The sequence below is a fragment of the Petrotoga sp. Shatin.DS.tank11.9.2.9.3 genome, from assembly GCF_003665005.1.
Taxonomy (GTDB): domain Bacteria; phylum Thermotogota; class Thermotogae; order Petrotogales; family Petrotogaceae; genus Petrotoga; species Petrotoga mobilis.
Map to the genome: position 1 here is coordinate 173,015 of NZ_JGVT01000006.1, position 57,671 is coordinate 230,685.

A 57,671-nucleotide genomic window follows, 5' to 3' on the forward strand; every position below is an offset into this window, starting at 1 on the left:
GGGCGTTTTTTTCAAAACTTTATGTAGCTACCAGTTTTTCCTGGTATTACCTCGATTTTTGATTTAATTCTTTCTTTCAATTCACTTACATGAGATATTATACCCACCATTCTCCCAGTGCTGTTTAGCTCCGTTAATACTTCGATTGCACTATCAAGAGAGTTTGTATCAAGGCTGCCAAATCCTTCATCTATGAAAATTGTATCTAAAGAAATACCACCAGCTTCGCTTTGCACCACATCGGCTAATCCTAAAGCAAGAGCTAGTGCAGTTTTAAAACTTTCTCCTCCTGAAAGTGTTTTTATTTCTCTTTCTTTTCCAGTGTAGATATCAAAAACCATGATTTCTAAACCTTCGCTCTTCCTTGCATCAAGTACCTTAGAAGATCTATGCAACTGATATCTCCCATCTGTTAATTTGTTTAATCTTAGATTCGCTTGAGCTAATATTTCTTCGAAATAATAGGCTAGCACGTATTTGCTAAGGCTGATCCTTGTATTGTTGTCACCTTTACTGACATCTCTTAAGTTCTTTATGGTTGAGTATTCTTTTTCTTGTTTTTCTATCTCTTTTATGACAGTTTCTAAATTAGTTTTTGTGGCTTTAAGATGTTTTATTTCATATTCTAAATTTGATTCAATTTTGATTAATTCTTCAATTTCCTTTTGTAATTGATCTATTTCATTTGCTAAAGGTGTTTCATCAATTTTTTTAAGGTTTTTAGTGGATTCTTCTAAATCGATGAGAAGAGTCTGCTTATTCTTTAATTCTTCTTTATATTTTTGAACTTCATCTTCTAAACTTTCTATTAAGTTAATTTGTTCTTTTATTCTTTGATATTCTTGTTGATTCTTAAATCCCGTTTTTTCTACCATTTGATCGAATTTTTGTTCAGCATTTTTTACTTGGTCGTCTAATTTAGTTATGTCTTCGGTTAATGTTTTTATTGTTCCTTTTGAAGAGTTTATTATTTCTGAGATTCTGTTAGCTTCTTCTCTTTTTTGTTCGTAAGTAGTTTTGATATTATGGATAAATTTTCTTTTTTCTTGTATCTCGCTTTTTATTTCATTTTCAGTTTTGTTCTCTAATTGTTCTTTGAGATTTGTGATTTTAGTTTCTAGTTCTATAATTTTTGATCTCGATTCATCAATAATTTTTCTCAAATTTTCTCTTTGTTCTTCTAGCTCTTTAATTTCTTCTTTGATCTTTTTATTATCGTTTTTTAGGGATTTGACTTTATTGTATATTTTTATTTTTTGGCCATATTCTTGTTTTTGTTGGTTTAATCTATCTTCGAGTATTTTTATTAAATTTTGTATATGAGTGTATATATACTCGCTTTCTTGGGGGATTTGTAGTTCTTCACAGATTCTTTTGTATTCCGATTTAAATAAAGATACCTCTTGTGAATATTTGTTTGATACATCTTCGTAATTTCTTAGTATCATTGCCTTTTCTTTCTCTTTTTCATTTAATTTTTGATTGATTTCCTCTAGTTCTTTTTCTGTTATTAATTTTCCACTACTTTTGGCAGGAGAAGGGTGAACAAGAGATCCACAAACGGGACACGGTTCTCCTTCTTTTAAAGTAGTTGCGAGATGATATGCCTGTGATTTTATAAAATCGGTAGTCTTTTTATTTTGTTCTTCCCTTAAGTTCTGGATTTCTATCTCTATTTCTTCTTTTTGCTTCTTTACTTTTTTATAATCTTTGTGTAAGAGTGCCAATTCTTCGTAGTTTTTGGATAATTCGTTGGCTGCAGATAATAATTTTTCATTTGTATTAATTTCGTTTTTAAGTATTTCAACGTTTATATCTTCGTTTTCTGATATATATTTTTCGTTTTGTTCCAATTTTCCTTGAGTTTCCGAAAGTTCCTTGTCCTTTTCTTGGCTTTCTTTAACCTTTTCATCCAAGAGTTTCTTTTTGGTATTGTATTCTTTTATTAAGTTTTTGTACTCAACGTATTTATCTAATTTTTGATTGAGATCTTCAATTTCTTTTTCAACTGCGGATATCTTTTGATATTGCTTTTCAATTTCTGGTAATTTTTCGTCTATTCGTTGCTTTTCTTCCATACTTTTATCTAATATATCTTGTTGATCTTTGAGTTGGTTCTTTTTATCGTTTAATTCTTTCAAATACTCTACGTATCTTTCTTCGTATGGAAGTATCTCTTTTGCCTTTTTTAACCTGTTAAGGAGTTCTTCTCTTTCTTGGATATACTTGGAATTTTGTTGGAGTTCTTCAATCTCTTTTTTAAGGGTCTCTTTCTTTTCGATTAGTTCATTGGTTTTTTTTATCTTTTCAAGATTTGTATTTAGTTTTTGCAGTTTGTCTTGTTTTTGAGATTTTTGTTTTTCGGTTTCTTCTTTTGAAGTTTCCCTTTTCTTAATTTCCTTTGTTAATTGATCGATTAGATTTTCAGGATCGATATTTTCTTCTTTCAACAATTGTTTGTATTCTTCTGATTCAAGGTTTATTGTTTCTAATATGTTTCTGACTTTTTGTTGTTGTTCTTTTAATCCTTTTTCTATATTTTTAAAAATCTCGTCTATTTTTTGTTCGAAGCGCTCATATATACTTATGTCAAATATCTTCTTAAAGATCTCCGCTCTTTCATTTGAATTGGCTGTTATAAATTTTCTGAATTCTCCTTGGGGAATCATCACTATTTGCTTGAATTGTTCATAGTTAAGGCCTAAATATTCTTCTACCTTACTATTTACTTTTTTAACCCCAGTTTCGTGTAATATTAATTGACCATTTTGATATATTTTTATACTAGCTTGACTGTTTTGCTTTGTGGTACCCTCACCATCTTTTTTGGATCTTTCGTAAGAAGGGGTTCTTGAGACTTCGATTATTTTATCTTTAAATTGAAATTCAAATTCCACGTATGTGTCGGTGTTTTCATCTGCAAAATGAGACCTGGCTATCGCATCTCCTCTTTCATCCATCGAACCATTTCCGTATAAGGCATAACAGATTGCATCGAAAATAGTAGTTTTTCCTGCACCTGTTGGGCCTGTAATTAAGAATAAAGTATCGTTTCTTAATTTGTTAAAATCTATTTCTTGCTCTTCCAAAAAAGGTCCAAATGCCTGGAATTTTAATTTTATTGGTTTCATATATCATCACCGCTTGTTTTTTGTAGCCCGTTGAAAATGCTTGTCACTATCTGTTTTTCTTCAAAAGAGAGTTCTTGGTTTTTGACTTCTTGGTAAAACAATTTGAAAAGATCCACTGGCGATATTTTCCTTATATTATAATCCCTTGTTTTTATTTCATCGTTTGTTTTTAAATTGGGGAAATCAAGGGATAGAACATTTGGGAATTTTGCTCTCAATTTGTTTATAGCGTCATAAACGGGTTTGGTGTTTTCTAATATGATTTGAAGATAATCATCTGAACTCTCCATTTTCATTATGTCATCAAATGATCCTCTTATTATTTTCATATCTTTAGCGGTCTTAAAGCTCAATTTTTCAACTTTTATATTTCCCTTTTCTTTCATTTCTACTAAGTTCATTCCTTTTATATGGTCTGCTTCACTGAAGGAGTACTTTAAAAGAGAACCGGAATAATAAATATTTTTGATCTTTTGAGGTCTGTGAAGATGTCCAAGGGCAACATAATCAAATTTTTCAAAGATATCTGGATCCACATATTCACTTCCTCCAATTGTCAGAGGTCTTTCGGATTCACTATTCAATCCACCCGTTATGTATTCGTGGGCTATCAATACGTTCCTTTCATCTTCATCCAAATCGATACTGTCAAGGTAATGCTTTAAAAGCTGGGTTTTATCCTCAAAATTTGTCTCGAATATATCACCGGCTTTTTGAGAATCAACGTATGGAAGCATAAAAAAATTAACGGGACCATACTCGTCCTTAAAGGTGATTTTTTTAACTTCTTTTTTCAAAGTACCTTCGATATGAAGATTCATATTAGAGAGTATACCATTCAAGAACTCAAGTCTCTCATCGCTATCGTGATTTCCTGAGATTATGAGTGTGGGAATTTTTAATCCGAGTACAATTTTGGAGAGCACTTCGTTCAGTAGATTAACTGCCTCTGATGGAGGAATGCCTCTATCGTATAAATCTCCTGCTATCAATAATACATCCGGTGGAGTTTTGGATAAATATGCCAAAAAGTTATCTAAAATATATTTTTGATCCAAAGTCATATAGTTGGAATATATTATCTTTCCAAGATGCCAATCCGCAGTATGAACAAATTTCATAATAGCTTCCTCCAAATTCTAAAAAAGGGATGCAAGTTGCATCCCTTATCTTTCAACTTTTTTTAATACAATGGTTCTACATCCATATGTTCCCAATAATCTTTGGATAATTTTTGATAGAGCGTATAAATTCTATCTCTATGTTCTTTTTCCCATTCTGCTAGATGATTCAATATCTTTTTCAACTCTTCATCTTCAACACTTTCGGCAGCTTTGTTATAGAAATTCATAAAATCTTCTTCGATAAGATACGCCATTCTTAATACAGGAATATCGGATTTTACTGCTGTAAAATCACCCTGGTAAGCTATTTCTTGGGTAGCTCTTTTGGAAAAAGATTTGCCCACATCAGTGGGTTGTGAGAAATGTCCATAATCATGACTTTTTACATCTTTTATTAGGCTACTTATATAATCTGCGTGTCCTTTCTCCATGCTGCTTAAATCTTCAAAGGTTTCCTTAACTTGTTTAATTTTAACCGTTTTTGCTTTTGATTCGTAAAATTGCATTCCTTCTAATTCCTTAGATAAAGAATATTCTAATATACCAAGAGCCTTTTTTTCATTCAAAGAAAACACCTCCAACTATTTGTTTTATATTGCCTATAGAAACTTTAACATTTGATTTAGAAACCCTTTGCCACACAGCCAACAGTCAACTATTTTGAATATTCTACATAAATGTAAGGTAAAAGAATAAATTCTAAAATAATTGATAAGTAAAGTCCAACAACAGGTATCATTCCCAAAAGAAAAATAACAAATAAAAGCAGAAATATTTGTAAGAAGTTTTCTCCGTTAAAAACGAAAGAAAAACTCCTTTTTAGAGAATCGGTAACCGATAGCTTGTCAACCACCAATGCAGACGGAGAAAAAATTAAGAAAAGGGCTAATATTAAACCCGGGATAACATAAGCTAAAGTTCCAAGAGATATAAGAAAACCTACCACAATAGAAAGCACGATTATATCTAATAGAAGTTGATTAACTTGAGAGAAACTATTTTTCAGATCAATTTCTTCCCCTTTTTTATATTGATCAAATAAAGTAGTGATCCAAGCGATGAAAAACATTGTACTTATACCTATAACGATAGAAGATAAAAAATTAGCAATGGGTCCTATAAATCTTATAGCATCGAAAAGTAAAGTAAGTATAATCCCTATAAAGAATGGTATGAGAATGATTGGATTTTTACCGACTATTTTAAACGGTTCGGTAAAAACATCACCTAGTTTTATTCTCACGCATATTCCCCCCTCTAATTTTTAAGACACTCATGTGACTTTTTCTCCTTCCAAACATCTATTTTTTTCAAATTGCAAAGTAGTATGATCGATTTCAAAATCTTCTTTTAAAACTTTGTTTAATTTATCTATGCAATCATCTAAATCATAATTATTTTGGTCAAAACCTTCTTGAAGTCTTATATGAGCTTCCATGTATTTGTCTTTTCCATCGGTTGTCCAAATGTGGATATGGTGAACATCTTTTACGAAATCAAACTTCTCCAACTTTGCTTTTATTTTTTCGATTTCAATATCAGTTGGAGTTCCTTGTAGTAATATATTTACAGTGTTCTTAAGTAGTGGTATACTTTCTACAAATATATACCCGCTTATCATAAGAGTGAATATAGCATCAACGATATAAAGTTTTTGATAAATGATCAAAAATGCCCCAATGATAACGAATATAGACGAAAAGGTATCACTAAGGATATGGATAAAAGTAGCTCTAACATTTAGATTTGTTTTTGAACCAGAATGCAGTAAATATGCAGTTGCTAAATTACCTGCTAAACCAATGAAAGCAACTATTAACATAATGTTACCTTGTATGATCGATGGATTTGATAATTTATTTATACCTTCAATAAGTAAATAAACAGCAATAACCATCAATATTTCTGTATTTACAAAAGCGGCAAGTGTCTCCACCCTTTTATAGCCGTATGTCCTTTTTGAGTCTCGTTTCTTTTTTGACAAAACTCTTGCTATATAACTTATAAGAATTGCGGTAGTATCGTTAAGATTATGTATGGCATCGGATAATAAAGCTAAACTATTAGAAAAGATTCCACCTAATATCTCTGTTATAGTTATTCCAAAATTTAGTATAACTGAAAAAAGAAGTCTAAAATCTAGAGCCCTTTCTTTTTCTTCATGATTTAGATCCATAAAACCATCCTTTATTTTATTGGCAATTCACTTGAATCATAAACATAGATACCATTTTCATATTTTGAATATTTCCATTTCGGGAAAGTCCATTGATTTGAAATTACTTTTGCACCCGGCTTGAGTTCTTTTTTTAACTTGTTTTCTAATTCATTCATCGCAAAATCCACTTGAAAAACTGTTATAATATCGAATTTAGATAAATCCGCTTTCCAAAAGTTTTTCCAATGAATGAATGCCTTTCCTTTTAGCCCGGCTCTTCTAATATTTATCCTTGAAATCAAAACTAAAAAAGGATTTATCTCAAAACCATGAGCTTGTGCACCTTTTTCAGCAAAGGCTATAACAACACGGCCATCTCCCGATCCTAAATCTACCGAGATCTCGTCCCCCTTTATTTCTGCTATGTCAACCATTTTTTTAACGTCTCTTTTTCTACTTGGATCAAATATAGCACCCTTCAACGAAAAAGGAATTATCCAGAAAAAAAGTAAATATAATATTAATAAAGCTAAAATTGTAAAAAATATCCACATATTTTCTCCCTAGTTTTGAATAGAATATATTGTGATCTTACCATCTTTTGTATTTTGTTACTTCTCGCAAGAAGGTCTTTCTTTTTTCTTTATCGTTTTCTTTTTCTACATCTAACGGGGGATATCCGTCTATTACTCCTAATATACCTCTTCCCTGATCACTTTCAGCTACAATTATTTGTAGAGGGTTTGCTGTGGCAGCAAAAATATTGAGTACTTCTTGCACATTCAATAGTTGATTTTTTATGTTTATTGGGAACCCGTTTTTAATAATTAGCACAAAGCAATGACCTGCTCCTATCTTTTGAGCGTTATCGATAGCTACTTTAATCAACTCATCATCGTTCCCATCGTATCTTACAAGGCGTGGACCAGACGCTTCGTTGAAAGCTAAGCCAAATTTTAAAGAAGGATTCGTTGTAACTATACTTTCATAGATATCTTCGACGGTTTTTATGAAATGCGATTGCCCCACTATTATATTCGTATCTTCGGGAATATCTAACTGTACAACATCGAGATTTAAATCCATCTTTCGCCTCCTGATTATTTTTTTGAAATAGTATCTTTAGGAATTGCTAAAAATTTCTAAAAATCAATCTCTTTTATACAATCCTACAATTTCAGCTTTTTCTATTATATGCCCTTCCATAGCTTTCAATAAATCTTCTTTTGTGGTGTTTTGAGGTAAATCCAATGTTGTATCTAATGCGTAAAGTTTAAAGTGGTAATGATGAACCCCATGCCCAACAGGAGGGCAAGGACCCATGTATCCAGTTTGCTGAGCACTGTTCTTCCCTTGATTTAATGTAAGAGGATGAGTTATTGAATATTCTTTTGGGATCCTTTCAGGAATCTCGTCAACTAATTCAACGTTCCATGCCACCCAATGCACGAAGGTCCCCATCGGAGCATCTGGGTCATCCATTATCAACGCCAAGGATTTTGCTTTTTCTGGGGTTCCTTCGATTAACAAAGTGGGGTTGATATTTCTACCCTCGCAGGTGTAAGTGCTTGGAATATAATCGTTATTTTTAAAAACTGGTGAGGAAATTTTTAAAGTCATACCAATATCCCTCCTTCAAACGATAATTTAAAAACAGCTAACAACTTAAAAATTTACATTATAATTATACCATAAAAATACTACACTTCTGATGCCTTTATCCAAACTCTACTTTTATCAGTCATTTTCCTTTTCTAGTGAATCTATTTCTAAATTCGAAATTAACGTTTTGCGCTGGAAAAATCCCCTTGTTCACTCCACGAACCTCTTCAATTGAGTAAAATGCATTTGGATTGAATTCATTAACTATGTCTATAATCTTTTTTAAATCTTTCCTCCTAACCACGCTGTATATAATTTTCACAGGTCCTTTAGATCCTTTCGCATCTATACTAGTTACTCCAAAACCCTCTTTATTCAAATAATCTACTAAAGGTTGAGCTTCTTTATTGGTTATCACTCGCACTAAATTTGTTCCAATAGCTATTTTCTCTTCCAAAACCGTTCCTAGATAATTTCCAGTAGCAAATCCCAAGGCGTAGGCTATTGCATAAATAGGGTTATCCAAATTATTCATAACTTGTGAAATAGCTATAAGCCATATAGATACTTCAAAAAATCCTAATACCGATGCCCAAAACTTGATACCTTTCGAGATAAATATGATCCTTATAGTCATCAAACTTACATCACAAAGCCTCATGGCAAAAATTATAATGGGAAAAATCACCAGCGAAAAAAAGGTTGAATCCATAAAAGAAGAAACTTCCACTACATATTCACTCCTTTTAATATTGATTATTTTTTGTCATTCCAAAATATCTTATCATATTTAAGTGATATAATATAGAGATAAATAAATAAAATTAGGAGAGGAGAATTTCTTTTGCGAAAAATAGTTCTAATTTTTATATCTTTGGCCATCTTTAACTTGTTGTTTTCTTTAAACGTTGATTCATTGTTCAAGTCTGTAGAGTTATTAGACAACAAAGAAAACGTTGTGTCATTTTACTTCACTAACGATTCCGAGAGTAAAATTAATATACACATTAGTTCGCTTTCAGAGAATTCCCTTTTTGACGTGTCTTATCCAAGTGAAATTAGCTTGTTCCCATTCGAAACAAAAAAAGTTGATTTTTTAGTTAAAGGTTCTAAAACCTCACTAGGTACACATGTTCTTGCTTTTTCTGTAACAGCTGGGGATAATTTACCAGTCAAGCCAGAAGTTTCTAAAACTACCCTTCCAATTATTATAAAAGTTGTAGATATAAATACTTCGAATATGCAAATTTCTGTAAATATGTATTGTGATACCCCATTCCTTTCAAGCAAAGATAAATTAGGTACCTATTTCCCATTACAACTATACAACAATAGCGATTTGGAAGTTGAAGTTTGGGGAACTTTTTCTTTGTATAAATTAAATAACGAACAATTGATCTTTCAAAAATTCCTTTTTAAAGACCAATCTATAAATCTTTTGCCTCATACTAACAAAGAGGGTAATATCTTTATTGAAAAATATTTAGCTCCCGAAGAATACAAGATTAGAGCAGAGGTATACTACGGATATAAAGATTATTTTCAAGAAAAATACGTTTATGAGAAAGAATTCAAAATATCAGAGGACGTGAACAAAGAAAGGAACGTAGTTAACGTAAATTCAGATCCAAATCAAATTTATATAAAAATACCTAAAGAAATGAGCCCTAGGGAGTATATAACCAATCCTATAGAATTATTTGTGGATGTAGTTAATAATGATTTTTTAGATATGAGCGTTTTTTTAGATTTTGAATCGGAAGGTGACGAACAAAACCCTTATAATAGAAAAACAAACGATAAATATTTATCTATAACACCTAAGGAATTATTAATAACCAAATACCAAAGAATGGAAACAAAGCTAATAGCAGATTATCGAAGATCAAATTTAGTCGAATTAACCGGTGAATATTACACTAACTTAACTCTAATTGGAGAAAGTAACGATGGAACAACAACGATTCAGAGTAAAATCAATATTCCATTGACAATAGATTTTGGAGATAATGTATATAACTCAGAATCAAAAGTATACATTGAAGAGAACAATATTTTAAGCGACTTTTATAACAACATAACAATCAATTTTGAAATAGAAAATACTGGTAACTCATCTGTTAACTATGATATCTACATGAGAAAATGGAATTCTGTTACCAACAATCAGGTAGGAAACGAAATTATCTTAAAATCCAACCAATTACTATTACCTGAACAAACTGATGAATTGACAGAGAAATTAGTTACTGAATTAGGAGTGGATAAAATTCTTATAGAGATTGTTACAAGTAAGGGTACTGATCCCAATGCGATAATTAAAGTTGATAATTACTCACTAAATATAGATAGATAAAATAAAAAAGGTGGTTAAAAGTTGAAAAAAGTACTGCTATTAATTATTGTCGTCGTTTCAGCCTCTTTTTACTTTTCAAATATTCACTTAAGTTTTAACGAAACACCGCTTGAAGAGGCACTAGAAAAACTTGAGGAAGTTAGTGGAAGTATTATTTTAACAAAGGCAAATACTTCAGGAAAAATTACGAAAGAAATAAATACTTTAGATTTAGAAAGCGCTTTAGATATTCTCTTATATTCTACCGATTATGAATACAAAAAAGTAGGAAATAATTTATATTTAGTGGGAGATTTTGATTTAATAATTCAAGGATCTGTACAAAATGCAACAGAGATTAACTTCAAAAGTTTAGAAATAACAAAAATATCAAATATTTTGATGCTTTTAAACCAAAGAGTTAGAAAGGTCCCAGACTCTAACTTTAATAGTATAATAGTGTTTGGTAAGGACGAATTGTCATCTCAAATTTCAAATTTTTTCAATTTCCTGGATACTAACGCAGGAGATAACAAAATAATCACCTATTCATCTTCACATAAAATCTCAAAAAAACTCTATGATTATTTAATCGGTTTAGAAAAAAGCTATGGCGACTTTCCACTTGAAAGCAAGGATGCCATCGGATTTTTAGAATCAAACTTTTCAATTCTTACGGATCTAGAAAAAGTCGAGTTTTATGAGAACTCTGATGTAAATGAAGCAGATGTTAAATTTAAAGAAAATATTAATAATTATTATTTGGTAGAAAAAGATGGGGAGTATATTGTTTTAGTTACTTCTAAGTTTAATCTAGAAAACCTAACAGTATATGAAAAAGCAAACAATGTCTCAAATCTAGAAACTACGATAGGAGTAAGTTATCAATTTGATTCTAACGAGATTATATCCAGTATTTCTTTGCAGTTCAACAAGTCTTACTTTAAAATCTCTTCCAACTTCAATAACAACTTTAAATTTACCTATAAAACAACCTTGAATGATAATGTAAGCATTGGAGCTATACTGAAAAATCAAGAAAATCTCATAAATGTATCTTTTCTACTCGACGATTACGAAGATTTCAATAATTTTGCTTTATACGGTATACTTCAGGTGAACAGTCAGATAGAAGATCTAAATAGTATTTTAGTAGATATAAATAAAATAACCTACGATTTAGTGGCTGCAAAAATTTATAGCATTGGAGAAAAACAAACCTCTGAATTCTCTTTATATCCAGGATTTGGTCTCTCAATAAGTAAAGAAGATCAAGCATCTATATACCTTAATTTCGGATCTCAGTACACTTTCACTTTTCAAGAAAGCAGTGTTTTGCTTTCGTACTTATACCATCAACATTTACACACCATCAATTTATCACTTAAATTTTGAGTAGAGTGGGGAGCGGGGTAAAACCCTTATCTGCTCTTCCTTAGAGGGCGGGGAGTGTTTGCCGCAGTGTGCAAACAATGTTTTTAAATGATTTTGACCTTGATTTGGGGTTTTTAAGGGGAACCCCCTTAACGGTCGGCGAAGGGGCGCTAATTCAAGTTTTTAAGACATTAATTTCAAAGTTGGGGAGGATTACAAATGTTTAGAATTCTAGTAGTAGAAGATGATAAATCCATCTCAAGGCTTTTAGAATTGGAACTAACCCACGCAGGTTATATCGTAAAAATAGCAAAAGATGGAGATGAGGCATTAAAACTTTATGAAAATTTTAAGCCTGATATTATATTATTGGATATAATGTTGCCTATAAGAGATGGATTTGAGGTTGCCGAGGCGATTAGAGATTATGACAGTGATATTGGAATAATAATGATCACAGCCAGAGGAGAATTAGAAAGCAAGGTTAAAGGTTTAAAAAATGCTGATGATTATGTGGTTAAACCTTTTGAAATAGAAGAAATATTGGCAAGAATAGAGGCTTTATTAAAAAGAATGGGCAAAACTAAAGAATTGATAAAAGTTGGAGACATAGAGATTTACCCTCAAAACATGGAAGTTCTAGTAAATAAAAATAATGTTCATTTAAGTCTTACAGAATTCAATATACTCAAACTACTTGCTCTGAATAAAAATATTGTTGTGTCGAAAGAAAAAATTTTAGAAGAGATTTGGGGATACTACGATGAAGAAAACAATAACTTAGTTGAAGTATACATCAACTATTTAAGGAAAAAATTGAAAGATTCCACACAAAATATAGAAACTGTGAGAGGTGTTGGATACGTTATTAGGGAGAAAGAAAGTAAAACATAGTGCAATTTTTAGACAAACAATAGTTTTTACAGCCGTTACTATGAGTATCGTATTGGCAATTGTTGGAATAGTGAGGATCGTTTTCGTACAATTCACACTTCAAAGTTACAATGAAATGTACATAACACAACTGAATGTAAGTGGATTGAACAGAGAAAATGCCAAGAATCCTCAGGATCCCATAGAATTGCTTTACCAAATTATGCAAGATTCAAGTGTATTGAGAAGAAGTTTATTATCAAATAGGATAGTAATTCTTGATGGGCAATTGATTTCAGACCCATACGGTTTGATAAAGGAAAATTTCAAAATTCCTAGATTACCGTATCTTTATGAATCTGATGGAATGTACTATATTTTTGCAGGGGTCCCCATATTTGGCTCATCTCTTTTAATAGTAGGTGGACCATCTCTCGAACTAACAGCGCTTTTGAAAAACTTTGAAAAAGCAGTTTTTGTAATAATCACAGCTGGTTTTTTTATATCGCTCGTAGTATCTTATTTTTTAGCAAGAAGTACACTCAAACCTGTAGTCAAAATGGCAGAACAAATATCTGAAATAGATGCCGATACCATAGATAAGAGGATATCCGAGCAGAAGTCCCAGGAATTCGATATCTTTGCACAAAAATTGAACTCAATGTTAGATAGAATCGAAAATGCTTTTGAAATACAAAATCAATTTGTATCTGATGTTTCACATGAGCTAAGAACACCTTTAACTTCTATAAATGGTTACATTAAAATGCTTAAAAGATGGGGGAAAACCGATCCCAAAATTATGGAAGAATCGTTGAACAGTATAGAGTCATCAAGTGAATATTTAAGGGATCTAGTTGATAAACTTCTGCTTCTCACTAAGAACGATTACCAAATTAAAAAGGAAATTATAGATGTTAAAAATGTAGTAGAAGAAACTTTGAACCTTTTTAAATTAGAGCTAAGTGAATTCAAAATAGATATACAGGGAGAAAGTTTCACAGTAAATAGCTCTAATGAGTACCTTTCTTTAATCTTCAAAATTTTCATTGAAAACGCAATAAAATACTCACCAAATCAGAAAGAAATAACAATAAAATTAGACCCAGATCATAAGAGTATAAGCATACAAGACCATGGTATTGGTATTGAAACGACAAAATTAAAAAACATCTTCGAAAGGTTTTACAAAGCGGACCCTTCTCGAAGTGATAAAGGCCATGGATTAGGATTATCAATAGCAAAAAAACTAGCTGATGCATTAGATATTGAATTAAAAGCTTATTCTGAATTAGGTAAAGGAAGCACTTTTACGTTGACTTTTTTGAGTCAGCTGTAAGATGGTCCGAATTATCTTATCTCACCTGAATAACGACGATGAGGCCGAATTATTCGTGATTAAGTTAAAAAATGTCTTAAAATTTTTGAATTATTGACTTTTTAATGTATAATAAACATAAAGGGGGCGAAATTATGCGAAGTATGACCGGTTATGGGAGATTAACAAAAAATATTGGCGATTATAGCTATAATGTAGAAATAAAATCTTTGAATTCCAAAAATCTAAATATCAACACCTCAATCTCACCTTTATTTTCTCCATTAGAATTACATATTCAAAATCTTGTTAAAAAATACTTCAAAAGGGGAAATTTGAGAATTTCAATAGACATAAAATTATTGAAAACAGACGACATAATTGATGTTGACTTAGGGCTAGCTAAAGCCTATTACAACGCCCTCAACAGTTTGATCAACGAACTGCATTTAGCAGATGATGTTAATTTAGAAGATCTGTTAAAATTTAAAGATATTGTTAAAATTTCCATTGATGAAAAAACTATCGATGATATTTGGGAAGGTGCGAAAGAAGTTTTAAAAGAGGTTATCGAAACCGTATTGAAATATCAAAAGGAAGAAGGGAAAGATCTAAAAGACTTTCTTGATGGCTATTTGACTGAACTTGAAGATATCATTATTAAAATAGAGGAAAATGCTCAGCAAATGAAAGAAAAATATAGAGAACAGTTAAAACACAACGTTAATTCTTTGATTAGTAATATAGATAGCATCGATGAAAATAGGTTAGAAATGGAAATAGTCTTATTAGCAGAAAGAGCCGACATTAGCGAAGAAATGGATAGATTAAAAAGTCACACTAGAAGGTTTAAAAATTTTCTAGAAAATGAAAATAATAACGACAGTATAGGGCAAGAACTAGATTTTATCTGTCAAGAAATGCATAGGGAATTAAACACGATCGCCTCCAAGTCAAAAATTTTAGATATAACTAACCTTTCCTTGGAAGGGAGAACCCTGGTTAATAAAATTCGAGAGCAAGTTCAAAATCTTCATTGAATTATGGTAAGTGATCAAAAATATCGCATTGAAGTACGCATAATTTGCATTTTAAAGGTGTTTAAGGCAAGGATGAATCTTAGCTAAATCTTTTTGTTGGTGGAGGTGTTCTTCATGTATGGATTAATTAACATAGGTTTTGGAAATATCGTTGTTGGTGATAGGGTTATAGCCATTGTTTCTCCTACTTCTCAACCTTTAAAAAGATTAAAAGAAATCGCCGAACAGCAAGGAAAGTTATTAGAAGTAAACCACGGAAGAAAAACTAGAGCTTTTATAATAACCGACTCTGGCCATGTTATAGCCAGCGCAATCCAACCAGAAACAATTACCAATAGATTTTTGCAGAACTATTATGACATAGAAAAAGTTTTGGATAAAATACGCAAGGAAGTACTATAAAAATGGAGGGTTTACTTTACATCGTTAGTGGACCATCAGGTGCAGGAAAATCTACATTGATAAAAAATGTTTTAGACAAAATTATTGGCTTTTCATTTTCTGTTTCCTATACCACAAGAGAAAAAAGACCAGGAGAGATTGACGGAAAAGATTATTTTTTTGTTGATAAAAGCACCTTTTTTAAAATGAAAGAAGATGGAGAATTTCTCGAGTGGGCTGAGGTTCATGGAAATTATTATGCAACTTCCAAAAAATTTATTGAGGAAAAGTTAAAAGAAAGTCGAGGCCTTGTTTTAGATGTCGATGTTCAAGGAGCTTTAAATATTAAAAAAATTTATAAGAACGCCATATACATTTTTATTTTACCTCCCTCAAATGAGGATCTAGAAAAAAGACTAAAAAAAAGGGGTACCGAATCAAAAGATTCTTTGGAAATAAGGCTAAAAGATGCACAGTGGGAGATTTCTCATATGAAAGATTTCGATTACGTTATTGTCAACCAGGAAATTGAAGAATCAACAAATCAACTCATATCAGTTCTCGTGGCAGAACAACTTAAGAGAGAAAGGTTCGATGACAAAACTCCGTTTTTTTTTAAAAAACAACTATGAATTTTAAATTAAGAGGTGAAATCAAATGAATTTGGGAATAAATTACGATAGAATATTAAATAAAGCGAAGTATAAATATGTAATTCCTATTATTGCAGCTAAAAGGGCTGAAACTCTGAAAAACTTAGATGAATTGAAAGGAATTACTGAGAAAAAAGACTACGTAAGCATCGCCTTAAAAGAATTAGAAAACGGTAAAATACAAGTCAAAAATTCAGCTTTATTAGATAGTTTAAGTAAATAATCCAATTCAAGGTGAGGCGAAGGGACGCTAAATAAAGTTTTAAAACATCCATTTTGGGAGGGTAAAATGCTAGATTTAAAATATATCCGAGAGAATCCACAAGAAATAAAAGAAGCCTTAATGAAAAGAAACAATGAAACTTCCATAATAGATGAAATTATCTCTTTCGATGAAGAGAGAAGAAAATTGTTGCAACAAATCGAAACTCTTAGAGCCCAAAGAAATCAAAATTCAAAATTAGTTGCTAAATTAAAAGCCCAAAAGAAAAATGATGAGGCTGAAGAAATAATTATCCAGGGAAAGGAAATCTCTGAACAAATAAAAAATCTGGAATCAGATTTGAAAAATATTGAAGACAATTTAAATTATAAATTATTATGGGTGCCTAACATTCCTGACAGCGATGTACCCGTTGGAAAGGATGAGAACGAAAATCTCGAAGTAAGAAGATGGGGAAAACCACGAGAATTTGATTTTGAACCAAAAGCTCATTGGGATTTAGGCACAGAATTAAACCTCTTAGATTTTGACAGAGCAGCTAAACTAAGCGGATCTCGATTCACCATCTTAAAAGGTGACATAGCCCGTTTAGAGTTGGCTTTAATCAACTTTATGATCGACTTGCATACAAAAGATCACGGTTACACCTTTATACTGCCTCCACATCTAGTTACAAAAGAAACTATAACCTCTTCTGGTCAACTGCCGAAATTCGAAGACGATTTATATAAAACTTCTTTGGATCAAATGTACCTTATTTCTACCGCCGAAGTTTCTCTGGCTGGTTTACATAGAAACGAAACCTTAGAATTTAATTCACTCCCCTTAAAATACGTTGCTTATACACCTTGTTACAGAAGAGAAGCAGGTAGTTATGGAAAAGATGTAAGAGGAATGATCAGACAACACCAATTCGATAAAGTAGAATTATTTTGGTATACAACTCCTGAAGAATCCTCTCAAGCCTTGGAAGAATTAACAAGCCACGCAGAAAAGGTGTTGCAACTTTTGAATTTACCATATAGAGTTGTTGCTCTCTGTACTGGAGATTTGGGTTTTGCAGCAGCCAAGACTTATGATTTGGAAGTATGGTTACCTAGCTACAATGATTATAAAGAAATATCCTCATGTTCAAATACAAAAGATTTTCAGGGTAGAAGAGGAAACATAAGGTATAGGGACAGAGAAAATAAGTTAAATTTTGTTCACACACTAAATGGTTCAGGATTAGCAGTTGGAAGAACTTTAGTAGCTATAATGGAAAATTATCAAACAGCTAATGGCAAGATAGAAATTCCTGAAAAACTCATTCCTTACATGGGGAAAGAGTTCATAGGTTGATTATAGATGCCAAATACGTTTTACGGGAAAAAAGTAAATGAAGAAATTATTCTAAACGAAGAAGAAACTGCACACTTAAAAATAACAAAAAAAGTCGAGGGAGAAACAATAAAAGTAATAACGGGTGATGGGTTATTATTCACGGCAACAATAGTAAAAATAGGTAAAAAAGAAACGATCCTTACAATCATAGACAAAGAAGAACAACAAGAAGATTACAAACCATATGTATCAGTATATTTGGGTATGAGTAAATGGGATAGAATGCACTTACTAATAGAAAAAATGATTGAATTAAGGGCAAATAGTTTTTACCTTTACCGCGGGGAAAAATCGGATATAAATTATACAAATTTGAATAAATTCCAAAGAACTATAATAGAAACATCCAAACAAACTGTTTTTGCCCATATCCCTCAAATTAATTTTGTACAATTTGAGGAAATTCCCAAGAAAGACGCGATAGTACTAGACTTAGATGGAACAAATGACAATTTAGGAAAAGTCTTAAAAGAGTTAAAGGGTGCACAGAAAATAAACTTAGTTGTTGGCCCAGAATATGGATTTTCAAAAAGAGAAAAAGACTTTTTTTCTACAAACGAATTCAAAACTGTTAATTTGGGTAAAAGTATCTTTCGTTTTGAAACTTCTGCTATATATGCAATGAGTATCATTAACTATGAATACAACAGGTTATTTATTTAATAAGGGGGGTTCAAAATGCCTGAATGGCTCCAAACAACTATCAATTATCTAATAAGAATTGGTATCAGTGTTGCAATTCTCTTTATCGCGAGGTATTTAGCAAAATTTATCTATAGAATCATAATAAACACAGCAGAAAAAAGCGGAAGAGTAACGCTTCAATACAAGAAATCTTTAATGACGATATTGAACATAGCTATGTATACCTTAGGTGGTTTTATCATTATTTCTGTAATTTTTACCAACCTGAGCGCATTTCTTGCTGGATTAGGAATAGGTGGTATAATAGTCGCTTTTGCAGTACAAGAACCTCTTGGTAATTTAATCTGTGGATTTTTAATAATGTTGAACCATCTTGTAGTAGATGGTGAAGCTGTCGAAATAAATGGAATATCTGGATCAGTAGAAGAGATAAACGTTAATCATGTGGTCATAAGAACATGGGATGGAAGAAGAGTCAACCTTCCCAGTAGAGAAGTTTGGTCAAGCAAGATCATTCATTATTGGCCTACAAACATAAGAAGAAACGAGGTAAAAGTTGGAGTATCTTACTCATCCGATCTAAACAAGGTAATAAACGTAATAGATGAAGCAGTACGATCAGCCGAATTAGTGCACATAGATGATGACCATCAACCGCTAATCGTTTTTGATGGTTACGCCGATTCTTCAATAAACTTCATTGTAAGGTTCTGGGCAAAACAAGAAAATTTTATAAATTCGTCGATGGATGTAGCAAAATCAATTAAACAAAAATTCGAAGAAAATAAAGTTGAAATACCTTTTAACCAATTAGACCTTCACATAAAAGAAGTCCCCAATGAAATAACACAAAACAAAGAAAATATTTAAATTATAGAAATTTTCAAAAAGGCGGTGTAAACCGCCTTTCTTAATTTTGCTGTACTGTGCAAAAGTTTTTTCATAATGCTTTGAAATACTTCCAAATTCTCATTTGCGAAGCAAATGATGTTTGTGTTTAGGAAAATTGACTATTATAAAGAAAAATATTAGTGTAAGGAGGAAATTTCCAATGCAAAAAAAACAAGAAGAAAATCCGAAACCAAAAAAAAGATCGGGGAAAAAATTCTTAAGAATTATTCTAATTTCCTTGATTGTGGCTATTTTTCTACTTGGAGTTGGTTACATCTACTTCGAATATAATAGGCTTTCGTATCTCAATTTGAATCTTCAAAACAGTTGGAGAAGTTATATGGCATATTTAATCGATTTTATACCAGGATTAAGAAATTTATCTAATTATGAATATCTGGAGATTTCAGATCCTTTCTATTTGCAAAAGGAACTGTTAGATAGCAAACTCAAAGCTATACAAGACGAAAGAGAAAAATTAATTGCCGAACAAAATGAATTACAAAAACTTTTAGACCAAATTTCACAAGAAAGTGCAAATTTAATGGCTCAAAGAGAAGAATTAGAAAAGTTAAATCAAGAATATCAACAAAAAATTGACCAATACAACGATTACAATGCCAGAATAAATACCCTAGCCAATTGGCTAGCTAGATCAACCCCTCAACAAATTGCCAACGCTTTAAGTAGAGAAGAAGTAAGCGTGGAATTATTAGTAGATGCACTCGCAACGCTTGAATCAAAATCAGCCGCTGAAATACTGCAAGCTCTTGCGCTTGTTAACCCACAAAAAGCTGCTGAAGTGATAGCCAAAATGGGAGAAAAAAGGAGCGAATAATTTTGAACATTGCCTTAACTGATCTTACAACTAATTTACCCAAATCAAAAAACATTAATCACTTTACTGCGAATGCATCTAATGCTAAATTAGAATCCTTCGATCAAAAATTTCAAGACATTGTCAATGGAATAAATAACGAAGGATTTCGTTCTAACAATGCTCCTACGACTGAAAAAAAAGTAATAACTAATAATCGAGACAATCCTTCTATAGATCTTTTAATTAAAACTAACGAAAAATCAAACAATGAGTTATTGGTCATACAGAATACAAATGATTCGAAAGATTTAATAATCTCAAACACTAAAAAAGACAAAAATATCAAATTGAACGTCGATCAATTACTCCTACTCATAGAAGTTTCTACCAAAAACGCCAAAGGCATCGATGAAAAGGAATTATTAATTCAAGCTCAAAAAATTTTGTCTTCTTCCAAAACCCAATTCACAGAAGAAGATAAAAAAGTATTACAAAAAGCTTTTAGCGTTATTATAAAAGAAAGAAAGGGTAGTAATAGTGAAATACCTTTAAAAGGTTTAATTAAACCTTCTAAAACAATAGAAGAAAGTCATTCCACTCTTTCACAAAACGAACTGCATTCAAAAGTTTCACAAAAAACCAGTCAGATTGTCGACTCTGATCTTCAAAAACTGTTAACTACAATAATGGAAGAAAGCTTAAAGAGTATAGAAAATAAAGACGAAATTCCCACATTGAAGCAAGCTCAAAAAATACTAATTTCTTCAAAACCAGAGCTCACAGAAGAAGAGAAAGAAGTATTAATTCAAGCACAAAAAATATGGTCTTCTTCTAACACAGAGTTTACCAAGGATAAAATAGAAATATTAGAAAAAGCTGTTGACCTTATTATTAAAGAAAATAAAGAAAGCAGTAATAATATACCTTTAGAAAGTTTAATTAAGCATTCTGAATCTACAGTAGAAAATTCCGCCATTTTGCCCAAAAACAATCTGCATTCAAAAGATTCACAAGGAACGAATCAGATTGTTCAAGCTGATATTCAAAAATTATTACAATTAATAGAAAAAGGCTCAAAAAGTATAGAAAGCAAAGATGAAATCAATACATTAGAGCAAGCTCAAAAAATACTCTCATCTTTTAAAACAGAATTTACACCTGACGAATTAAATATAATTAAAACTGCTATGGATATAATTAACACCAATAATTCAAAGATGGGAAACTCTTTATCAAGCATAATTGAAGAAACAAATCTCATAACCAATTCCTTGATTAAGGGAAACATCGATAAAACAAAGAATAATAAAAATGAGAATAATGATTCTATAAAAGCAATGCAATTTGATCCAAAAGCGGATCTTTTAAATACAAAAAACAACTTTGGTAAGAATGTGTATTTTGACCCTTATGAAACCAGAAAAAACAACATAAACAAAGATAAAAACTCTGAATTACAAAAAAATAATACTGTTAAACTGGCACCAACCAGTAATTTAGGAGACATTAGCAAAAATTTAAATATCGAACAATTAAAAACCGATCCAAGCACTAATGAAATAGGTTTAAAATCCCTACAAATCAACAAAAATATTATACAAGACGGTATCCCTACAACCAATCTAAAAGATTTAAACGCTCAAATAAAGGAAGTAGTTATTTCTAAAAACACTCAAACCTTTCTAAACGAAAGTTTCTCAGTAAAAATATCTCCTCCTGACTTAGGAAAAGTCGATATTCAGATATTAAAAAACGGGCAAGCCGTAACTGTTAACATATCAACAGAAACCGAAAATGCAAAAAATATTATATCAAAAACATTACAGTCTTTAGTTGGAAATTTAAGGGATGAAGGATACCAACCCATCAGTATAAAAGTGAATGTCACACAAGAAGAACATTATTTAGCCGATCAAAATCAACAACATCAACAAGAGCAAGAGCAGAAAAAATACAGTGAAGAAGATCAGAATGACGATCAGCCAGAAGAAGGAACTTACTACACCTTTGATGATTATTTAAGGAGTGATTTGAATGCTTAACTCAGTATCGATGGATTCTATATATCAAAGTACGTATGATGCAAAAAAAGACAGAGAAATAAAAAAAGAATTAGACAAAGAAGCTTTTTTAGAACTGTTGGTTACAGAATTACAAAACCAAGATCCGACTCAACCGATGGAAAACAAAGATCTTGTAGCTCAGCTTTCTCAACTATCTTCCACTGAACAAATAACCAATATGAGCCAAGCAATTCAAGAAATGGTTAACTCCCAAATGTCGCTCAATAAATTGCAAGCTGCAAGCTTGATAGGAAAAACCGTTGTGGTGAATGACAACACCATTGACTTGCAAAGTGGGGTAGCAGAAGGACTAAACTATGGATTAGACAACGGCTCCCAAGTATATTTAGAGATTTATGATTCAAAGGGACAAGTAGTTTATACAGAAGATTTGGGTGTGCAGGAAGCAGGGTTACACTCATATGTTTGGAGCGGAAGAAACAACGATGGAACTATGATGCCTGATGGAGAGTATCTCTATGGAATTTACACCGTAGAAAATGGCCAAATGGTAGCAAATACCGGTGTAAAAAGTGGAACTGTCGAAGCAGTGAAGTTCTTAGACAACGAACTTTACCTACTTATCAATGGTGAAATGTATCCTTATTCAGTAGTGAATGAAATTAGCGCCTAAATTCTGATTATCAATACGATCTAGATAGGAGGAGTATAACATGCTCAGATCAATGTACTCTGGAATCACAGGTTTAAGGAACTTTCAGGATCAACTCGACATAGTTGCAAACAATATCGCTAACGTTAATACCGTAGGTTACAAAGGTTCAAGGGCAACATTTCAAACAACTCTTTTTCAAACATTAAGTGCAGGAAATGCACCACAAAACCAACTAGGTGGAACAAATCCTATGCAAATTGGATTAGGATCTCAATTAGCTTCTATAGACAAATTAATGACACAAGGTTCTCCTATGTCTACAGGTAAAGCTACAGATCTTATGATTCAAGGAGAAGGGTTTTTTATTCTCTCAGATGGAATAGGTCAATACTATACACGGGCTGGCAATTTCACTAGAGATTACAACGGATTCTTTGTAGATCCTGCATCTGGTATGAAATTGCAAGGTTGGACAGCAAAAATTGATCAAGAAGGAAATAGGACCATTGACACCAACGATCCTATAGGAGATATCCAAATATCAAGCGGACAAGTAATGGCGGCAAAACAAACCTCCTTTGTAAGACTTGCACATAATTTAAACGCAGGTGCGGGTATTCAAGACACAACAATTGTGGTCAAGAGTACAACAGGTGAAAATATACCCGTAAAATTCTCTTTCAAAAGGGATATGAGCGAAGAAAACAAGGATAAAAATGTTTATAATTGGACGGCAAGTGTAGTTGGTTCTGAGTACAAATTTGCAGTTGACGATGGTTCAGGTAATTTAACTTCAACTAACCAAATTAGTGGAAAAGTAGAGCTTGACGATACGGGAAATGTAATTAGTTGGGTTAATTACGATGAAGACGGTGATCCTTTAGCAGAAAGTAAGATTTCTATATACGACATAAACGGTGAAATAGTGGATCAATATGGTGATTCTGTTCCTGTAGATATCAATGCAGGGGCAGGTACTGCTACCCTCACAGGAAGCATTAGGGTTACAGACTCAGCGGGAGAAGCAGTTTATTATGATCCGGAAGATATTGATATTAGTTTTGATGCTTCCGGAAATCCAACAATAACTTTGAATATCGATGGTACACCAGTAAATTTTACTGGACCTGCAAGTACAGTTGGTGAATTCAACGATTTACTAACAACGGGAATTACATCTGGAGATTATACCCTCACGGGTTTGCGTTTAACCGGTGCCTCTGATGCTGATACTATTGATGGGCAGGGGTTTACCGGCTTAAAATCCGTTAGAGAGATGATTCAACCACCTTCAGGTGGAGCTATAAGATTCACCGATCTCAACAATCCTACCAACTTTTCAGAAGCTAACTATATCAGCCCATCTGTAACAACATCAACAGTAGTATACGATTCTCTAGGTAACCCTTACAATACTTATTTAAAATTCACAAAAATAGATGCTAACACTTGGTATTGGAAGGCAGAGTTAGAAGACGGAACTCCATTGTATAAAAGTACCGCTGATGGTCAATTACTCGATGATTCCGCCGAAGGAGTAATAGCTTTTGACTCAAATGGTAACATAGCTGCAACTCAATGGAAAATTAACCCTGACGGCACCATAGATCAAACTATCGGGGACGGTGACGATGGAGCAGCGGGTTTCTGGTTCGACCCAGCTGAGTTGGGCGCTGCTTTAAATCCAAGCGTGGACCCTCAATCAGCAGCTGGTGCAGGTCCTGTTAACGTTTCGATTAATTTTCAAGAACTTTCTCAGTTTTTTGCAGAAAATTCTATAGCGGTTACTGAACAAGATGGAAACGCTCAAGGAACTTTGGAGTCTTTCGCTATAAACACCAATGGACAGATTATAGGATCTTTCACAAACGGTTTAACAGCTCCATTGGGGCAAGTAGCTCTAGCCACTTTTAACAACCCCGAAGGTTTATCAGCTACAGGTAACTCTATGTACGCTATGAGTTCAAACAGTGGACTTCCACAAATAGGTGTCTCTGGGGTTGGAGGAAGGGGAAGTATTAATCCAGGGGCTTTAGAAATGTCAAATGTGGATTTAGCAGAAGAATTCACCAACATGATCATAGCTCAAAGAGGATTCCAAGCAAATTCAAGAAGTATAACTACCGCAGATGCAATCCTTAACGAGCTTGTAAACATTAAGAGATAATTATTTTTGCCGAATTGTGCAAAAAAACTTTATTCGTAATGCTTTTGAGACGATTTCCAAATTCTCATTTGCGAAGCTTTTGCTGTTTTCTGCAAAAAAAACTTTATTCGTAATGCTTTTGAGACGATTTCCAAATTCTCATTTGCGAAGCAAATGACGTATGATTTTGGGAATTTTAAGGGTGGAACCCCCTTAACGCCCACGGAGGTTAAGATGATTAAACTCACAAAATTAAACAATGAAGAATTTTATATTAACCCTTATCAAATTGAAAAGATAGAGTGCCACCCTGATACGACCATAACGATGATGAACGGGCATGTTTACGTCGTTAAAGAAAGTATTGAAGAAGTTAAGAAAAAAGTGGTAGAATTGAATAAAGAGATTTTTGGCAAATAAGGTAAGTATTATAATTTTTGAGCAAACTTTTTATGATTGAATTAGCGCAAAACAAGAGGTGGGATAGTTGTGGATATATCAACAATAATTGGTTTAGCCTTAGCGATAGCTGCAATAGTTGTGGGTGCAGGAAGTGAATTTACAACTTTAATAGATATACCTTCTTTTTTTATAACCGTGGTAGGATCTGTTGGCGCAACTTTCATCGCCCATCCAAGTTCAAACTCTTTCAAAATGTTTAACATGATCCTTGAAGCATTCAAAAATCCTAAGATAGACAACCTTGAAACTTTGAGGACCTTGTACTCGTTCTCTGAAAAAGCAAGACGAGATGGAATGATATCTTTAGAAGAAGATATACCAAGTGTTAAAAGTGATTTTTTACGAGATGGATTGAGAGCTGCCGTCGATGGAACGGATCCTGAAGAGATTAAAAAGATATTGGAAGTGAAGATGGACATGTACCAAGAAACAGAGGAAGATAAGATCTCAGTTTTAGATACTTGGGGAGCCATGGCTCCAGCCTGGGGGATGGTAGGAACTTTGATAGGACTAGTTTTGTTGTTGGATACTCTTAGCGATCCAACAACTATTGGGCCGAGGATGTCCCTTGCTCTGATTACAACCTTATACGGTGCTCTTATTGCATACATATTTGCTCTTCCCCCTGCTGAAAAACTAAAAAAAAGGGTGGATAAAAATATTAACCAGATGCGAATGATGTTGGAAGGTATATTATCGATAGTACAAGGTGAAAATCCACATTTGATGGAAGAAAAGCTAAAGGCGTTTCTCAGTGAAGAAGAAAGACGTGCCTATGAGGCAGAAAAAGGTGAAGCTGTTTTGTAATCGTGAGGTGATATTTTTATGCCTAGAAAGAAAAGAGAAAAAACTGGTGATGCTAAATGGATGCAGACTTTCAGCGATATGACTACCTTGTTGCTGACTATGTTTATTGCATTGTTTTCTATGGCTACTATATCACCGGGAAAATTTCAACAGGCGGTTGTTAGTTTACAAAATGTGTTCGAAGGACAACCAATTGGGGTACTAGTTGGAGGCAGAAGCATTTCCGACGAACCCTTGATCACTTCTAATCCTGGAATTAGGCAAGAATTATTAAAAATTATTGAAGACGAAAAGTATAAAGGGAAAATCACTATTGAGGAAACTGATAAAGGGACGATAATATCTATGAGGGATATTGCCTTTTTCAGACCAGGGAGCGCTGAATTAACCGCCGAAGCTAAAGACCTGCTTTATAGGATAGGTACAATAATATTAGAGCACACATCTAACGCTATTGAAGTTTATGGTTTTACGGATGATCAACCAGTTTTACCCTCAAGTGTATACCCTTCTAATTGGCATTTGAGTGCAGCTAGAGCGGCAAGTGTTGTTAATTTTTTTACCATAGAATTAAAAAATAGAAGGTTAGTGGAAAAGATGGCTGAGATCAATTCTGGGCAATTTGATATAGATTATTTTTACAATTCAGACAGATTCTTTCCCATTGGTGAAGGAGATAGCGAAATTGCTAAGGAAATTTCCCTATTAAGGTCGGAGATTGATTCTCGAAAATCCATCGCCTTTGATCATTTTACTGAAGGAGAATTAAACTCCGCACAGTTACAGCAAATTGAAAGGGAACTAGAAAATGAATATAATACAAGATTGAATGAATTAAGGCAAAAATACAGAAGGATAGATATTCTTATACTAAGGCAAAGAGTAAGATAAGTGCAAGACCGTGGAGGCGAAAGATTTTGGAAAATGAAAATATAACTTCAGAAGAGGGAAAAACCAGAAAGTCAAAGCCATCTTTTTTAATGACTTTAATAATAGTCATAGTTGTTGCTTTAATAATATCAGGAATTACGTCTTTTTTTATAGTGAGAATCTTGACATCCAATGTTTCTTCAAGTTCTGATCAATCTTCGCAAGTATCCGCTACTGCACCTGCTAAAGTATTATTGATCATGGAAGGTTCCAGATATACTATGATGTTAAAAGGAGGATACGACATTGCTGTAATAGATTCTTTACAGCTAGATGTTGGAAGCAGCCAGGCAAGAGATTTAATAACTTCCAACAAATTGGAAGTTTTAGAGGCTATAAGAATGATATTTATGAATAAAACAAGAGGTGAGCTTTCAACTCCACAAGGCATAGAATTAACTAAGAAACAAATAAAAGATTCTTTAAATGAAATGCTGGGATTTACTGGTGAAAGGGAAAGCTTGGGTGTTGTAAAAGTGACAATGATTATAATGACTATAACAACGAGTCAATAATGAAAAAGAGGTGTTTTTATGCCTGAAGATGAGACCCTTACGCAGGAAGAAATAGATAGTATTTTAAAATCAATGAGTTCTGGAGAGAGCCCCGAAGAAGTTCTTGAAGAGTATCAGGAAGAAGAAAGAAGAATAAAAGATTACGATTTTAGAAGACCCATGAAGTTTTCACGGGAGCAACTAAGAACTCTCCAGTTAATCCATGAAAGCTTTGCAAGAGAGCTATCTACTTATCTTTCAGGCAGAAGCAGAACATTCGTCGATGTTAAATATGCTAGTATCGATCAAATCACCTTTTCAGAATTCCAAAAATCATTGAACTCCCCAACATTTATCGTTATCTTTTCGTCCGAAGCTTTTTCAGGAAGCGCTATTCTACAAATGGGCTTAGATTTAGGATACGTCATAATAGATAGACTTTTAGGAGGGCCAGGAAACACTCTTGAAGAGATTAGACCTCCCACCGAGATAGAAATGAACATTTTGAGAAAAGAATCTGCAGTTATGTTGAGAATGCTATCAAAATCATGGTCGAATATTGAAGAATTTGACGCCAACTTGGAGAATTTAGAAACCAATCCCCAATTTGTTCAAGTTGCCCCTCCAAATGAGATGACAATTCTTATAACACTTTCTGTTACTATAAAAAACGTACAAGGTTTTGTCAATCTTTGTTTTCCATCTTCTTCGTTGGAACCTTTGAACGATAAATTGACAACAAGAATGTGGACAACCTCTTACAGACATACTGAAGAATTTAAAGAAAATCTAAGACAATCGCTGTTGCTTTCAAAATTAAATTTGTCTGCTATACTTGGCAAAACAGAGATATATTTAAATGATTTTTTGAATCTTGAAGTCGGGGATGTAATCCGCTTAGATTCTTTTTACGATGAGCCAATAGATCTAGAAATTGAAGAAAGACCAATATTCAAAGTAAATGTGGGTAAGAGTAAAGGTTTTTACAGTGTAAAGATCGTTGAGAAAAACAAAGAACTTTTAGAAAGACTTCTTGTTGAAGAGAGTATGAAAAAAAAGACAAAAAAGCTTGATTCTTCTGAAAAAGATGAAGATACAGAAAAAACAGGAGATGAATAAAATGCCTGAAAACGAAGACCGTATTCTAAATCAAAGTGAATTGGATTCATTATTAGGAGGGTTAAATAACACCGATGATCCAAAGGAAAGCGAAGAACCCTCAACTGTAGATGAAAAACTAGACGCACTTTTGGATATGATTGGTGAAATTGCAAATATCACTATGGGTTCAGGAGCAACAACCCTTTCAACTTTACTAAGAAGAAAGATAGAAATCCAATATCCTCAAACAGATATTATTAAATTTAAAAATATCATTACCAATTTTGAAGGAGAAAATGTTGTTGTTACAGTAGAGTACAAAAAAGGTTTGTATGGTTTGAACACCTTGGTATTACCTTTGAATTTAACTAATATAATAGCAGATTTAATGCTGGGAAAAGACTTAGAGAATATCGAAGAGAGGGAATTAGATGATATTAGTTTAAGCGCAGTTTCTGAAGCAATGAATCAAATGATGGGTACAGCTTCAACCGCCTTATCAGATTTTCTAAAAACCAATATTGATATCTCCCCGCCTAGCAGTCGAGTTGTGAATTTTTCAGAAGCCAATATCGAGTTTCCTCCCATAGAAACAGACAAAGAAGCTTATGTTATCTCTATAAAGTTCAACGTGAAGATCAACGGAATAGCCGAAACAACGTTCTGGCAATTTATACCCATGAAATTTGCTCAAAAGATTAGAGAACTTGTGGAAAAAACTTTTGGTAAAACTACAGAAGACGAAGAAAGCTCAAAAAATTCAAATACACAGAAAAGAAGCAATTCCAACGTGATCAAAGAAAAAAAGGTCAAAGTTCAACCTGTAGAATTTGGTGAATTTGAAAAAAAGGAGGAGCCTATTTCCCCAAATATAGATCTATCAAAGTTGGAACTTTTGCTTGACGTCCCATTAGAACTAAAAGTCGAGTTAGGATCAACCAAATTAAATCTTAGAGAGATTTTAGAATTACACGAAGGGTCTATGATACAGTTAAACAAATTGGCAGGTGAGCCTTTGGATATATATGCCAATGGAAGATTAATTGCTAGAGGTGAAGTTGTTGTTATCGATGAGAATTTTGGAATTAGGGTTACAGAGATCGTCTCATTGAGAGAAAGGATGAAAACTCTGAAATGATAATTAAGAAATATTTCCTTTTATCCTTCCTTGCTTTTTCCACATTCATTTTTGCTCAACCAAGCTTAGAAAGCCTTTTAGAGAGTTATTTGGGTTACAAAAAATTAAGATTTGATATTAATATTCAGTTTCAAATAACTGAGAATAAAGAAATTTCAGCTGAAGTAAGCTATATTGATAACAGATATTTAATTTTTACTTTTAAAAAACCATCTTTATTTAAAGATATTTATTATTGTTACGATTTTTTCGAGTCAGTTTTTTACACAAATGTTCATGAGGAAGTAGATGAATACGGTCAAATATCCATACTTACGGCCACTATTCCTGATTTGCTTTCATCTTTTTTACCTTTTTTTGATCCGGAAAATTTTGATGTCGTTGCCACAGAAGTTGGTGAATATGAAATTCAGCAATACATTCCGAAAACCCGAAACTTCTTAAGATTGCTTAATATAGATTTTACTAAATTCAATATTTACTATTTTAAACCTTATGAAAATATAAAGGTTTTGGAAAAGTTAGAAATTTTGAATTCTCAAGAGAATAAAAAGGTCATTATAGAAATTAAAGAAATCGCACCTCTACCTGATGAAGAAGCAGATATCGAATTGAAAAAAGTTCTGTTTTCTTCATAGTTTTGTTATAAATGAGCTAAATCTGGCAGGGAGTAATCTGCGTACCTTTTTTCCAAATTCTCTCCGTTTTTCTTCCTTTTTAAATAGGTCAATTGTTCTTTTAGGACCTTTTTGCTTTCTGGCTTCCCATGTCCTGGAAAAACCGTTTCTATATCTAAGGAAGATAAGTTATTTAATCTAGATATCCACTCATCAACATTCGAATTGAGTATTTCTGCATGTACCTTAGAAAATACGAGATCACCACTTATTAAATATCCTTGCGGTTTAAGGATATAGATTGTTGAATCTAAAGTATGTCCACCAATATTTTCTGCTGACAAAATTTGGTCTCTTAGGAGAAGAAAAATAGAATTTTCGAAAATGATGATATCTTTTTCCCTTAAAGCCTCTTTGAAATTGTTAAAATTATAGTCAGCTATCTTTGAACTTTCTTTTAGAAAAGTAACATCCAAAGCATTAAGAAAATCCAACGTTTTTTTGTTCATATACAGATCAAATTTGCGTTTGCTAAAAACAGCTCCAAAAGTGTGGTCAGGGTGAAAATGAGTGAAAAAAACCTTTTTTAATTTTTTTGAAGTACGCTCTTCAACTATTTTGACCATATCTTCAAATTTTCTTGGATAAAGAGAGCTATCAAAGGCTGTCAATCCATCATCATACTCTAAAAATGTAACAGAGCTTGCGCCATTCTCGAACCAAAAATTGTAAACGTTATCGTAACTTTCAAACATACAAATCACCTCTAAAAATATATAGTTAGCGCCTCTTATTATTTTTAAGTTCTAATATATTTTTTCGATAAAAACAATTGATATTCCTCGAACCAAGTGATATAATTTTGTTAGGAATACTAATCAATTTGGGACGGTGAATCTTTTGATCAAAGAGTTTCTAAAAAAATATTGGTGGAGATATCTCATCGGGATTCTCTTTCTTGTAACCGTTGACATTATTCAACTATTTATTCCAAGAGAAATTGGAAGCATAGTCGATATACTAAACACACAATCTCCGAACCTTAATCAAGTTAAAACGCTAATCTTCGGAATAATCATGTTAGCTTTAGGATTAGGAATTGGTAGAGTTTTTTGGAGAATTTCAATTATTGGAGCCGCTAGGCTTTTTGAATATCAAACATGGAAAAATATGTTCGACCATATCATCGGTTTAGACCAAGATTTTTTCGACAAGTGGAGAACTGGAGATTTAATGACTAGGTTCACTTCTGATGTTTCTACGTTGATGCGTATGCTAGGAATTCTGGTTATAATGCTCGTTGACACAATAGTATTGACGACCTTGACCGTTTTTGCAATGGGTACTTTTGTGAATTGGAGATTGACCTTTATATCGGTACTGCCTCTTCCTTTAATAGCAATTATATCACTCTTTTTTGGAAGATTCATTCACAGAAGATTCAGAGAATTACAAGAAAAAACTTCTGAGTTATCTAATATAACCGAAGAAAACGTCTCTGGTGTGGATGTTGTAAAGTTGTATTCTAACTATGATACCATGCAAGAGATATTTGACAACAAGTCTCAAGAGTTCTATAATTCTTACATTCGCTTGGTAAAAGTTTGGGGATTGATGTTCCCCTTAGCCATGTTAGTAGGACAATTAGCAACTATTTTTGTTTTCAATTTTGGTGGACCCATGGTAATAAACAATCAGATAACCCTTGGAGACTTCATAATGACAAATCAATATATCGGAATGTTGATATGGCCAATGATGGCGGTTGGAAACCTAATCAACCTAATACAAAGAGGAAGAGCTTCTTTAAAAAGGGTTAATGAAGTTTTAGAACAAAAAAATTCCATTCAAGAACCTCCAAGAGAAGATTTTGAATTTCAGGGACACTATCAAATCAACCATCTAACTTTCAAATATCCAGGTTCACAAAGAGAAGTTTTGAAGGATATAAACATGAATATAAACCCTGGAGAAATGGTAGCCTTTGTTGGAAGAATAGGTTCAGGAAAATCTACATTAGCAAAGCTCCTTGTAAAACTATACCCAGTTGAAAGAGGACAGATATTTTTAGACGGAAAAGATATTAACGATGTGAATGGTGAATTTATAAGAGACTATGTTTCTTATGTACCACAAGATAGTTTCTTATTTTCAATGACGATAAGAGAAAATATAGCTTTTGCTAATGAAAAAATGGAAGACAAAGTGGAAGAATTTGCAAAACTTTCTCATGTACACGATGACATAATGAGCTTCGAAAATAAATATGACACAATAGTTGGAGAAAGAGGAGCCACACTTTCTGGTGGCCAAAGGCAGAGGGTTACCATTGCAAGAGCTCTAGCCAAAAGATCAAAATGGATAATACTAGACGATTGTCTTTCCGCTGTAGATACCGAGACGGAAGAAGAAATAATCAAAACACTTAGACAACAAGCGGAAGGCAAAACAATTCTTGTTATATCCCACAGGCTCAAGGCGGTTAAAAATGCGGACCAAATTTATGTGTTCGACAATGGACAAATCGTTGAAAGCGGTAATCACAATCAGTTAATCTCACAAGAAGGTATTTACTATTCTATGTACATGAAACAATTAATAGAAAAAAATTTGGAGGAGTAGAGTAATGGCTTCTGTTCATGAGGAAATATTTTTAGAAGAAAAAGAAAAAAGCGAAGGCGATCTCAAAACTTTCCTGAGACTGTGGGTGTATATAAAAAAATACAAGTTACTACTTTTTTTGACCTTTTTAACTTTGGCTATAGCAACGATAATAGAGTTAGCGTTGCCAGTTTTCATACGATATGGGATTGATAATGTAATTAATGTGAATTATTCGTTTGATCTAGTCCCTGAAAGCGAAACACAATTTGTTGAACAGGAGAATGGAGCTTATAATCTAGAAAAAAGAGACAACAACTATTATATGGTTAACAATCAAACAGGCGAAAGAATACAAGTCTCAGGCGAGCAATATTCCCAATACTTTGACATAGCTATTCGAAAAATACAGATTTTTAGCCTTATTTTTATATCAGTGCTTGTGGGACAATTTCTTTTAAATTACGGTCAAGTTTTCTTTGCCAACGTAGTCGGCCAAAAAGTTATTTTTCGCCTGAGGAAAGACTTATTCAGCCATATATTAAAACTCAAATATACATATTTTGAAAAAAATCCTCCAGGCAAAGTGACAACCCGTGTAGTTAATGATACCCAAAATTTATCAGATTTCTTCAGTGATGTTGTAACAAGTTTACTCAAGGATATAGCTATAATAATTGGGGTGATCATTTTAATGATGGTCCTAGACTTTGAACTTAGTTTGTATACAATGTCTATGTTCCCAGTTATTATTGTTTCAGTTGTGTTATTCAGACATTTTGATAGAAAAGCCTACGACAAAGTCAGAACTAGAATATCTGCCTTAAATTCCTACTTAGCCGAAAATTTAGCTGGAAGTAATGTTACAAGATTATTCAATCAAGAAGAAAGAAAGAAAAAGGAATTCGATTACATGAGTACAAAGGTATATCGCGCTAATTTGCAACAAATGTACGTATTTGCGATCTTTAGACCTTTGATGAGTCTATTACAGTATTTTACGATTAGTATTTTGCTTTGGTTTGGTTCCTTGCAGTTAACAGATGGGCAAACAACCTTTGGAACCATCTATGCTTTCACTTCTTACATAGATATGTTTTTTAGACCTTTGTTTGACCTAGCAGAAAAGTATGACATAATGCAAAACGCATTTGCATCGGCTGGAAAAATTTTTAAGATATTTGATCAAGAACAGGAAAATTTTGGGAGGAAAAAATATACTACTATTCAAGAAGGAAAAGTTGAATTTCAAAACGTTAAATTCTCCTACGATGGAAATAAAGAAGTTTTAAAAGGTGTAAGTTTCAAAATAAATCCCAACGAAAGAGTAGCCATAGTTGGGGAAACAGGTTCAGGAAAAACTACGATAATTAAATTGATAAGTGGACTTTACAAATATCAAAGTGGTAAAATACTATTAGACGATAAAGAATTATACGACTACGATCTCAACGAATTACGCAAAAAAATCGCTGTTGTACCTCAAGACGTATTCCTGTTCTCGGGAACTATTTTAGACAACATGAGATTATTTAACCAAGACATTCCGGATGAAGAAGTAAAAAAGGTTGCAAAATCCGTATATGCCGATGAAATTATCTCGCGGTTGCCCCAAAATTACTACACAGTCATTACAGAAAGAGGCGGAACTTTATCATCTGGTGAAAGACAATTGGTAGCCTTAACGAGGGCGGTACTTTTTAATTCAAAGATTATAATTTTAGACGAAGCTACAGCAAATGTTGATGTAGAAACTGAATTTTTAATACAACAAGCTTTGAATAAAATATCTGAACGTTCAACTATAATTTCCATTGCCCACAGACTTTCGACTGTGAAAAGCTCCAACAGGATAATAGTTGTGCATAAAGGGCTAGTTGTTGAAGAAGGAAGGCACGAAGAACTTATCAACAACCACGGAATTTATTACGATCTTTACAGACTTCAGTTCGAAAATAGCTAATAATTACCAGACTATGAAGGGGGTCTATATCTTGAATTTCTTCGATAACATACCACCAAGCACATCTGTTTCACCAATATCAAAGGAGCTTTATTTAAAAAATGATTCAAATATTGCGGTATTGATTCTACATGGTTACACGGGTTCTCCTCATGATATGTACTACATAGGTAGACAGATTCACAAATCTGGTTTTTCTATATACATACCTCGACTCCCCGGGCACGGAACCAATTCCAACGATTTTTTAAACTCTAATTGGAGAGATTGGCTGAGAAAATCTATAGACTCTTATATTAATTTAAAAACCTACCATGAAAAAGTCTACATTTTAGGCCTTTCTATGGGTGGTGTAATAGCAACTCTCTTAGCAAGTAAATTTCATCCAGAAAAAATTGTCTTAGCTGCTCCTGCACTAAAAGCAAAAGATTGGAGAATAAATTTAACTCCATTCTTTGGCCTTATCGTTAAGAAAATAAAAAGAAAAAATCCTCAGACATTCGATGACGAAAAGCTTGCTTATCTAGCTAGCCAATACTGGAATTATGACTGGCCTTCAAAGGCAGCTGATCTTTACAAACTGCAAAAAATGGCTCTTAAAAACCTTTCAAAAGTCACATCTAACACTTATGTGATACTTTCAAAAAAAGACGAAGCCGTTCCTTTTTCGGTAAAGGAAATTATAGAAAATAATATTAAAGGAAAAACCGAATTTCTGATATTAGAAGAAAGCGGGCACGTAGTTGTAAACGATATCGAAAAAGAAAAAGTGGCAGAACAGACTATAAATTGGCTTAAAAAAGAATAGTCAACGTAAAAATAATTTAATTATTTCTACTTTGAAATTCTTTCTTTTGATAAAACCTCTTGCAAGTAGTACCCGGTGTAAGTACCACTCTCAGCTACTTCTTCTGGGGTGCCTGTAGCCACAATATAACCCCCATTTTCTCCGCCTTCTGGTCCTAAGTCTATAATGTAATCTGCGTTTTTTACAATGTCCATCTCGTGTTCTATTACTATAACGGTATTACCCTTTTCAACGAGAATATTGAGAACTTTTATTAATTTCTTTATATCTTCAAAATGAAGACCCGTAGTAGGTTCATCGAGTATATAAACGGTATTCCCCGTTGCTTTTTTCCTTAGCTCGGAAGTTAATTTGATCCTTTGAGCTTCTCCACCAGAAAGGGTGGTTGCGGATTGACCCAATCTTATGTATCCCAAACCCACATCTTGCAGCAGTTCTAGAACATTTTTTATTAAAGGTAAGTTCTTGAAAAAGTCCAAAGCCTCATCCACAGTCATATCTAAAACATCAGAAATATTTTTACCTTTATAAGTGACCTTTAACGTTTCTTTGTTGTATCTCTTACCTTTACATACGTCACAGGTTACATACACATCAGGTAGAAATTGCATCTCAATCTTCAAAACTCCATGGCCTTTACAGGCTTCACACCTTCCGCCCTTAACGTTGAAGGAAAATCTTCCCTTGTCGTATCCTCTAATCTTAGCCTCAGGTGTTGCAGCGAACAGTTCACGAATATAATCAAATACTCCTGTATATGTAGCTGGGTTACTTCTTGGAGTTCTACCAATAGGACTTTGATCGATAGAGATCACGCTATCTATATATTCTAAACCTTCGATCTTTTCATACTCTCCGGGTCTCACCCTGGAATTATAAAGCTCCTTTTGCAAAGCCGGATACAACGTATCCATAATCAACGAAGATTTACCTGAGCCTGAAACTCCTGTTATAACCACAAATTTCCCCAAGGGAATCTCAACCGTGACATTTTTCAAATTGTTGTGTTTGGCACCGATTATCTTTAAACTAGCGTTCTTTTCTACTCGTTTTTTATCAATTATTTCTATTCTTGTTTCTCCCCTTAAATACTTCCCTGTAAGGGACCCATTAGAATTCTCTAACAACTTACTAGTAGGACCTTGAAAGATGACTTTTCCCCCATTGACACCTGCGCCGAGCCCAAGATCTATAATATAATCTGAGGCTCTAATAACGTTCTCGTCATGTTCGACAACTATTACCGTATTATCGAGGTCTCTCAACTTTTTCAAAGTATTTATAAGCCTGTCGTTATCTCTTTGGTGAAGACCTATAGTTGGCTCATCCAAAACATATGTCACTCCTGTTAACCCCGATCCAATCTGTGTAGCCAATCTAACCCTCTGGGACTCTCCACCAGAAAGAGTTGTCGCATTTCTTCCAAGTGTCAAATAATCAAGTCCTACATCGATCAAAAAAGTTAACCTTCTATTTATTTCTCTAAGAAGTTCGTGGGCAATTTCCATTTCAAAATCACTCAGTTTTAAAGCATCAAAGAAAAGTTTTAGTTCACTAATTGGCATTTCTGTCAAATCATATATATTGTATCCATCTATCCTAACGCTGAGGGCTTCTTCCCTCAACCTTTTGCCATTACAGGCTTGACATGTCTTTTGAATCATGAAATTTCTTTCGATCCATTCCTTTATTTCCCGGGAATCCGTTTGCTTGTACCTTCTTTCGTACCAATTCACCATTCCTTCAAACCCTCTAGTAAACTCATAACTGTCTCCGTTCTTTTTTGAAAAGGAAAAATCTATTTCTTCCTCAGTCCCATACAGCAAGGTATTTAAAACTTTTGAAGGCATACTTTTTAAAGGTTTTGATGGATCCTCACCCAAACTTCGAACAACATCTTTCATCATGCTCACCATAAAAGTATCTTTCCCCATATTCAAAGCAGCGCCATCTTCTAAAGACTTGTTTATATCAAATATATATTCAGGCTCAACCTCCAACTTAAAACCTAATCCATGGCATTCCGAACATGCCCCATAAGGACTATTAAATGAAAACAATTTGGGATTAATTTCTGGAAAGCTGTAACCACATTTAGGGCAAGCTAAATTCTCAGAATAAGTTTGAGAAGAAATAACGTTCTCATCATTATCCATTTCCCTAATTTCTACAAAGCCATCTCCTTCTTTAAGGCACAATTCAACGGCTTCGAAGATTCTCTCAAAATTATCTTTTCTCAACTTAACTCTGTCAACAAGTAGGTTTATATTATGCCTGTAGGTCTTTTCAAGTGAGTCTATCTCATCTAAATCGTATATCACTCCATCGATTTCCACCCTTTTAAAACCTGACAGCTTCATACTATGTAGTTCCTTTTTAAACTCACCTTTCTTTTCCTTGGCAATTGGAGCAAAGATATACAATCTTGCATCCTCATTAAAATTCTTAAAAATATTATCCACAATTTCATCTACAGTAGAACTTTGCAGTGGGATATTGCACTTTGGGCAGTAAGCCTTACCAACCCTTGCAAACAACACCCTAATATAATCATAAATCTCTGTGATGGTACCTACCGTTGACCTTGGATTATGACTTACAGATTTTTGTTCAATAGCAATTGAAGGGGAGAGCCCCTCGATAAATTCTACATCGGGTTTTTTCAAATTTCCTAAAAACTGTCTTGCATAGGAAGAAACAGACTCTAAATACCTTCTTTGACCTTCCGCATATATAGTATCAAGTGCTAAAGTTGATTTTCCTGAACCAGATAAGCCGGTAATGACTGAAATGGTATTCTTAGGTATCTCAACATCTATATTTTTTAAATTATGCTCTCGAGCACCTTTTATTCTAATCCATTTGTTATCCATACACATCCTCCTGGAAAGGCAAAAATTCACACCTTTTTTATACATTTATATTATACAATCAAAAAATTAACGCTAAAAGAATTTTATTTATCTTTTAACAAAGAAACCTCAAAACATCTTCATTGTTGGTTTTACCATCAAAAAACGATGAACCTAAAATCATATATGATATAATTACATTATGTGATTGGCAACTGGGTGGGGAGTATTTGCCGCAGTGTGCAAACAATGTTTTTAAATGATTTTGACCTTGATTTGGGGTTTTTAAGGGGAACCCCCTTAACGTTCGGCGAAGGGGCGCTAACAAAGACTAAACGCAGCTTACATAAAAAAACTAAAAACATTACCATAACAAGGAGTCCTCGAATGAAAACAGCAATGATATTTGGAACGCGGCCTGAAGCAATTAAAATGGCACCATTATACAAAAAGATGAAAGAAGAAAATATAAAAGTAAAAATAATAGCAACCGCTCAGCACAGAGAAATGCTCGATCAAGTGTTGAATCTTTTCGAAATAAAACCAGATTACGACTTAAATATAATGACAAAAAACCAAACTCTACCCCAACTAACTTCAAAACTAATTACAGAGATAGATAAAATACTAAAAATTGAACCATTCGATTACATACTAGTACAAGGGGATACAACCTCCACTTTTGTAGGAAGTCTCGCTGCTTTTTACAACAAAATATTTGTTGGGCACGTGGAAGCGGGTTTAAGAACGAACGACATATACAACCCCTTCCCAGAAGAAATGAACAGAAGACTAACAGGTACAATTGCAAAGCATCACTTTGCTTCTACCCAAAAGGCAAAAGATAACCTACTAAAAGAAGGTGTAGAAGAGAAAAACATAATAGTAACTGGGAACACTGTTATAGATGCATTACTATGGGTAAAAGAAAACAAAAACAAAGATATAGAAAAGATAAAAGAAAAGTACAACATAAAGAACAAAAAGTTTATCTTAGTAACCATGCATAGAAGGGAGAACTGGGGAAAACCGATAGAAAACGTGATGAAAGCGATAAAAAGGTATCTACACGAAAACGAAGAAATGCACATAGTATTTCCAATTCACTTAAATCCGATAGTGAGAGAAAGTGTGTATAAAATACTTGGGAATGAGGAAAAAGCGATATTGATAGATCCTGTTGAATACTTAGATTTCATAGCGTTAATGGACGAAAGTCATTACATAATGACAGATTCAGGAGGGATACAAGAAGAAGCACCCACATTGGGCAAACCAACGTTGGTATTAAGAGAAACAACGGAAAGGCCTGAAGCGATAGAAGCAGGAACAGCAAAATTAGTAGGAATACAAGAAGAACAAGTGTACCAAGCCATGAAAGAACTAGAAACAGAAAAATATGCTCAAATGAGCAAAGCAAGCAACCCTTTTGGGGATGGCAAGGCATCTCAAAGAATCGTTGAATTTTTGAAAAAAAGATATTACTCTTGATAAGGGCTATTTTCACTTGCCACCATTCTATTCCCTGACAAATCGGATATATAATACAATTCATCGTAAAGTTGCAAAAAATCTTTAATCGAAGTCTCTTCGCCCAAATCGATACACTTATTACCCTCATCTAGTTTAACTTTTAGATTGAAATCATCTATTATCTCCTTAACCTTAGAAAACTTAAATTTCTTATAATTACCTTTTTTGATAACCTTATAAAACCTCTTCAAATACAAAGGTTTACCTTTGATTTTCTCACTAAAATAATCGATACTTTTTAATTTAATATCCTTACCAAAAAGATTCTCCTCTCTCTTTATTTCCTCGATAACTTCATCTTTAGCCTCTTCATATTTCTTGTAAAACCCGAAATCTCTTTCAAAATAAGTCAGATTTCTAATTAAGACGGTATCTCCAACAACCATGTAATCAAAACTATTTTTTGGAATTAAGTAAAACTGTTCCTTTAAAGGTTGAATTTTACGTGCAGTAAGGGCTAAAATCCTTTTATCTTTAAAGATTTTGGAAGCTGTTAAATATTGAATACCCAACAAAAAATCATTCAACTCATTACTGTACAATTTTACTATCAGTTTGAACTTCTTAATTGTTTCCAAGTCTTTATTAGAATAATTTTTTATATACTTACCTTCACGAATAATCTCAACAATATCCCCAATATCGCTTACATTCTCTTTGACATCTTTTAGATACAAAAAGCTCCTATCATCAATGACTGTCTCGTATTCATCTACCTTGTTTGATTCTTTGACGCGTAAATCATTTAAAAACTCGTCAGTAGAAGTGAGAAAAATTCCCTTGAAAAAAGAGGGATCTTCATTTTTCAACCAAAATATCTGGTTGTTCTCATTTTGGATAAAAACATCCATTGTGAAATCTGTTGAAGTATCTATTAGCTCCCTAAGATGTTCTAAATTTTCTTTTAAAAAGATATTCTTTAAGATTTCATCTCGATTAACTTTATTCATTTCTTACCAGCCATCCCCAAATAAATATCTTTGGAAAACTCTTTAACTTTCATTCCTTCGGTTATTGATTTTGAAATCAACCAAGCGGACCGGATACTCTTTTCACGTCCGTCCATAAGACAAACCTTGTAAATACTATAGCCAAACAAAGAAAGGACAGGGTTTATAGCTATCAAATCTGTCTTTACATAAATATTGCCGACGATAAAAACGATTATAGCAAAAGAAATCAATTCTTTTATGCCACCCATATTTATAAAAGGCAAGATATAAACAAAAATATAATCCAATAACCTCACATTCTGCGATTCTACTTTCTCAAATTTAATGAATTTTTCCTCGGCATTCGTCTTAGCAGAAATAAAAAGGATCAGTGAACCAACAAAAACAACAATCGAAAAAACACTAAAAAATAAGAACAAAACGTTCCCAAAATTATTTATGGCAAAGATAACAAAAAGAGGCAGATACGAAAGCAAAAACAAAAAAGATTTAAACAAGGTATTGATCATACAAAAACCTCCCCATTGAGGAAATCTATTTCTCTTCATAAATTTCATAATTCTAATTATAACAAATAAAGCTGTCTTTTATTTCTCTATCACCCTTAAGCTTCATGTAGAAAGCAGTTATTTCTTATGATATAATAAATCGGGGTAATAATAACAACAAAGCCGTTAACTAAAATAAGAAACTGGTTTTAATTTAGCAAATCATTAAGGAAAGGAGCAAAAATGAACCTATTATATGCAGGATTCATAAGAGAAGAATCTGAAGAAAAAGGTATTTTAACAAAAATGATCAGTCAATGCTTAACCTTTAAAAAGGTTTTTGATAATGTTTACTTATATATTTCAAGGCAATCAGAAGCGGTACTTTATAGCATTGAAGATTATGGCGTAAAGAAAGAAATCAAAACTTTTTCATACCCCAATATGGCAATTTATAATGAACATAGTAAAATCAAAAAAATTAAAGGTTTTATTAGATATAATTCATTTTTAGATTCTCTATATAAAATAATTAATTCATATGAAATAAATGCATTGTACCTTAGAAATCTACAACTTACAAACAAATTAATTAAATTGTCGAAAAGAAAAAAATTAATAAAAATCATTGAAATTCCTACATATCCATTTGAAAATGAAATTAAAAAGGCAACAAATAAAATTGAATATAACCTATTGTGGAAAAACAGGGAAAAAAAAGTCGAAGATTTCGCAGATATAATTGTCCCAATTTCATCAGACAAAGCATTGAATCTCAGTAAAAAATTTGTTCTAATAAGTAACGGTATTCGATTAGAAGACATCAAAATAAAAAATCAGAATCAGAACAAAAAGGCCTCCATTCATTTGCTATCTATAGCAAATCTTCGCTTTTGGCATGGGTACGATAGAATAATTAAAGGTCTGTATGAATATTACAAAAATAATCCAAAAAAAGATGTTTACTATCACTGTGTAGGCGAAGGACCAGTATTAGAGAATTTAAAAAATTCGGTAAAAGAGTTTAAATTAGAGAAATACGTTATCTTTCATGGAACAAAAGTTGGAGAAGAATTAGACAAAATTGTGGATGACTCAGATATTGCTTTTGGGAGTTTAGGTAATCACAGAAAAGGTTTATACAGTGATTCGGCTTTGAAAAACAGAGAGTATTGTGCAAGAGGAATTCCTTTTGTAATAGCTTCTAATGATCAAGATTTTCAAGAATCTTTTCCATATGTTTTCAGGATCCCAAAAGATGATAGTCCTGTTGACATCAACAAAATAATTAATTGGTATGAAGACTTATCAAAAAAGCATCCTAATTACTCTTTAGAGATGAGAAAATATGCTGAAGAAAATTTAAGTTGGGATACAAAGGTGAAACCTGTAATAGAAAAAATCAAAGAATTAGTATTTGAGAAAGAAAATAAAGCAAAAGTATAGGAGTGAATTTCCTAATTTTAAGGGGTTGATAAACAATAAAAATACTATTCATAACGAATTTATTTCCTTTTCCTCAAAATCTAACAAGTGGCATTTTTATAACCAAAAGGATAGAAATTCTTAGAAATTTTAATGTGCTTTTTGATATTTACGGTTTAGTTCCTGTAGAGTCGCTCGGAGTAAAATTTTTGAAAAAGATTCTTTCGGAGGGTAATTATAAAGTCACTGATTCATTTTTTGATATAAATGGTATCAAATATAAATATGAAAAATTCAATAGAAATTTGATAGATCTTTTTAATTTAATCATATTAAAGAAAAATACTCAAATTAAAAAATCAGACCAAATTACGAGAAGTTTATTTTCTAAAGTTAAAGATGAAAGATTCGATATTATTCACGCCCATGGAATGCATTCTTTACCCGCAGGATTAGTTGCTAAAATATTGTCTGAAAAGTTAAATATTCCGTACGTAGTTACCGGTCATGGCAGTGACATAAATTTTATAATGCCTTTAGCAAAAGATTTGTATGTAGATGTTTTAGAAAATGCTGCCAAAGTTATTTTCGTGAGTAATGCCTTATTGAATAAAGCTAAATCATTTGGGTATGCTGGTGAGAATTCTGTTGTTATTCCAAACGGAATCGAACCAGATATCTTTAAACCCTTGGATAAAGAAAAAATAAAAAAAGAATTGGGATTATCTAAAAAGGTTGTTGGGTTTGTAGGTGGATTGAAGAAAGTAAAAAGGGCAGATAAATTGCCCGAAATTTTTTCTTATATATCTTCAATCTACGATGCTGAGTTTTTAATTGTTGGAAATGGTGAGTTAAAAGAAAATATAGAAAATGAATGTAAGAAAAGAAATTTGCAGGTTAAATTTGTTGGAAATGTTTCTCATGAAGATGTACCTTATTATATGAATGCTATGGATGTAATGATACTTCCGAGTAGGAATGAAGGATGGCCGTGTGTCGTGTTGGAAGCACAGGGATGCGAGGTAGCTGTTGTTGGTAGCAGTAACGGAGGTGTACCTGAGGCAATTGGAGATGGAGGAATAGTCGTCAAGGAAGGGGAAAACTTTGAAAAAAGGTTTGCTGAATCGGTTGTAAAGTTGTTAGAAAATCCAATTGATGGTAGTTATTTAAGAAATAGGGCTTTGAGCTTTTCTTGGGAGAATATTGCAAAAAAGGAAGTAGAAGTTTACAACGAAGTCTTAAATAGATTTGGAGGAAGTAATGCCTAGAGAAAGAGAATTTATTAAATCTTTTTTCAATTTTTAATGGACCAACGGATAGCTACTTGACATATAACCCAGCAGAGTTTAGTAAAATATGGATGTTCAATACTTAATTTCATCCCTCCCTCAAAACCTCTTTAACCAATTCAGATTTATTGAATTTGTTGAAAAACAAAGCTTTCCCTTTATAATCAATCCTAAATCGCTTTAATCACCTCTAGTTATCTCTAATCGGATTTGATAAAATAATATAATTCTGATAAAATAAGAATACGTATTCAAAAAGCATTTAAAGTAATTCTGTAAATTATCAGATAAATCGAATTCATGATTTTAAAGGAAATGGGGAAAATTTTTATGAAAACAATGAAAGAAATTGCCAAAATGGCGGGAGTTTCTCAATCAACTGTTTCAAGGGTGATAAATAATAATCCTAACGTCAACCCTGAAATCAAAAGAAAAGTTTTAGAATACATTAGAAAATACAATTATCAACCAAATAGAATGGCTCGAAGCCTCGTCAAAAATAAAAGCTTTCTCATTGGCATAGTACTACCCGAATTAACGAACCCTTATTTCCCAGAAATACTAGAATCCTTAGAAGAAGAAGCAAATTACTATAATTACAACATTGTACTGTCAATCACTTATGGTAGTCTTCAAAGAGAAAAAGAGCAAATAGAAATGCTTTTAAGTAGAAGAGTCGACGGTTTGATTATAAATCCGACTGATTTATCGCATGTTGAACATATAACTAAAATCAAATCAATCATACCTACTGTTATATGTGCCCAGGATCTGGATGGTTTTGATTATGTAACAGTTGATCACTATTTAGCAGGAAAAATCGTTGCTAAATATTTAATAAATAAGGGACACATAAACATCGGGTATATTGGATATTTAAAAGATAAAAAATTAAAAGGATTTTATGAAGAAATCATAGCTAACAATTTGAATTTTAACGAAGACAATTATCTAGTGGCTCCTGAGGAGATATCTGATTTCACAAAAAACAGTGAAAAAAAGTTATTAAAAAAAATAATAGACAACAATATAACAGCAATCTATACTATAAACGATATTATAGCAACAAAGATAATCAATATGTTGATAAAAAATGAAATGAAAGTTCCAGATGATGTAGCGGTGGTAGGTTTTGATAACACCATAATTTGTAATTTAACAAATCCCCCATTAACCAGTGTAGCACAGCCCACCCGAGAAATCGGTAGAAAAAGCGTTGATATATTAATCAAAAAAATTGAAAAAACCAATTCGCACAACGATAATAATTTGGATCAAATTTTTCTACCACCTAGATTGGTGATAAGGAAATCCACTTAATCAAAGAACTTACAGAGGAGGAAAGATGTAAATGACAGCTATCAAGGTAGGGATCATTGGAGCAGGAAGCGCAGCATTTTCTTTAAGATTGGTTAGCGATCTTTGTAAAACAAAGGGATTATCAGGGAGTCTAGTATCCTTAATGGATATAGATAAAGACAGATTGAACGCAGTACACATGCTTGCTATGAAATTTGCAGAAGAGTTCGGAGCGGATTTGAGGTTTGAAACTACAACAAACGTTGAAGACGCAATAAAAGACTCAAGTTTTGTTGTAAACACAGCATTGGTTGGGGGACACAGTTACTTTGAACAAGTAAGAAAAATTTCAGAAAAATACGGATATTACAGAGGAATAGACTCACAAGAATTCAACATGGTTTCAGATTATTACACAATAAGCAATTTCAACCAATTAAAGTTTATGCACGATGTTGCAAAAGCTATTGAAAGAATATCCCCTAAGGCATGGCTTTTGCAGGCGGCAAATCCTGTCTTTGAATTAACAAATTTAATAACAAGAACGGTTCCAATAAATATGGTTGGAATATGCCACGGCCATCATGGAGTAGACCACATAATTGAAAAATTAGGCTTAGATTCAGAAAAAGTTGAATGGCAAGTAGCAGGTGTAAACCATGGAATTTGGTTGACAAAATTCATGTATGAAGGAAAAGATGCCTATCCACTCATTGATGAATTATTAGAAAAAGAGGTTGAAAACTTCAAACCCACCAATCCATTCGACGATCAACTCTCTCCGGTTGAAAAAGATATGTATGAATTCTATGGGAAAATGCCCATTGGAGACACAGTCAGGAATGGAAGTTGGAAATATCATTACAACCTCGAAACAAAGAAAAAGTGGTTTGGAGAACCATGGGGAGGCGTTGATTCAGAGTTAGGATGGAAATGGTATCAAGATAGACAAGCAGAGATTGCAATAGCAATGCAAAAAGTTGCCAAATATTTCCAAGAGAATAAGAACGCCAAATTACTTTCAAAAGATTCACTCAATGAAATTATCTCTCAAACCAAAAACGATGTAAAAGAAGAACTCACAAAAGAAATATACAACTTGTTAGATCCTCAAAGGAAAAGCGGCGAACAACATATATTGTTGGCAAATGCCTTATTAAACAACGAAAAAGTAGATCTCGTTCTCAATTTACCAAATAACGGTACTATACCTGGAATCCCAGACGATGTAGCCGTGGAGATTCCTGTGTATGCAGACAAAGATGGAATCCATCGTTACAAAATAGATCCACCACTTCCAGAAAGAATTAAAAAGATGTACCTATACCCAAGAATCATGAGAATGGAATGGGCGTTAGAAGCATTCCTAACTGGAGATAAAAAAGTACTCGAAGAATTTTTGATCAGAGATCCACGTACAAAGTCTTACGACCAGGTAGTAAAAGTTTTAGAGGAAATCCTTGCTTTGCCAGGTAATGAAGAAATGAGGAAGCACTACAGCAAATAATAGTTTAATTAAGGGGGCTAATGCCCCCTTAATTTAATAAACAAATCTATCTAAATTTTGTATAAATCTTCGTTATAAGTGTATTTTTACGGTCGATTATGATGAATTATTTTGAAATAACTCTTAGATTCTGTGATTATGTTAGTTTTATATACCACTATATTACTTATATATTGTGTTAAAATTGTATTATAACGTTAAGTTTAGAATTATTAATTCAAAAAGCAATAATACAGGAGGTTACAATATGCTAGAAGAGCAATTAAAAAAAGAAGTTGCAGAATTTGCAAAATTAGTCTGGGACAGAAAGCTAACGGATGGTACGGGTGGAAACATGAGTATAAAATATGGAGAAAAAATATATATCACTCCCACATCGACCATAAAACACTTTCTAACTGAGAAAGATATCATCACCATAGATAAAAACGGGAATAAAATCGACGGACTCAAGAAACCTTCTTCAGAAAAAAAAATGCATATAAAAATATACGAAAAAGCAAATGATGTAAACGCAGTTATTCATGCTCACCCAATGTATGCTACCTCTTTTGCAATTACCTTTGAGAAATTACCTATAAACGCTCTTCCAGAATCTTCTTTAGTATTGGATCCAATAACCTATATACCATATCAAATGCCTGGAACTCAAGAATTTGCAGATGCCTTTAACGAAGGTTTAGAAAAGGGATCTCGGGTATTCGTTCTTCAAAACCATGGTGTCACGGTTGCAGGAAAAGACATGAATGAAGCATATGTAAAGTTGGAAACTTTAGAATTTCTCGCTCAAGTTTCATTTGTTTCTAAACTCTATTCAAATGTGAACGAAATACCAGAAGAAAAAATAGCTGCATTCAAAGAATTTTTCAGAAGAAACAAGGCGGACCAATGATAGAGTTAACTGAGATAAAAGTGAAAAAATAATTTTGATAATTTTGAAGGTGTGAAAAATGAGAGTTAAAATTCCATACGGTAAAGAAGAAAAGCTTTTAGATTTAGATAAAAACTTAAATTTTTCTTTATTAAAAAAGCGGGAATTTAGAGGCTTAGGGGATGCTTTTGACATTGAGATGATGAAATCGTTAGGTCTTCCCTTTGGTACCCGTTCTCTTTCAACCTTAGCAAAAAGAAAAAAGGATTGTTGCATAGTTATTTCTGACACCACAAGGCCCGTACCAAATTCTCTTATTTTGCCATACATAATCTATGATGTGAGGTTTGCTGGCATTAAAAAGGAGAATATAACAATATTAATTGCAAATGGTTCACATGAACCAGTTCCAGAAAGTATGTTTGAAAAATTAGTTGGTAAAGAAGTTTTAGAAGAAAATATAAAAATAATTAATCACGATGCATACGATGATACTCAATTGAAGAAGATTGGAGAAACCTCTTCTGGTTGCCCTGTTATTGTGAATAAAAAATATTTAGAAGCGGACTTAAAAATCTGTACAGGTCTAATAGAACCCCATTTTATGGCAGGATATTCAGGAGGGAGAAAATCAATCTGCCCAGGAATCGTTGGCATCGAAACCTTGAAGGTATTTCATGGCGTTAAGGCGATGGGAGATCCAAATTCAAAAAGTTGTCAGTTAGAAAATAATCCTGTCGATAAGATGGCTAGAGAAGTAGCTTCGATGGCTGGGTGTGATTTCATAGTAAACGTTTCTTTAAACGAGAAAAAAGAAGTAGATGGGATTTATGCAGGTGATATCTTTGAAGCTCACGAAGTAGGTTGTAGAATGGTAGCATATACTTCGATAGTGAAAATTAAAGAACCCGTTGATATAGTTATAACCTCAAATGGTGGATATCCTTTAGACCAAAACTTTTATCAAACGGTTAAAGGTTTAGTAGAAGCTTCAGAGATTTTAAAACCTGATGGAGTAATAATAATGGCTTCAAAATGCGAAAAAGGTATCGGGAAAAAAGAGTTTAAAGAATTGCTTTTAGAAGTAAAAGAAAAAGGAATAAAAGAATTTTTAAAAAGCCATGATTCACCAGAAACTTTCAAAAGTGATCAATGGGAGGTACAAAAGTTAACTCAAGTATTAGAGAAAACGAAAAACATTTTCATGTTGTCGTCGCTGGATGATGAAGAGTACAAATATACTTTTTCAACTAAAATCAATACTTTAGAGGAAGGATTAAAAAAGGCTTTAAAATTAAAAGGGCGCGGCGCCAAGATAGCAGTTATACCTGAAGGGCCCTATGTTGTTGGAAAGATAAAAAATTAAAAAGGAGCCAAGTTTAATGGAAATATGCGTATTAGTCAAACAAGTACCTTCCACCGACAAGGTACAGATAGATGAGGAAACAGGAACAATGATAAGAAGTGAATTAGAATCCGAACTCAACCCATTGGACATGTACGCAGTCGAAGAAGCGGTGAGAATTAAAGAAAGCACACCACAAACTAAGATAACGGTTGTAACGATGGGGCCTCCTTCAGCAGAATACGCACTAAAAGAAGCTATATCCATGGGATGTGATGAAGGGGTATTGTTAACCGATAGAAAGTTTGCCGGTGCAGATACCTTAGCAACCGCTTATACATTGAGTCAATATTTAAAAGACAAACATTACGACATTATATTTGCCGGTGAAAGGGCAACAGACGGAGAAACAGGTCAAGTAGGACCATCTGTGGGAACACAGTTAGATATTCCTATACTAACCTATGTCAACAAGATAATTGACATAACAAACGATACGATAATCGTTCAAAGGGCTATAGAAGGCGGAAATGAAATTATTCAAACCGAGTTACCAACTTTAATAACAGTTGTAAAAGAAATAAACGAGCCAAGACTACCGAATTTAGAAAACAAACTAAAAGCTAAAAAAAGTATTATAAGAATAATGAGTAATCAAGAGTTGAAAATAGGCGAAGAAAAGATAGGACTTAAAGGGTCTCCAACAAGGGTTGTAAAGGTATTTTATCCAAAGATATCAAGAAATGGTGAAAAGATAGTAGTAAAAACTCCACAAGAAGCCTTAGAAAAAATAAAAAGCTTTCTAAAAGAAAAAGGCGTGATATCATGAACCAAGAATACAAAGGTGTATGGACGATAGCGGAGATAAGTGATGGAAAAATAGAAACAGTATCGTACGAATTACTATCATGGGGAAAAGACTTAGCCACAAAATTGAACGTTGAACTATCAAGTGTAGTAATATCAAACAAAGTGGAGAATTTAGATAGCCTTATTCAATATGGGGCTGACAACGTATACTATGTTGAAAATGAAAAACTAGAACATTTCTACCCAGATGTACACACAAATATACTTGAAAAAATGGTAGAAGATTTTAAACCTGAAATAATACTTGCATCGGCAACTACAAGGGGAAGAACTCTCATGCCCTCTCTTGCTGCAAAATTAAATACGGGCTTAACAGCTGATTGTACGGACTTTGAAATAGAAGAAAAAACAAGATCTCTGATACAAATAAGGCCTGCTATAGGTGGAAACGTGATGGCAAAGATAAAAACAATAACAAAACCACAGATGGCTACGGTAAGACCTAAATCAAAACTACCTTTATCTAAAGATGAAAACAGAAAAGGAAAAATAACAAAAATAGAATACGGAGAAGAACTCTTTCGATCAAAATATAGATGGTTAGAATTTAAAAAAGACGAAAGCAGCGTACAACCACTTCAACAAGCTGATGTAATCGTAGCAGGAGGTAAAGGTTTAAAAAAACCGGAGAACTTCAAATACTTACAAAACATATCAAAGAAACTAAAAGGTGCAGTTGGTGCAACAAGAGCGGTAGTAGATATGGGATGGATAGACTACTCTCACCAAGTGGGACTATCAGGAAAAACCGTCAGCCCAAAACTGTACATAGCAATGGGAATATCTGGAGCGGTACAACATATAGCTGGGATGTCATCATCTAAATATATTATAGCGATAAACAAAGATCCAGAGGCACCAATTTTCAAGGTATCTGATCTTGGAATTGTATGTGATGCTTTAGACATACTACCGCTGTTAGAAAAAGAAATAAAATCAGGTGACAAAAATGATTGAATACAGAAAGGTAACTACCAATACCGTTGAAAAGTTGAGAAAAATATTAAAAAACGATGCACTATTGATATACGATGATATAGAAAGTCTAAAAAGTTACTCAAACGACGAATCAGGTGGAGAGTATTATGCACACATGCCAGAGGTTGTAGTAAAACCAGAAACCAAAGAGCAAATATCCCAAATAATAAAACTGGCAAGCGACGAAATGATACCCATAACGCCAAGAGGAGCTGGTAGTGGATTGGCCGGTGCGGATATACCAATATTCGGAGGTATAGTAATATCACTTGAGAGAATGAACAGAATCATAGAAATAGATTCAGAAAACTTAGTCGCTGTGGTTGAACCAGGTGTGGTCACTAATGATCTATGTAGAATTGTATCAGAAAAAGGATTATATTACGCAGGATATCCTATGAGTGTAGAAACGAGTTTCATTGGAGGCAACGTCGCTACCAATGCAGGTGGAAGTAAGGTAATAAAATATGGAAACACAGCTCATCATATATTGGGATTAGAGGTAGTAATGCCTGATGGCGAGATAGTAGAATATGGTGGAAAAAGAAGAAAAGATTCAAGTGGTTACAACTTATTACAACTTTTCATTGGTTCAGAAGGAACGCTCGGAATATTCACAAAGATATATGTAAATCTCATACCTCAACCAGGAAAAGTTGTTGACCTGCTGGTTCCCTTTGAAAGTGTAGAAAAGGCTATAAGCAATGTCGCACCATTAATGGTCGAGACAAAGAGTTTACCCTCAGGAATTGAATTCATAGACAAGAAATCAATTTATTATTCTTCAAAATACACGGGAATGAAATTACCATACCAGGATGAGGTAGAATCTTATCTCATAGTTCAATACGAGGCAACAAGCTTGCAAGAGATTGAAGAATTGTATGAAAAAAGTGGAAAAGCCTTACAAAAAAACGGAGCAAAAGATGTATTCATAGCAGATAACAGAAGTAATTCTGAAAAGATATGGCGTATGAGAAGGAACTGGCTGGAAAGCTTAAAAGCCGTAGATCCGTATGTACCCACAGGAGATGTCGTAGTACCAACATCTAAGATACCTGAAATGATGACATACATCAACGAAGTAGCCAACGAGTTTAAAATAGATATTCCTGTGGCAGGACATGCAGCTGATGGTAACCTCCATCCTGCACCATTAAAACCAAAAAATCTTCCACCAAATGAATGGAAAACCTTATCGGAAGAGATACTTGGAAAAATAGCGATGAAAGCTGCCCAAATGGGTGGAGCCATAAGCGGGGAACATGGAGTAGGGTTCATAAAAAAGGAGTTACTAAAAAAGACAAAACCAAAACAGTACAAATGGATGCAAATGATAAAAGAGACACTTGACCCTAATAACATCATGAACCCAGGGAAGTTGTTCTAAAAAAATACTTAAAGAAAAGGTGATAATCTTGAAATATCTACACTTAGCTATCGATCTCGGGGCGTCAGGTGGAAAAGTAATAGCTGGTAACATACAGAATGACAAACTTATTTTGAGTGAAGTAAACCGTTTTTCAAACTCCCCAGTTGAAATAAATGGAATATCTTTTTGGGACATATTAAATCTGTATAATCATATAATTGAAAGCATTCAAATAGCTCAAAAAAATGATCAAAAGATACTATCCTTAGGAATAGACAGTTGGGGAGTAGACTTTGGACTTTTAAACGAAAATGGTTATTTAATAAACAATCCAATTCATTATAGAAATATGTTTAAAACGAATATAATGCAAGAGACAATAGAAAAAGTTGGCAAGAAATGGATATATGAACATTCTCCCACACAGTTTCAACCGTTCAATACATTGTACCAAATATTAGCCTACCAAAAATACGCTCCAGATTTTGTCAAAATCTCAAAAGACTTATTGATGATCCCTTCGTTGCTAAATTATTTTTTAACAGGTGAAAAAGCTATTGATTTTACAATGGCTACAACTACTCAAATTTATAATCATAGAAGAAGAAAGTGGGACGAAGAAATCATGAAAAAGTTTGACATTCCTGATATATTACCTGAAATAGTCCCTGCTGGTACAAAAATTGGTAAAATAAAAATAGATGTTTTAAATAACAATTCAAACATAGATGTTATTCTGCCAGCAAGTCATGATACAGGATCCGCATATGCCGCAATTGCTTCAGATCCCCAAGATACCTTGTATATTAGTTTAGGAACATGGTGCTTGACTGGCGCTATTGTTAAAGAGGTTCCCCACAACGAAGAACTCATGGAAAACAATTTAGCCGCAGAGGGTTGTTTGGATGGATCCTTTAGAATATTGGCAAACGTAACAGGGATGTGGTTAATTCAGGGCATTATAAAAAGTCTTAACTTGCCGGATAACTGTGATACTTATCAAAAAATTACAGATATGGCACAGAATGCAAAACCATTTTCTTCTTATATCAATGTAGACGATCCTTCTTTACAAAACCCTCAAGACATGATTCAAGCAATAATTCAGCAGTCTATAAAAGATAACGATACTGTTTTAAATGAAACATCTCAAGTCATAAGAACGGCATTGGAAGGAATTGCCTTCAAAGTAAATGAAGTTAAAGAAAAACTATCAAAGATTTTGAATATTGATTTTAAAAGGGTTCATGCGGTAGGTGGAGGTACCAGGAATAAATTACTCTGTCAATTAATCGCAGATGCAACAGGACTAACTGTTCTAACTGGACCCATTGAAGGAACGGCAGTAGGGAATTTAGTTTCCCAGCTATATGCCTTACAATTTGTAAAAAACTTTGAAGAGGCACGGAACTTAATAAAAAGATCTTTCGACTTTCAAATTTTTGAACCTAAAGAACATGATATCTGGAAAGAGGTTTTTGCTTCTTTTCAAAAGCAGAAATGATATAATTAATACAACCAAAAGACTGCCTCTTATACTCTCTTGGTTTATTATGAGAATAGATTTCAAGTTTTTTCAAGAAAGTAATAAAATGATGAATATTAAAAACCAAATTGCTCTTAAAATAAAGTTAATATTTCTTTATTTCAAATTCATTTAATTTTTATAAAATCAAGTGTAACAAAATTTTTTACAAATGGGGGGTAAATATGAAAAAGACTGGTTGGTTAATAACGTTGATTATTCTTTTAATAGGTTTGGTTTTTTCACAAGAAGTAAAAAACGGTCAGTATGGAGGACTTGGTGGTGGAGATATTGGTGCTCAGTGGCTTGATGTTAAAGAATTAAATACACAGTTAACAGCCGCTGGACTCCCTGAATTAAAAGATGTGGCATTGGCTAACGGGGGTGGCGGTTATGGAGTAATGGGAAGATTTCTAATAGGGGGAGAAGGATACGGTATATCTACTAATGAGAAAGAGAGTGGGAAAACGGTACAACTCGATATTGGTTATGGAACATTCAATATTGGTTATTTGATTTTTTCTAAGCAGGCTTTTAGAATATACGCTCTTGGGGGTATTGGTGGTGGTGGAATAGAGTTGAAAATTTCCCAAGACCCTGCTTCTTCAGATTTCGATAGCAATTTGTCCACTTTCAACGAAAACACTTTTTATACCGAATTTCCTATCTTTAAAGTAGGAATAAATGCTGATTACATATTATCATTTAGTGATGATGAGGCAGCAGGAGGTTTAGCTATTGGTTTAGCAGTGGGGTACACATATGCGCCTGTTGGATTGATAAGTGATTGGCAATTATCTGAAAGAACCATTGGAAGTGTTCCAAATTTTGGACCCACAGGTCCATATATCACTTTTAGAATAGGTGGTGGAGGACTAGCTTTTTAATAAAGGAGAGGGTTTAAAATGAGATATCTAAATTTTGAAATAGGCGATAAAATCCCAGAGTTTTCACTTAAAGATGCTGATGGTGATCAGATTAATATCAAGGATTTTATGGGAAAATGGCTTGTGCTCTATTTCTATCCACGAGATAACACACCTGGTTGTACCAAAGAAGCCGTTGATTTTTCAAATTACTTAGAAGAGTTCAAAAAGTATAATTGTCAAATAGTGGGAGTAAGTCCCGATACTGCAGAAAAACATGCAAACTTTAAAGAAAAAAATGATTTAAAAGTGATTTTGCTAAGTGACCCCAAACATTCCATTCTTGAAAAATTTGGCGTTTGGCAACTAAAAAAGAATTATGGTAAAGAAAATTGGGGAGTTGTCAGATCAACAATCCTGATAGATCCAAATGGAATAATTAAAAAAGTATGGGAAAATGTAAGAGTGAAAGACCATGTTTTAGAAGTATTGGAAAGCTTGAAAGAACTATCAAACAACAGGGAGTAAACTCCCTGTTGTTTATAATAGCCTATTTTATTGAATCATTCTACTGCCTACTGCCTAGTTGACCATTGAACATGAACAAAGCGGTTTTACTTTCACCGATCATTTGCAAGGTATCTACAATTTTCTTTGTATTAGCTTCTTCTTCAATTTGTTCGTTTACAAACCATTGTAGAAAGTTTTGAGTTGCATGGTCGTTTAATTCTTTGGCTAAATCAACCAACTTGTCGATAGATTGTGTAACTAAAAGCTCATGTTCATACGCATCTTTGAAGGCTTCTAAGGGACTGCCCCATTCTTTCTTTGGTTTGTCAATACTACCCAATTCTACTACACCATCTTTGTCGTAAATATAGTCATACATCTTCTGAGCGTGAGCAAGTTCTTCTTTTGCTTGGACTTTCATCCAATTAGCAAATCCTTCTAAATTCAGTGAATCAAAATATGCTGCCATTGAATAATAGAGGTACGCGGAAAAAATTTCTTTGTTTATTTGTTCATTAAGGGCATTTAACATCTTATCTTCTAATTTCATATGTTTATTCCTCCTCGTGATTTCTTAGTATATTTTTGAAATTTCATTGTTCCTAAAGCCGCTATCTTTAAGTAAATTATAACTTATAATTCTTTCATTTATTAAAACATTAGATTAATTAATACTTTAATTAAATAGAGGGATTCACTTTTTATATTAGTTTAGTTTACTAATTTTTTCTGATATGGTATAATTTTAAAGAAAACGCTTCCATAAAGGAGGAATCCAAATGAAAAAATTGGGCTTGTCTAAAGTTCATTTGTTTAATAAATTTGGTAACAAAATAGGAATTATGTTGATTCTTTTCGCTCTGATACCAAGTGCTTTTTTTGTAATATACATTACAAATGCCATTCAAAAAAGTTCTGAACAAAACGAGGCGCAAGTATCAACTTTGATTGAATCCTTGAATCAAGATTATTCGGATCAAATTAATGAATATAACTATTTAATTCAAGAGCAACTAAACCAATACAATGACTATTTAACTGATCAAATAAAAAACATAGAAGCACAATTTTCTGAACAACTAGAAAAAAATTATACAGATTCTTTTGATAATTCTCTAGAAACCTTAAGTCAAGTTTTCACCAATTTCGTAGATACCCAAAAAAATTCACTTGAGAAATTAGGAAAAATGATTGCAGCTATTCCAGGCATTCAAGAGAAAACTGCTTCGAAATCTATTTCTTTGGTAGAAAGGTACAGTTTGTTAGAACCTTACGTAACATCCCAACAATACAACGGGATGCAACTTTGGATCATGAACACCCCTGATACTCGTGGAAGTGGTTTGGAAATAACATCAAGAAATACTTCGTATAAAGTACAAAAAAAGGCCGAAACGTATTTACCAGGATATGAATATACAAAAGAATTGAATATTGAAGATTTTTTAAATAAACAATTTAAAACAATTCTAGACATTGGATATATGACGCCAGTCATAGAAAGTAAGTCATTCAATTCTACACCTTACTTTATCGGAATTTTTCCCGTAGTTGATCCCATTGCAACAAATACGGTAAATGGGTTTCTAGTGATCTTAGAAGAGTTTGATCATCAAAAATTATTGGAAATATCCAAGCTTCTAGATGCATACATAACTTTATTCGATAAAGATTATAAAGTTATTTATTCAAATCTACCAGAAGAAGAAGTTTCTTTAAACGAAAGTAAATTAAATGAGCAATTTATCACCGAAGAAATAATCAAAAAACAGTTGAGAAGCTTTTATTTTCAAATAGACGAATTTGATGGCATACACCTTCAAATTGCCAAAGAATTCCAAACATTAGAGACTTCAGTCCATATTCCTTTACAAACATCTTTTGAATTACCTTCATTAACCCCGAAAAAAGTAGACTTTGAATTAGAATTAGGTTTGAACAAAATTATCAGAAACGTTATGCTTTTATTGTTAATTCTAATCGTTATTATTATCGTTGTTACTTTTTTATTTACAAAACAATTTGGAAATAGAATTGAACAATTAACAAATGCGGTTAAAAAACTTTCAGAAGGAGACCTAACGGTAAACTTTGAAAGTAAAAGCAAAGACGAGATAGGTCAGATGGCTAACGCTCTATCAGAAATGAGTAAAGAATTAAGAAGATCCATGAGGTCAATAAGACAGGCATCTGACAAAGTAGAAAACGCATCAGAAAGTCTAACACGATCATCACAAGAAAGCAGGAAGAACTCAGAAGAACTCAAAAACCAGATGGACAAGATACAAACA

Annotated in this window: 53 protein-coding genes and 1 pseudogene (1 of these 54 cut by a window edge); 40 read left to right on the forward strand and 14 right to left on the reverse strand. The window is 33.1% G+C overall.

The window, feature by feature from the left end; translation table 11 throughout:
• Positions 1-11: 11 nt before the first annotated feature.
• The 9 genes from BZ25_RS07480 to BZ25_RS07520 all read right to left on the reverse strand — a co-directional run bounded on the left by BZ25_RS07480 (position 12) and on the right by BZ25_RS07520 (position 8,745).
• Positions 12-3,131 (reverse strand): AAA family ATPase, encoded by a 3,120-nt coding sequence (locus BZ25_RS07480; protein WP_121514340.1) that lies wholly within the window; start codon positions 3,129-3,131, stop codon positions 12-14.
• A complete protein-coding gene (locus BZ25_RS07485) occupies positions 3,128-4,252 on the reverse strand; it encodes an exonuclease SbcCD subunit D (protein WP_121514341.1) in 1,125 nt (374 codons plus the stop codon). Before BZ25_RS07485 ends, BZ25_RS07480 begins: the two co-directional genes overlap by 4 nt.
• 62 nt (positions 4,253-4,314) lie before the next feature.
• Positions 4,315-4,821, reverse strand: a complete 507-nt coding sequence (locus tag BZ25_RS07490; protein ID WP_012207942.1) for a ferritin family protein — start codon at positions 4,819-4,821, stop codon at positions 4,315-4,317.
• Positions 4,822-4,910: 89 nt separating this feature from the next.
• The gene (locus tag BZ25_RS07495) at positions 4,911-5,498 is read right to left on the reverse strand and encodes a hypothetical protein (RefSeq protein ID WP_121514342.1); all 588 of its coding nucleotides are present in this window, start codon (positions 5,496-5,498) and stop codon (positions 4,911-4,913) included.
• Between the two features lie 30 nt (positions 5,499-5,528).
• The gene (locus tag BZ25_RS07500) at positions 5,529-6,431 is read right to left on the reverse strand and encodes a cation diffusion facilitator family transporter (protein ID WP_121514343.1); all 903 of its coding nucleotides are present in this window, start codon (positions 6,429-6,431) and stop codon (positions 5,529-5,531) included.
• An 11-nt stretch (positions 6,432-6,442) separates the two neighbouring features.
• The gene (locus tag BZ25_RS07505; protein ID WP_012207945.1) at positions 6,443-6,967 is read right to left on the reverse strand and encodes a class I SAM-dependent methyltransferase; all 525 of its coding nucleotides are present in this window, start codon (positions 6,965-6,967) and stop codon (positions 6,443-6,445) included.
• A 37-nt stretch (positions 6,968-7,004) separates the two neighbouring features.
• On the reverse strand, positions 7,005-7,499 hold the full coding sequence (locus tag BZ25_RS07510; RefSeq protein WP_121514344.1) for an adenosine-specific kinase: 495 nt from the start codon (positions 7,497-7,499) through the stop codon (positions 7,005-7,007).
• Between the two features lie 63 nt (positions 7,500-7,562).
• Positions 7,563-8,033: a YbhB/YbcL family Raf kinase inhibitor-like protein gene (locus BZ25_RS07515; RefSeq protein ID WP_121514345.1), complete on the reverse strand. Its 471-nt coding sequence runs from the start codon at positions 8,031-8,033 to the stop codon at positions 7,563-7,565.
• A gap of 121 nt (positions 8,034-8,154) precedes the next feature.
• Entirely contained in the window at positions 8,155-8,745 is a 591-nt protein-coding gene (locus tag BZ25_RS07520; RefSeq protein WP_103065306.1) for a DUF2179 domain-containing protein, read from the reverse strand.
• A 114-nt stretch (positions 8,746-8,859) separates the two neighbouring features.
• Between BZ25_RS07520 and BZ25_RS07525 the strand changes: the two genes are divergently transcribed.
• From BZ25_RS07525 to BZ25_RS07630, 22 genes are all read left to right on the forward strand, one after another.
• A complete protein-coding gene (locus BZ25_RS07525) occupies positions 8,860-10,371 on the forward strand; it encodes a hypothetical protein (protein WP_121514346.1) in 1,512 nt (503 codons plus the stop codon).
• A 21-nt stretch (positions 10,372-10,392) separates the two neighbouring features.
• Positions 10,393-11,745 (forward strand): hypothetical protein, encoded by a 1,353-nt coding sequence (locus BZ25_RS07530; RefSeq protein ID WP_121514347.1) that lies wholly within the window; start codon positions 10,393-10,395, stop codon positions 11,743-11,745.
• A gap of 198 nt (positions 11,746-11,943) precedes the next feature.
• Positions 11,944-12,618: a response regulator transcription factor gene (locus tag BZ25_RS07535; RefSeq protein WP_121514348.1), complete on the forward strand. Its 675-nt coding sequence runs from the start codon at positions 11,944-11,946 to the stop codon at positions 12,616-12,618.
• Positions 12,581-13,936 carry a cell wall metabolism sensor histidine kinase WalK gene (locus tag BZ25_RS07540; RefSeq protein ID WP_121514349.1) on the forward strand — a complete coding sequence of 452 codons (1,356 nt, stop codon included), beginning with the start codon at positions 12,581-12,583 and terminating at the stop codon, positions 13,934-13,936. The genes BZ25_RS07535 and BZ25_RS07540 overlap by 38 nt, the downstream gene beginning before the upstream one ends.
• 134 nt (positions 13,937-14,070) lie before the next feature.
• Positions 14,071-14,955, forward strand: a complete 885-nt coding sequence (locus tag BZ25_RS07545; protein WP_121514350.1) for a YicC/YloC family endoribonuclease — start codon at positions 14,071-14,073, stop codon at positions 14,953-14,955.
• 114 nt (positions 14,956-15,069) lie between these two features.
• Positions 15,070-15,357: a DUF370 domain-containing protein gene (locus BZ25_RS07550; RefSeq protein WP_012207955.1), complete on the forward strand. Its 288-nt coding sequence runs from the start codon at positions 15,070-15,072 to the stop codon at positions 15,355-15,357.
• Positions 15,358-15,359: 2 nt separating this feature from the next.
• Positions 15,360-15,968, forward strand: a complete 609-nt coding sequence (gene gmk, locus BZ25_RS07555) for a guanylate kinase (RefSeq protein ID WP_012207956.1) — start codon at positions 15,360-15,362, stop codon at positions 15,966-15,968.
• A 25-nt stretch (positions 15,969-15,993) separates the two neighbouring features.
• Entirely contained in the window at positions 15,994-16,212 is a 219-nt protein-coding gene (locus BZ25_RS07560; protein WP_012207957.1) for a DNA-directed RNA polymerase subunit omega, read from the forward strand.
• 66 nt (positions 16,213-16,278) lie between these two features.
• Positions 16,279-17,553 carry a serine--tRNA ligase gene (gene serS / locus BZ25_RS07565; protein WP_103065311.1) on the forward strand — a complete coding sequence of 425 codons (1,275 nt, stop codon included), beginning with the start codon at positions 16,279-16,281 and terminating at the stop codon, positions 17,551-17,553.
• Positions 17,554-17,559: 6 nt separating this feature from the next.
• Positions 17,560-18,258: a 16S rRNA (uracil(1498)-N(3))-methyltransferase gene (locus BZ25_RS07570; protein ID WP_121514351.1), complete on the forward strand. Its 699-nt coding sequence runs from the start codon at positions 17,560-17,562 to the stop codon at positions 18,256-18,258.
• 15 nt (positions 18,259-18,273) lie between these two features.
• Entirely contained in the window at positions 18,274-19,110 is an 837-nt protein-coding gene (locus BZ25_RS07575) for a mechanosensitive ion channel family protein (protein WP_012207960.1), read from the forward strand.
• Positions 19,111-19,291: 181 nt separating this feature from the next.
• Positions 19,292-19,969: a hypothetical protein gene (locus tag BZ25_RS07580; RefSeq protein ID WP_012207961.1), complete on the forward strand. Its 678-nt coding sequence runs from the start codon at positions 19,292-19,294 to the stop codon at positions 19,967-19,969.
• A 2-nt stretch (positions 19,970-19,971) separates the two neighbouring features.
• Positions 19,972-21,993, forward strand: a complete 2,022-nt coding sequence (locus tag BZ25_RS07585) for a flagellar hook-length control protein FliK (protein WP_121514352.1) — start codon at positions 19,972-19,974, stop codon at positions 21,991-21,993.
• Positions 21,986-22,648 carry a flagellar hook assembly protein FlgD gene (locus tag BZ25_RS07590; protein ID WP_121514353.1) on the forward strand — a complete coding sequence of 221 codons (663 nt, stop codon included), beginning with the start codon at positions 21,986-21,988 and terminating at the stop codon, positions 22,646-22,648. The genes BZ25_RS07585 and BZ25_RS07590 overlap by 8 nt, the downstream gene beginning before the upstream one ends.
• A 40-nt stretch (positions 22,649-22,688) precedes the next feature.
• Positions 22,689-24,797 (forward strand): flagellar hook protein FlgE, encoded by a 2,109-nt coding sequence (locus BZ25_RS07595; RefSeq protein ID WP_012207964.1) that lies wholly within the window; start codon positions 22,689-22,691, stop codon positions 24,795-24,797.
• A 213-nt stretch (positions 24,798-25,010) separates the two neighbouring features.
• A complete protein-coding gene (locus tag BZ25_RS07600) occupies positions 25,011-25,196 on the forward strand; it encodes a flagellar FlbD family protein (protein ID WP_012207965.1) in 186 nt (61 codons plus the stop codon).
• 69 nt (positions 25,197-25,265) lie between these two features.
• Positions 25,266-26,045 carry a motility protein A gene (locus BZ25_RS07605; RefSeq protein WP_012207966.1) on the forward strand — a complete coding sequence of 260 codons (780 nt, stop codon included), beginning with the start codon at positions 25,266-25,268 and terminating at the stop codon, positions 26,043-26,045.
• Between the two features lie 18 nt (positions 26,046-26,063).
• Positions 26,064-26,936, forward strand: a complete 873-nt coding sequence (locus BZ25_RS07610) for a flagellar motor protein MotB (protein WP_012207967.1) — start codon at positions 26,064-26,066, stop codon at positions 26,934-26,936.
• Positions 26,937-26,962: 26 nt separating this feature from the next.
• Positions 26,963-27,490, forward strand: a complete 528-nt coding sequence (fliL, locus tag BZ25_RS07615; RefSeq protein ID WP_012207968.1) for a flagellar basal body-associated protein FliL — start codon at positions 26,963-26,965, stop codon at positions 27,488-27,490.
• A gap of 18 nt (positions 27,491-27,508) precedes the next feature.
• Complete coding sequence (fliM, locus tag BZ25_RS07620) at positions 27,509-28,588, forward strand: flagellar motor switch protein FliM (protein ID WP_012207969.1); 1,080 nt, start codon at positions 27,509-27,511, stop codon at positions 28,586-28,588.
• 1 nt (position 28,589) lies between these two features.
• Positions 28,590-29,708, forward strand: coding sequence for a flagellar motor switch phosphatase FliY (fliY, locus tag BZ25_RS07625; RefSeq protein ID WP_121514354.1), 1,119 nt, complete (start codon positions 28,590-28,592; stop codon positions 29,706-29,708).
• Positions 29,705-30,346, forward strand: coding sequence for a hypothetical protein (locus BZ25_RS07630; RefSeq protein ID WP_121514355.1), 642 nt, complete (start codon positions 29,705-29,707; stop codon positions 30,344-30,346). The genes fliY and BZ25_RS07630 overlap by 4 nt, the downstream gene beginning before the upstream one ends.
• A gap of 5 nt (positions 30,347-30,351) precedes the next feature.
• Here the strand turns inward: BZ25_RS07630 and BZ25_RS07635 are convergent, their stop codons facing one another.
• On the reverse strand, positions 30,352-31,080 hold the full coding sequence (locus BZ25_RS07635; protein ID WP_121514356.1) for an MBL fold metallo-hydrolase: 729 nt from the start codon (positions 31,078-31,080) through the stop codon (positions 30,352-30,354).
• A 136-nt stretch (positions 31,081-31,216) separates the two neighbouring features.
• On the opposite strand from BZ25_RS07635, the gene BZ25_RS07640 reads away from it, so the two are divergent.
• The 4 genes and pseudogenes from BZ25_RS07640 to BZ25_RS07650 all read left to right on the forward strand — a co-directional run bounded on the left by BZ25_RS07640 (position 31,217) and on the right by BZ25_RS07650 (position 35,697).
• Entirely contained in the window at positions 31,217-32,947 is a 1,731-nt protein-coding gene (locus tag BZ25_RS07640) for an ABC transporter ATP-binding protein (RefSeq protein WP_233186687.1), read from the forward strand.
• A 172-nt stretch (positions 32,948-33,119) separates the two neighbouring features.
• Positions 33,120-33,977, forward strand: a pseudogene (locus BZ25_RS10675) (ABC transporter ATP-binding protein); the annotation flags it as partial.
• A gap of 87 nt (positions 33,978-34,064) precedes the next feature.
• The gene (locus BZ25_RS10680) at positions 34,065-34,889 is read left to right on the forward strand and encodes an ABC transporter ATP-binding protein (protein ID WP_369973995.1); all 825 of its coding nucleotides are present in this window, start codon (positions 34,065-34,067) and stop codon (positions 34,887-34,889) included.
• 31 nt (positions 34,890-34,920) lie between these two features.
• Positions 34,921-35,697, forward strand: coding sequence for a carboxylesterase (locus tag BZ25_RS07650; protein WP_012207975.1), 777 nt, complete (start codon positions 34,921-34,923; stop codon positions 35,695-35,697).
• A gap of 26 nt (positions 35,698-35,723) precedes the next feature.
• Here the strand turns inward: BZ25_RS07650 and uvrA are convergent, their stop codons facing one another.
• Positions 35,724-38,570, reverse strand: a complete 2,847-nt coding sequence (gene uvrA, locus BZ25_RS07655) for an excinuclease ABC subunit UvrA (protein WP_121514358.1) — start codon at positions 38,568-38,570, stop codon at positions 35,724-35,726.
• Between the two features lie 366 nt (positions 38,571-38,936).
• Here uvrA and wecB point away from each other — a divergent pair, with 366 nt between their 5' ends.
• Positions 38,937-40,040 carry a non-hydrolyzing UDP-N-acetylglucosamine 2-epimerase gene (wecB, locus tag BZ25_RS07660; RefSeq protein WP_121514378.1) on the forward strand — a complete coding sequence of 368 codons (1,104 nt, stop codon included), beginning with the start codon at positions 38,937-38,939 and terminating at the stop codon, positions 40,038-40,040.
• On the opposite strand, the gene BZ25_RS07665 is transcribed toward wecB, so the two are convergent.
• Both BZ25_RS07665 and BZ25_RS07670 read right to left on the reverse strand, forming a co-directional pair.
• Positions 40,031-41,032 (reverse strand): Kiwa anti-phage protein KwaB-like domain-containing protein, encoded by a 1,002-nt coding sequence (locus tag BZ25_RS07665; RefSeq protein ID WP_121514359.1) that lies wholly within the window; start codon positions 41,030-41,032, stop codon positions 40,031-40,033. The genes wecB and BZ25_RS07665 overlap by 10 nt on opposite strands.
• A complete protein-coding gene (locus BZ25_RS07670) occupies positions 41,029-41,544 on the reverse strand; it encodes a hypothetical protein (RefSeq protein WP_121514360.1) in 516 nt (171 codons plus the stop codon). Before BZ25_RS07670 ends, BZ25_RS07665 begins: the two co-directional genes overlap by 4 nt.
• Before the next feature lie 222 nt (positions 41,545-41,766).
• On the opposite strand from BZ25_RS07670, the gene BZ25_RS07675 reads away from it, so the two are divergent.
• The 12 genes from BZ25_RS07675 (at position 41,767) to bcp (ending at position 55,398) form a co-directional block, all read left to right on the forward strand.
• The gene (locus BZ25_RS07675) at positions 41,767-42,969 is read left to right on the forward strand and encodes a glycosyltransferase (RefSeq protein ID WP_121514361.1); all 1,203 of its coding nucleotides are present in this window, start codon (positions 41,767-41,769) and stop codon (positions 42,967-42,969) included.
• 188 nt (positions 42,970-43,157) lie between these two features.
• Entirely contained in the window at positions 43,158-44,216 is a 1,059-nt protein-coding gene (locus tag BZ25_RS07680) for a glycosyltransferase (RefSeq protein ID WP_199676877.1), read from the forward strand.
• A gap of 351 nt (positions 44,217-44,567) precedes the next feature.
• Complete coding sequence (locus BZ25_RS07685; RefSeq protein ID WP_158584881.1) at positions 44,568-45,557, forward strand: LacI family DNA-binding transcriptional regulator; 990 nt, start codon at positions 44,568-44,570, stop codon at positions 45,555-45,557.
• 31 nt (positions 45,558-45,588) lie between these two features.
• A complete protein-coding gene (gene aglA / locus BZ25_RS07690; RefSeq protein ID WP_121514364.1) occupies positions 45,589-47,043 on the forward strand; it encodes an alpha-glucosidase AglA in 1,455 nt (484 codons plus the stop codon).
• Between the two features lie 247 nt (positions 47,044-47,290).
• The gene (locus BZ25_RS07695; protein WP_012207983.1) at positions 47,291-47,935 is read left to right on the forward strand and encodes a class II aldolase/adducin family protein; all 645 of its coding nucleotides are present in this window, start codon (positions 47,291-47,293) and stop codon (positions 47,933-47,935) included.
• Between the two features lie 58 nt (positions 47,936-47,993).
• Entirely contained in the window at positions 47,994-49,280 is a 1,287-nt protein-coding gene (larA, locus tag BZ25_RS07700; protein ID WP_121514365.1) for a nickel-dependent lactate racemase, read from the forward strand.
• Between the two features lie 16 nt (positions 49,281-49,296).
• The gene (locus tag BZ25_RS07705; RefSeq protein WP_121514366.1) at positions 49,297-50,088 is read left to right on the forward strand and encodes an electron transfer flavoprotein subunit beta/FixA family protein; all 792 of its coding nucleotides are present in this window, start codon (positions 49,297-49,299) and stop codon (positions 50,086-50,088) included.
• Positions 50,085-51,086 (forward strand): electron transfer flavoprotein subunit alpha/FixB family protein, encoded by a 1,002-nt coding sequence (locus BZ25_RS07710; RefSeq protein ID WP_121514367.1) that lies wholly within the window; start codon positions 50,085-50,087, stop codon positions 51,084-51,086. Before BZ25_RS07705 ends, BZ25_RS07710 begins: the two co-directional genes overlap by 4 nt.
• Positions 51,079-52,497, forward strand: coding sequence for an FAD-binding oxidoreductase (locus BZ25_RS07715; protein ID WP_121514368.1), 1,419 nt, complete (start codon positions 51,079-51,081; stop codon positions 52,495-52,497). Before BZ25_RS07710 ends, BZ25_RS07715 begins: the two co-directional genes overlap by 8 nt.
• 28 nt (positions 52,498-52,525) lie before the next feature.
• Complete coding sequence (locus BZ25_RS07720) at positions 52,526-53,983, forward strand: rhamnulokinase family protein (RefSeq protein WP_147429940.1); 1,458 nt, start codon at positions 52,526-52,528, stop codon at positions 53,981-53,983.
• 206 nt (positions 53,984-54,189) lie between these two features.
• Positions 54,190-54,891 carry a hypothetical protein gene (locus BZ25_RS07730; RefSeq protein ID WP_121514370.1) on the forward strand — a complete coding sequence of 234 codons (702 nt, stop codon included), beginning with the start codon at positions 54,190-54,192 and terminating at the stop codon, positions 54,889-54,891.
• Positions 54,892-54,909: 18 nt separating this feature from the next.
• On the forward strand, positions 54,910-55,398 hold the full coding sequence (bcp, locus tag BZ25_RS07735) for a thioredoxin-dependent thiol peroxidase (protein WP_121514371.1): 489 nt from the start codon (positions 54,910-54,912) through the stop codon (positions 55,396-55,398).
• Positions 55,399-55,438: 40 nt separating this feature from the next.
• Here bcp and BZ25_RS07740 read toward each other — a convergent pair whose 3' ends face one another.
• A complete protein-coding gene (locus BZ25_RS07740; RefSeq protein WP_121514372.1) occupies positions 55,439-55,930 on the reverse strand; it encodes a ferritin in 492 nt (163 codons plus the stop codon).
• A 229-nt stretch (positions 55,931-56,159) separates the two neighbouring features.
• Between BZ25_RS07740 and BZ25_RS10495 the strand changes: the two genes are divergently transcribed.
• A protein-coding gene (locus tag BZ25_RS10495) for a methyl-accepting chemotaxis protein (RefSeq protein WP_121567515.1) crosses the window boundary here: on the forward strand, positions 56,160-57,671 show its 5' portion. Its footprint extends 801 nt past the window's final position; the window shows 1,512 of its 2,313 coding nt (coding positions 1-1,512); it begins with the start codon at positions 56,160-56,162; its stop codon lies beyond the right edge, outside the window.

What these genes read in the sequence shown, in the direction of transcription:
- fliM (WP_012207969.1), top strand. Translation starts at nt 27,509, where the DNA reads ATGCCTGAAGATGAGACCCTTACGCAGGAAGAAATAGATAGTATTTTA.
- BZ25_RS07710 (WP_121514367.1), top strand. Translation starts at nt 50,085, where the DNA reads ATGAACCAAGAATACAAAGGTGTATGGACGATAGCGGAGATAAGTGAT.
- BZ25_RS07610 (WP_012207967.1), top strand. Translation starts at nt 26,064, where the DNA reads ATGCCTAGAAAGAAAAGAGAAAAAACTGGTGATGCTAAATGGATGCAG.
- BZ25_RS10680 (WP_369973995.1), top strand. Translation starts at nt 34,065, where the DNA reads ATGCAAAACGCATTTGCATCGGCTGGAAAAATTTTTAAGATATTTGAT.
- BZ25_RS07630 (WP_121514355.1), top strand. Translation starts at nt 29,705, where the DNA reads ATGATAATTAAGAAATATTTCCTTTTATCCTTCCTTGCTTTTTCCACA.
- BZ25_RS07515 (WP_121514345.1), bottom strand. Translation starts at nt 8,033, where the DNA reads ATGACTTTAAAAATTTCCTCACCAGTTTTTAAAAATAACGATTATATT.
- BZ25_RS07600 (WP_012207965.1), top strand. Translation starts at nt 25,011, where the DNA reads ATGATTAAACTCACAAAATTAAACAATGAAGAATTTTATATTAACCCT.
- aglA (WP_121514364.1), top strand. Translation starts at nt 45,589, where the DNA reads ATGACAGCTATCAAGGTAGGGATCATTGGAGCAGGAAGCGCAGCATTT.
- BZ25_RS07535 (WP_121514348.1), top strand. Translation starts at nt 11,944, where the DNA reads ATGTTTAGAATTCTAGTAGTAGAAGATGATAAATCCATCTCAAGGCTT.
- BZ25_RS07545 (WP_121514350.1), top strand. Translation starts at nt 14,071, where the DNA reads ATGCGAAGTATGACCGGTTATGGGAGATTAACAAAAAATATTGGCGAT.
- BZ25_RS07705 (WP_121514366.1), top strand. Translation starts at nt 49,297, where the DNA reads ATGGAAATATGCGTATTAGTCAAACAAGTACCTTCCACCGACAAGGTA.
- BZ25_RS07560 (WP_012207957.1), top strand. Translation starts at nt 15,994, where the DNA reads ATGAATTTGGGAATAAATTACGATAGAATATTAAATAAAGCGAAGTAT.
- BZ25_RS07670 (WP_121514360.1), bottom strand. Translation starts at nt 41,544, where the DNA reads ATGATCAATACCTTGTTTAAATCTTTTTTGTTTTTGCTTTCGTATCTG.
- BZ25_RS07740 (WP_121514372.1), bottom strand. Translation starts at nt 55,930, where the DNA reads ATGAAATTAGAAGATAAGATGTTAAATGCCCTTAATGAACAAATAAAC.
- BZ25_RS07550 (WP_012207955.1), top strand. Translation starts at nt 15,070, where the DNA reads ATGTATGGATTAATTAACATAGGTTTTGGAAATATCGTTGTTGGTGAT.
- BZ25_RS07730 (WP_121514370.1), top strand. Translation starts at nt 54,190, where the DNA reads ATGAAAAAGACTGGTTGGTTAATAACGTTGATTATTCTTTTAATAGGT.
- wecB (WP_121514378.1), top strand. Translation starts at nt 38,937, where the DNA reads ATGAAAACAGCAATGATATTTGGAACGCGGCCTGAAGCAATTAAAATG.
- BZ25_RS07590 (WP_121514353.1), top strand. Translation starts at nt 21,986, where the DNA reads ATGCTTAACTCAGTATCGATGGATTCTATATATCAAAGTACGTATGAT.
- BZ25_RS07675 (WP_121514361.1), top strand. Translation starts at nt 41,767, where the DNA reads ATGAACCTATTATATGCAGGATTCATAAGAGAAGAATCTGAAGAAAAA.
- fliY (WP_121514354.1), top strand. Translation starts at nt 28,590, where the DNA reads ATGCCTGAAAACGAAGACCGTATTCTAAATCAAAGTGAATTGGATTCA.
- BZ25_RS07485 (WP_121514341.1), bottom strand. Translation starts at nt 4,252, where the DNA reads ATGAAATTTGTTCATACTGCGGATTGGCATCTTGGAAAGATAATATAT.
- BZ25_RS07580 (WP_012207961.1), top strand. Translation starts at nt 19,292, where the DNA reads ATGCAAAAAAAACAAGAAGAAAATCCGAAACCAAAAAAAAGATCGGGG.
- BZ25_RS07685 (WP_158584881.1), top strand. Translation starts at nt 44,568, where the DNA reads ATGAAAACAATGAAAGAAATTGCCAAAATGGCGGGAGTTTCTCAATCA.
- BZ25_RS07510 (WP_121514344.1), bottom strand. Translation starts at nt 7,499, where the DNA reads ATGGATTTAAATCTCGATGTTGTACAGTTAGATATTCCCGAAGATACG.
- BZ25_RS07500 (WP_121514343.1), bottom strand. Translation starts at nt 6,431, where the DNA reads ATGGATCTAAATCATGAAGAAAAAGAAAGGGCTCTAGATTTTAGACTT.
- BZ25_RS07715 (WP_121514368.1), top strand. Translation starts at nt 51,079, where the DNA reads ATGATTGAATACAGAAAGGTAACTACCAATACCGTTGAAAAGTTGAGA.
- bcp (WP_121514371.1), top strand. Translation starts at nt 54,910, where the DNA reads ATGAGATATCTAAATTTTGAAATAGGCGATAAAATCCCAGAGTTTTCA.
- BZ25_RS07570 (WP_121514351.1), top strand. Translation starts at nt 17,560, where the DNA reads ATGCCAAATACGTTTTACGGGAAAAAAGTAAATGAAGAAATTATTCTA.
- larA (WP_121514365.1), top strand. Translation starts at nt 47,994, where the DNA reads ATGAGAGTTAAAATTCCATACGGTAAAGAAGAAAAGCTTTTAGATTTA.
- BZ25_RS07575 (WP_012207960.1), top strand. Translation starts at nt 18,274, where the DNA reads ATGCCTGAATGGCTCCAAACAACTATCAATTATCTAATAAGAATTGGT.
- serS (WP_103065311.1), top strand. Translation starts at nt 16,279, where the DNA reads ATGCTAGATTTAAAATATATCCGAGAGAATCCACAAGAAATAAAAGAA.
- BZ25_RS07480 (WP_121514340.1), bottom strand. Translation starts at nt 3,131, where the DNA reads ATGAAACCAATAAAATTAAAATTCCAGGCATTTGGACCTTTTTTGGAA.
- uvrA (WP_121514358.1), bottom strand. Translation starts at nt 38,570, where the DNA reads ATGGATAACAAATGGATTAGAATAAAAGGTGCTCGAGAGCATAATTTA.
- BZ25_RS07665 (WP_121514359.1), bottom strand. Translation starts at nt 41,032, where the DNA reads ATGAATAAAGTTAATCGAGATGAAATCTTAAAGAATATCTTTTTAAAA.
- BZ25_RS07595 (WP_012207964.1), top strand. Translation starts at nt 22,689, where the DNA reads ATGCTCAGATCAATGTACTCTGGAATCACAGGTTTAAGGAACTTTCAG.
- BZ25_RS07635 (WP_121514356.1), bottom strand. Translation starts at nt 31,080, where the DNA reads ATGTTTGAAAGTTACGATAACGTTTACAATTTTTGGTTCGAGAATGGC.
- BZ25_RS07505 (WP_012207945.1), bottom strand. Translation starts at nt 6,967, where the DNA reads ATGTGGATATTTTTTACAATTTTAGCTTTATTAATATTATATTTACTT.
- gmk (WP_012207956.1), top strand. Translation starts at nt 15,360, where the DNA reads ATGGAGGGTTTACTTTACATCGTTAGTGGACCATCAGGTGCAGGAAAA.
- BZ25_RS07695 (WP_012207983.1), top strand. Translation starts at nt 47,291, where the DNA reads ATGCTAGAAGAGCAATTAAAAAAAGAAGTTGCAGAATTTGCAAAATTA.